The sequence below is a fragment of the uncultured Rothia sp. genome, from assembly GCF_916715725.1.
Classification (GTDB): domain Bacteria; phylum Actinomycetota; class Actinomycetes; order Actinomycetales; family Micrococcaceae; genus Rothia.
Genome location: NZ_CAKAPD010000002.1, coordinates 1 through 57671, shown reverse-complemented (window position 1 = coordinate 57671; position 57671 = coordinate 1). Strand labels below are relative to the sequence as shown.

The following is a 57671-nucleotide window of genomic DNA, read 5'->3' as shown; positions in this document are numbered from 1 at the left end:
GACTGCGGCGAAGATTCAGACTTTGGTTTCTGGCGTGGATTCGCTGGATTCTGGTGCTTCGTCGTTGGCGAAGGGCGCTTCGTCGGTAGCTGATGGCGCCGCTCGTGTGGATGCTGGCGCGTCCTCGTTGGCGTCGGGTTCGGCGAGCCTGGCTGATGGTAATTCTAAGATTGCTTCGGGTGCTTCGAGCCTTGCGAGTGGTTCTGCGACTCTGTCGGGTGGTGCTTCTGAGCTGAAGGAGGGTACTGATTCTTTGAAGAGCGGTACTGCCGAGCTGAAGGATGGTAGCGGTACTTTGGCGGAGAAGGAGCAGTCTGCGGTTGAGGGTCAGCAGAAGTTGGCTGATGGTGCGAATGAGCTGAAGGATGGTGCGTCGCAGCTTTCTGACGGTACGGCGAAGCTGTCTGATGGTTCTTCGCAGCTGAATGATGGTGCTTCCGAGTTGAAGGATGGTACTTCGTCGCTGGAGAGCGGCCTGGCTTCTGGTGTTAAGCAGGTTCCGAGCCTTGCGCCGACCGATCAGGCGAAGGTTGCGGATACGATGTCGAACCCTGTGACTTTGTCGCATGATTCCTTGGCGTCGGGCCGTAACTATGGTGAGGGCATGGGCCCGTTCTTCATGTGCTTGGCGTTGTGGATTGGCGGCTTGATGCTGGTTCAGACGTTGCGCGTGATGAACAACCGTGCGTTGGCTTCGCATGCTCCGTCGATTCGTGTGATGCTCGGTAGCTGGATGCCGTTCGGCCTGGTGGGTATTGCTCAGGCGACTTTGATGTTTGCCGCGATTAAGTTTGGTTTGGGCTTTGAGATGGCTCATCCGTGGCTTGTGTGGCTGTTCCTCTGCTATGTGGCTCTGGTCTTTACCGGTTTCATTCATGGTCTGACGGTGATCTTGGGTGCGCCGGGCAAGCTGGTTGCTTTGGTCATTCTGATTCTGCAGCTGATTACTGCGGGCGGCACGATGCCGTATGAGACTCTGCCTGAGTCGATTCGTTGGATGCATGACTTCTTCCCGATGGGTTATGCGGTGGCGGGTACGCGCCGTTTGGCTTATGGCATTAATGAGTCGAGCCTGTGGGGCATCATGCTGGTTTTGACCCTGTGGGGTTTGGCTGGTTTGGTGTTGGGTTACATTGGCACGCGTCGTGATCGTACGTGGTCGCTGAAGAAGCTTGCGCCGGAGATTACGGTGTAACAAACCCTGTTTAGTCGCACCGGGGAAAACTGTCTAATAAAATAGAGATATATCTGCAAAAAGGGAGGGAGGACTTCTGATGTTGCAGCGCCCTGTCGCTGAAGCTGCAAGTCGTCGTCCCGGCCGTACTGGTAAAACTCAGTTGAAGTTGTTCAACGCTGCCATGGATATCATGACCGAAAAGGGGCTTGAGTACGCCACTGTTGAAGAGGTGGCTGCCCGGGCGGGTGTTTCCAAGGGAACCGTGTATTACAACTTTGGTTCTAAGAAGACCATGGTGGATCAGCTGGTCCAGTACGGCACGCAGTTGCTGCTGAGCGATGCGCGTCGCGCGGCGTCGGTTCATTCTGATCCGCGTGAGGCGTTGCGGAGTGCTATTCGTGCCGCGTTCCAGTATCTTGAGGACCGTCCGGGTTTTACTCGGATGTGGCTTGCGGAGGCGTGGAAGGGTGCGGATGGTTGGACCGAGGCGATGAGCGATAACCGTTTGGATCTTCTGAAATATTTGGAGGAGATGACGGAGGCTGTGGCTCGCCGCTATACGGTTGATACCGCTCAGAATCCTCGTGCGATTGCGATCTCTATGTTCGGCGCGATTTATATGCTTGCCATGGATCGTGAAGTGCATCAGGCGGAACGCAATGCTGAGGATGCAACGCGTGCTGTCATGCTGGTTGTAGATGGGTATATCCGTCATTAGGCGGACCTGTTGGGTCTGCAGACGTAGCCGGGACTTCGGTGTCGGGTGTCGAAAAGGGCACGGTTAAAGGGGCCGTGAAAGAGGCGACACCCGGCTGCCGTACGCGCACGATATGTAGGCTCGTTCTTGCCCTCCTGTTGGGGGTGTGCTATAGTTTTCCACTGTTGGTGGTGTGTCCGAGCGGCCGAAGGTGCATCACTCGAAATGATGTTTGGTGTAAAAGCCAACGGGGGTTCAAATCCCTCCACCACCGCACCAACGAAAACCCGTCGAGATTCGTCTCGGCGGGTTTTTGCATGCCCGGATTGTTTTGGGGTGGTGTTGGCGGGGACATCGGTGGGCGCGTCGGTGGGTGTTTGTGCGGCGGTATTCGCCTAGTTTTATAGGGTGTGTGCCACTTCCGGGGCTTTACCGGTGCTTGCTGATTTGGGGGTGGGTAAAATCGTATTATGCGTATTAAGATTCTTGACCACCCGCTGGTCTCTCACAAGATTAGTGTTCTGCGTGATAAGAACACTCCGTCCCCGATTTTCCGTCAGCTGGTTGATGAGCTGGTGACTCTTCTTGCTTACGAGGCGACTCGCGAGATTCGCGTGGAAGAGGTTGAGGTTGTGACTCCGGTGGCGACTACTACCGGTGTTCGTATTGCTGATCCTAAGCCGCTGGTTGTTCCGATTCTGCGTGCTGGTTTGGGCATGCTGGAGGGTATGACTCGCATGGTTCCGACCGCTGAGGTGGGCTTCCTGGGTATGGCTCGTAATGAGGAGACCCTGGATATTGTGACTTATGCTGAGCGTCTGCCGGAGGACCTGACTGGCCGTCAGGTGTACCTGCTGGATCCGATGCTGGCTACCGGTGGCACTCTGATTGAGGCTATTAAGTTCCTGCGTAAGCGTGGTGCTGAGTCTGTGACTTGTGTGTGCCTGATTGCTGCTCCTGAGGGCATTGCTGCCCTGGAGAAGGGTATTGAGGGTATGGAGAATGTCGACCTGTTCCTGGCTGCTCGTGATGAGCGTCTGAATGAGAAGGCGTACATTATTCCGGGTCTGGGCGATGCTGGTGACCGCCTGTACGGTTTGGCTGAGTAGTCTTTCAGAGTTATTCACGTGATGTGAATGGGGCGCCTCTGCATATGTATGTGTGGAGGCGCTTCGCTATGTCTTGCGGGTGTTCGGCTGGTTGCGCGCCGCAGTGTGGCGGTGCGTATCAGTGTGTGTCTAATGCGTCTGGGGCTTGGGTGGCGATGGTGCTGCTGGGTGTCGGCGTGGGTTTTTGAAACACACCACCTATTATGTGATAAGGAACACAATAAACTGCTTGAGGGGTGTATTGAAACTTCAAGCATATTCACAGCTCCACATGAAAATGCAGGTTGTAACCCATACATAACAGAAACCGTGAATATTTATGTGATGAAAAAGCTGAAAGCCTCAGGTTCCGCATGAAATCTCCCAAAATGGGGAAGGGTATTGTACTCCTCTTGGCGACAAAGGAGAATCCACTATGTCGAATCCGCTTGATTTATCCGTCAAATAGGAGAAATATTAAGTAAGAGGATTGAGACTCGAACAGGTATTGGGGACTGTTTGACTCGGCGTCACTTCCGGCGCACCCCACACCACGTACGACTGGGATCCCGTACACAGACTTTGAGAGAAGGTTGAACCATGTCAGGCGCTGTACCTGGATATGTACACATCTCCCAGCGCGGCCGCGCTGCTAAGCGTCAGGTCGTGCAGCCTCAGCGTCCCGCTGCGCCGGCTGCCACGTTGCGTCCGATGACTTTCTCAGCCGGTGACTCTGCCCATAAGCAGGCTCAGGAAAATGAGGCACGCGGCTTTGTGCTCTATGTGGGTTTGAACGAGGAGCTTGCTGCGGCGAACGGCACCTCCCTGGTGCGTATCGTTCAGGATTTGCGTACTTATGCACACCATCTGGCTCCCGAGTCGGAGTCGTACGCCGCTGTGGCGTTGGCTCCTGTGAATGCTGAGGGTAGCGACCTTGAGGTGGTGCGTAACGCGTTGGGCGATCCGACCGCAATGTACATGCACCCGGAGGCGCATGTTGCCCGCGAGGCAGAGACCACGAATAGCCACTCTTCGGGTGTGCTGATTGACTTGGCGCGTCGCGAGGTGTTCCTGGATGGTGAGCCGCTCATGCTGACCTTCAAGGAATTCGAGTTGCTGGCGCACCTGGTGGAGAATTCTTCGCGCACCGTGGGTCGTGAGGAGCTGCTGAAGGCACTGTGGAGCTCTGGTGACGAGCATCCGCATGAGCGTACGATTGACGTGCATATTCGTCGTCTGCGTTCGAAGCTGGGCCGCTTGTCGGGTACCGTGCGTACGGTGCGCGGTCAGGGTTACCGCTTCTTTGAGCACCCCGAGGTTGTTGTCTGGGCTGCTCCGGAATACTCGATCTAGTACAGAATTTAGCTTCTGCAGAGTGCACCCCGGTGTGCTGGCGTGATGCCGGTGCGCCGGGGTTTACTTGTGCCCGTCTATGGGCGTTAGTGTGCGTGTGGTGGCGGCGTGCGGGACGTTCCGGCGCCCTCTAGATAGAATGGGGGTATGGCTGAAAATTCTTCCAACACTGCATCTGGCTCGCACCGCAGCGGGGTTAAGCGTCTGATTATTATGCGCCATGCGGAGGCTGATTGGGGTCTGAATGATTTTGATCGTCCGCTGACGAAGCGCGGTCATGAGCAGGCTGCCGCTGCTGGCGCCTGGTTGGCTTCTCGCGGTTATATTCCGGAGCAGATTATGTCGTCATCGGCTTTGCGTACCCGCCAGACGACGACCTGGGTTTCGGATGGTTTGGGTGCGAAAGCGCCTACCGCTCATCTGGATGAGGGTCTGTATGAGGTGTCTGCGTCCCGCATTATTTCGCGCATTAACAGCGTTTCGGAGAATGTTCATTCTCTGATGGTGGTGTCGCATCTGCCCGGTGTGCAGGATGCCGCGCAGCGTTTGATGAGCCCCGATTCTGACCCGAACGCGTCCATGGATGTGTACTATGGCTTCCCTCCCTCTTCTATCGCGGTGTTTGAGGTACCGGGGGAGTGGGCTCTGCTGGATGGTGCGGATGCGCGCCTCGTGGATTTCAAGAGCTTCTAGTCCCAGGAACTTCTAGATTACAAGATTCTAGGTTCTGCGCCCGAACGGAATGGGTAAAGCAAAAGCCCCGTACCAACCGGTACGGGGCTTTTAGTGGCGGAGACGGGGGGATTTGAACCCCCGGTCGAGTTTAACCCCGACCCTTCATTAGCAGTGAAGTCCATTCGGCCGCTCTGGCACGTCTCCACGGTGCGCTCGTGAGCGCATCCCTATAAGAATATAGGCTGTTTTGCGCTTGGTCAATTCGACCTGTGGGTTGCGGGGGATATACGTGGGTGGGATGGTGTTAGTTTCTTCGCGACCGTGATTTTGACCCTGATTTCTTTACCTGCGAGAAACGTGTGAATAGAGCTGTTTAACCTTTAAATACCCTGAATTTAAGCGTTTGAGTCATTTAGGTGATGTAGTTTTGAGGGTAGAAGCGACATTGCGGTCCAGATAGAAAGGCTCCCTCCCGTGACGACCACCGTTCCTCAGATGACCCAGACTCCTCAGGGCGCTCCCTCCTCCTCTGTGAATAACCCGGCTTTAAATAGCCAGCAGGTTGCGCAGCCTGCGGTGCGTCCTGCACAGTTTGTGCAGCCGGTGTATGTTCTTCCCGAAGAGAAGAACACGCATACCGCGGGTTGGGTTATTGCGATGATCTCGGTCGTTATTGGTGTTCTTGGAACAATTAGTGTTTTTGTGCTGAATCATCAGACGGGTGGAGGTGCTTCTTTTGTTCTGGGCCTTGCGGGTTTGATCATGGCGATTGCTTCACGCCACCGCGGTCACATGCGTGTGGCTGGTGTTGCGTTGGGCATCATGAATATGCTGCTCGGTATCCTGTTTCGGCCCTTTGAGATGTTGCTGTTCGTTATGCTCATGATGCATGTTTAGACAATATCTTTCATAGCTACTGGTCAGAGAAGGCCCGCGAGCGCCCTGTGTGCGCACGTGGGCTTTTGCGTACCTGATAAGGCGCGTATCCAGTGCATCAAGGCGCATTGTGCGGGGTTGCATAACGGGCTTAGTTGTACCCGTCCCATTCATGGGTTAGGGTGAATTAGGTTTAATGCACACCAGCCGTACGAAAGTGAGATGCCGTGTCTCAGAATCCTCGGGGTTCAGACCCCTACGACTACAACCCGGACTACAACCGTCTGAATGAGCAGTACAACCAGAACGGTCAGTATGGGCAGAACACTCAGTACGGCCAGGGTTCTTACGGCCAGTACGGGCAGAGCTCCTACGATCAGTATTCCTATGACCAGTACCGTCAGAATTCGTACGGTCAAGACTCGTATGGTCAGAACCAGTATGACCCGTATGGCCAGCAGTACCAGCAGCCCGACCAGTACGGTCAGCCCATGATGGTTCCTGTGGGCTTTTTGCAGAAGACTCCCGAACAGCTTGCCGGTGAGAAGGCTGCTCAGACTTCTACGGTGCTCGGTATTATTGGTTTAGCTTGTGCTCTGACGCTTGGCTGGTTCATGCTTGGTATTCCCTCCCTAATTCTGGGCGTTATCGGCATTATGAAAGCTAATGAGGCTGAGCGTTTCGGCGTGGCGGCTTCGGCTGGCCGCATCCTGAACTGGATTACCGTAGTTATTGGTGGCATTTTCCTGGTGTTTTACGGCGGTAGTATTCTGCTGTTGATTCTGCTGGCTTCTTCAGATTCCGCAGCCAATTCCAGATTGGTGGATGTTGCGCAGATACTGGCACTTTTCTAAACACTTTCGCCCTCACTGGAGGGCACGCATAAGCCCCGTTCCTCGACGTGAGGTGCGGGGCTTTGCTGTATGTATGCCGTGTGTTTCCTGGATTGAGCTCGACATGCTTGTTCCCCAGGTAGGGAAGGTCTAGGGTGAAGTTAACACCCCTCGTGTGTGGAATGTGAAAGGTTGTGGATGCGATGTCGCAGTTGCCCCAAAACAATGAAGCCTTCGATAACAACCCCGAATACTCCAAGCACCACCGGGGGAGCGACAGCGTACAGTCTGGTACGGATGACCAGCCGCTACCCGCGAGTGAGTTCCCTTCGAGCGTGTGGAAGATGGACGCTGGTGAAAAAGCCGCAAATCTCTCCCTGATTTTCGGTGTCTTCGGTATGCTTACTCTCGCCCTAGCGTTTTTGTGGGTTTCCCATGGCTTTGGTATCGGTATGCCAATAATCATTGCTGCGCCGTTACTGAACCTCTTGGGTCTCTGGCAAGCACGAGTGGCAAGACAGCACGGTGAGGACGCCAACGTGGGTCTGTTTCTCAGTGGGATAGGAATGTTCATTGTCATCGCCATCGTCGGCTTCATCATAATGATTGGGTTTGCTCTGTACGGCTTCAATGATGCAGGCCCGTCGAGGATCCTGAACGCTCTCTCACTTCGATAGACACGTAACACCCGGTATTGAAAGGTTGTGGATGAGATGTCGCAGCTACCCCAAAACAACGAAGCCTTCGATTACAACCCTGAGTACGCCAAGCTCTATCAGGGAAATGACAGCCTGCAGTCCGACGCGGACGACACGGACGATTGGCCGCAACCTGCGAGCGAGCAACCTCCCGCTGTGCAAGGAGCGCAAGACGGTAAAAGGGCAGCGACCTTCTCCCTGCTTTTCGGTTTCCTCGGCCCGCTGTCTTTCGTTCCAGGGCTCTGGTGGTTTACTTATGGTCCTGGAGATAATGGTCTGCTGATAGTTATCGGTGCGCCGTTGCCGAACGTCCTGGGTCTCTGGCAGGCGTTCGTAGCAAGGCGGCGCGGCACGCGTGCCGTCGGCGGTCTGGTTCTTAACGGGCTGGGGCTATGCTTTTTCATCGGTATCGACGTCCTCTTCATATTGATTCTGAATGCCTTGTCAGGCATCAACTGACGGCGCCCCCGGTAACTCAAAATGGCGTATGCAAAGAGCCCCGCTCCTCGCGTTGAGGAACGGGGCTTTCAGAAGCTATAACGCGGATGGTAAGGGATTTGAACCCTTGAGACGGGGTCACCGCCTACTGGTTTTCAAGACCAGCTCCTTCGGCCGCTCGGACAACCATCCATACGCACCAGAGACCGGCATTTTATGGCAATACCGTGCCGCAGGGCACTACGAGATTATCTCATGCGATAAGCTTTCTGTAAATCGCGCACCAACGATGGTGCTTCCGGCAATGAGGAGGACTCATGAGAGCAATTATTGAGAACAGTCACGGTGGACCTGAAGCTCTGACCATCACCAAAGTACCCGCCCCCGTGCCCCGCTCCTACGAAGTTCTCATCCGTGTTCATGCCGCCGGACTCAACCGTGCCGACGCCCTGCAGCGCCGCGGATTCTACCCGCCGCCCGCCGGTGCGAGCGCCATCTACGGCCTCGAAGTAGCCGGTGTTATTGAGGCAGTCGGTGAGGGTGTCTCCGTGGAGAACCGTGGCACCTCCGTCATGGCGCTGCTCGCCGGAGGCGGCTACGCCGACTACGTGACCGTGCCGGTCGACCACGTGCTACCCGTGCCGGAACAGTTGAGCTTCGTCGAGGCCGCTGCCATTCCCGAGGTTGCGGCAACCGTCTACTCGAACCTGGTGCTCACCTGCGGTATGAGTATGAACCCCGCCGAAAACCTCAAGGAAGACGGCGAACCCGCGGTGGTCCTCGTACACGGTGGTACCGGCGGTATTGGTGTGCACGCCATCCAGTTGGCGCTCGCCGTAGGTACCCGCGTGTTTGCGACCGTCAGCACCGAGGAAAAAGCCGAATATGTGCGCTCACTAGGTGCGGAACCCATTATCTATACCGAACATTCGTTCCGTGAAGTTCTGTTGGCTGAAACCGGCGGACGTGGTGCCGACTACATCCTCGACGTGGTGGGCGGAAAGTACCTGGAGGACAACCTGCACACTCTCGCCGACGGTGGCCACCTGTGCATTATCGGTCTGATAGGAGGCGCCAAGGCGGAAGTGAACCTGGGGTACATGCTCTCCCGTCGCCTGTCGGTGCACGCCACGAGCCTACGCACCCGCTCCGACCGACAGAAGGTTGAGATCCTAAGCGGTGTGCGCGAGCACGTGCTGCCGCTGATTGAATCCGGCAGAATCGGTGTGGGCCTGGATCGTGTCTTCGACATGGAGGAGGCGGCCGCCGCCCACGAGTACTTCGACTCGGGTCAGCATCACGGCAAGATTGTGCTGCGCATGCTGTAGGGGTGGTGCCCCCGCGTTACTGCGCTGGAACGGTGCGCGGGGTGGCCGCTGTGTGCAATATATGCTGAACTATCTGCTGACATCTCGTCACTAAAAGAGATTTAGGGTAACCTAAGCATAGGGAGGTTTGCGGGTCGCCGCAGAGCCCAACACGGGCAGCCTCCACCGACCAACAAACACGGCACACACACCACGCAGAGGAGGGCATATGGGGCTTAAAAGCTACCTGCAATCGCGCCGCGACGACGCCGAACTAGGTAAAGGTATCTGGCGCCGATCCCACGACCGGTTCATCCGCGGCATTGACCGCTTCCACCAGGTCCTCGAACGCCTGGCGGCAACCGATTCGTCCGCCCCTATGATTGAGCTCATCGTGCCGGACGCAAACACGCTCGCAGACCTGATTCCGCGCGTGCGCGCAGTCGCCATGGAGGCGCACCGCCTCGCCCCCAGCGACGGCGATATTCCCGCCTCCCCGTTCGGCACCTACTCCGACCTGAACCGTGCCCTCTCCAAAGCGGGTAACGCGGTGGCTCTCTGCGCCGAGGCGCTCGCCATGGCGCGCTGCTTTGGCGAATGCGCTACTGGATGCGACCGCCAGGTGAGCGTACACCGCCGCGTTGAGGCGGTGGTGCAGCACATTGAGGACGCAGAGCGTCTGATTCAGCGTGCCCAGAAGGAAGCCGCCGGCGAGCTGACCTTCGACGACGGAATCCCCGTGGGCCGTACCCAGCTGGTAGAAGCCTAATAGCGAACTTCTGAACTGCCCGCAGTATCCAGCACCGGATGCTGCGGGCAGTTCCGTTTATGCGCTAACCCAACCTGCCCGCTGACCTGCGTCCGCCACGTGAACAGGGCGAAGCCGAACGGCAACTAACAGGCGAGTTAGTTTGATGTGCACTTCAACAGGCGATACGCTTAAAGAGGAGGTGTAGGACGCTTCTTATGCGGTTCCGTCACAATGGAGGTGACGACACAATGCGATGGTACGCGCGGAAGAACCGCAGGCTTTTTCCTGCCCCTCTACGGCACAACCCAATGCATATACAATTCACGGAAGAAGTCACACACCATGTTTGAATTCCACCGCAATGAGCGTGCGCGTCAGCTGCGCCCCAGCCTCTCACGCTCTTGGCTCCTCGTGCGCGCCAACTCCTCCGAAGAAGTTTTTGAAGAGGCCTTCGAATCCGAGGCTGACTCCATCATCATCGACCTCGAAGACGGCTGCCCCCCTGAAGAGAAGGACGCCGCCCGCGAACAGGTCGTCCGTATGCTCAACTCCGGCGTCGTCGCATGGGTGCGAATCAACGCCATCACCACCGAACACTGGTGGAAGGACGTCAAGGCCCTCAAGAACGTGAAGGGCCTGCGAGGCGTCATGCTCGCCACCGCAGAGCACGCCACCGACATTGACCGCACCGCAGCCGAGCTGCCCCCCGGAACCCCCATCATCGCGCTGATTGAGTCCGCACTCGGTGTGCACCACTCCGTCGAAATTGCCCGCGCAATCGGCACTTTCCGCCTCGCATTCGGCGCAGGTGACTACCGCCGCGACACCGGCTCCTCCGCAACCCCCATGGCGCTCGCCTACGTGCGTTCGCAGCTGGTCATCGCCTCCACCCTGGGCGGTCTGCCCGGCCCCATCGACGGCCCGACCCTCGGCGCATACGGCGCTGACCTCTCCAAGGCATGCGGCTACGCGAACGACCACGGCATGACCGGTAAGATTACCCTGGACATCCGCCAGACGGAGACCATCAACGCGGCATTCTCCCCCAGCGAGATCGAAATCGAAGAAGCACACCAGATGCTTGACGTGCCCCTCGACGGCCCCCGCGACGGCTCCTACCTGCCGCGTTACCTGCGTGCAAAGAAGGTCAAGGAACTCGCCAAGGTTTACGGCCTGTGGGGCAAGACCGACAGCGACTTCCAGCGTGCCTCCAAGTAAGGTTCTGGCGTAAAATACACGCGTAAAAAGCCGCGCATCCGAACCCTGAACGGGGAACCGGATGCGCGGCTTTCATCTGCCCTCAAAGTAGCGGGTGCGCTGCAGTTTGGCTGTTAGTTGCGGGGTGACTTGCCGCCCGTCAACGCATGAGCGCACACGTACGAAGTCACCAAAGAAATTACAATCGGCACCAAGAACGAGGTGTCATCCTCATACACGGAACGGTAGAAGAACCACACCGCCAAAGAAACCACCAGCGCCAACACGTACACCAGAGCAAAACGCATCGTCGGGCTCATCGGGCGTGCAGAGCCCGCGGAGGGGCGACCAGCCTGTGAACGGTTCTGCAGGCGCTGAGTATGTGAAGAACGAGAAGACATGAGAATCTCCTAAAAATCGACGGTGACATCCTGCGAGATACGTGGCATCTCTCAGATGCTAAAAACCGCCGCAACACACCGGAAACCGGCACGCGTTACGGCGGATGTGGAGCCCCCAGTGGGATTCGAACCCACGACCTTTTCTTTACGAGGGAAATGCTCTACCCCTGAGCTATAGAGGCACATACGCTGCCGTTCCCAACTGCCCGAAAGCAACCGGTGAACAGTGCATACCCCGCAATAGTACCAAAAAGGCGGGGGAGAGGCTAATTACTTTCAACACCGCGACCGCAGGGGCGAGCAGGCGGCAGGGATCCTATGGCGTGCACTGCATTCACCCCGCAAACCCGCCCGAAGATAGGGAATGTTCAGGGCAGGGGCATACAATAAACCCTGTAACCACGGCGGCTGACAGCACCTCGCAGTGCATCACAGTGCACATCAACCACGGATGTATCAACCACAGATTGAGTAATCACAGACTGATTAATCACAGACCAGCCCGCCACCCGTAGAGAGAGGAACTCCCATGACTTCACCCCTCAACCGCCGCACCCTGCTGCTGGGCGTAGTGCCCGCCGCCGCCCTGGGACTGAGCGCATGCGGTTCCAGCTCCTCCCAGCCCTCCGCTTCGGCATCTTCCAGCGGTTCGGCGAGCGCCTCCGCAAGCGCCACTGCGAGCGCTTCGGCATCTGCTGACCCCTCGGCTTCGGCTACTGCATCCGCAACCGCTGATGACGGCTACGTCGGCTACCGCCTCAACCGCGAAGTACCCGGCGCAGGCACCGCAACCCTGTACACCGACTACCAGTGCCCCTACTGCGCCAAGGCAGAACCCAAGTTCGAAGAAGCCGCCAAGAAACTCGACGGCATCATGAACGTGACCGTACGCAACATGCCGCTGAACATGCACGCCAACGCCGTACCCGCCGCACTTGCCGTGGAAGCCGCCGAGGCGCAGGGCAAGCATCTTGAAATGGCGAACAAGCTCTTCGCCACCCAGAACGACTGGAAGAACATCAAGGAACGCGACAAGCTGCGCACCCTCTTCAACGACTACGCCAAGGAACTGGGCCTGAACGTCGAAGAATTCGATAAGGTCCTGCTCGCCTCCGACACCGTCAAGCCCATTCAGCGCGACTACGAGCACGCCGTGAAGATCGGTGTGAAGGGCACCCCCACCTTCGTCGTGAACGACAAGGTCGTTGAGGGCTTGGATTCGTCCTCCTCGGTGGATGATTTGGTCAGCACCTTCAAGCGTGAAGCTGGCGTGAAGTAGTGGCGCATATTCAGCTCTCCGGTGGTCAGCGTGCCGAAATCCACCCCGACGGGTTCAGCGACCACGGCTACGTCCTCGAAATCGGCGGTGCCGAGCAGTCCCACGTGGACGTGCAGAACCCCGACTACGTGTTCTACGAGTACCTGCGCCGCATCGCAAACACGGTGGATGCGCTCGCACCCGCCGGCGAACCCATCACCGCCGCACACCTGGGCGCCGGTGCGCTCACCCTCGTGCGCTATATTCAGGCGACCCGCCCCGGCTCCCGCCAGATTGCCGTGGATATTGAGCCCGAGCTCATGGGCTTCGTGACGGACCGCCTGCCGCTACCTGCCGGAACCGACTGTCGGCTGGTGGTGGGGGACGCTCGCGAGCAGCTGGCGAACCTGCCCGAACTGCTGGGCGTGCCCGGCTTCGATGCGATTATCCTCGACATCTTCACCGGCATGGATGCGCCCGCCCACCTGGCAAACCGCGAGTTCTACCGCGAACTCAAGGACGCCCTGAGCGAGCGCGGCATGGTCGCCATCAACGTGGGTGACGACGCGGGTCTGCCCTTCTTCCAGCTACAGGCAACCGCCATGCTGGAAGTCTTCGACCACGTGTGGTGCCTGTGCGAAAGCTCCATGCTCAGCGGGCAGAACGAAGGCAACCTCGTGCTGGTTGGTACCGCCCGCGAGCTGGACGAGGATACCCAGGACTGGCTGTACGCCCTGGGCCCGCATCCGGCGGAGGTGCTTACCACCGATGAGCTGCGCGACCTGCTGGAAGAGCTGGCTGAGAGCTAAACCCGGCATACAAAACCGTTGAGGCGGGTACCAACTAGGTACCCGCCTCAACGGTTTTCACTATGAGTTTTCTATATGCCATGCGCCGGTGGAATTTTGGTTCTACTCAGGTAGCGGCACGGGAACGGGGTCCTCGCCGTCACCCTTCTGCGTGGAGGAACCACCCTTCGTGGTGGTGAGCGTAATACCCACGCTCGCGGTCATCAGCAGGACAATCGCCACCCAACGAATCGGGCCGGTCTCCTGATTCAGCAACGCCCAACCGGCAATCGCCGCAATAGCGGGCTCCATGCTCATCAACACGCTAAATACGCGCTCCGGCAGGTTACGCAGAGCCATCAGCTCCGCGCTATAGGGAATCACCGAAGCGAACATGGCGGTACCAAAAATCATGAGGAGCAGCATCGGATCCTGCGCCGCATTCCAAATCGGCTGAGGCGCCGGAACAACCGCCGCCACCGGGGCAATAAACACAGCACCAACAAGCATCGCCACCGCCAGGCCGCTCGCACCCGGAACCAGGGCACCCACCTTCGCGCTGGAGCGAATATACAGCGCCCAGAACACGCCAGCGATCAGTGCGAACGTCAGGCCCAGGTAGTCGGTATCCTTGCCGACCGCAGCCTCATAACCGAGCACCAGCATGCCCGCCAGGGCGCAGAGCACCCACACCGCGTCGCGGAGCCTGCGAGTCAGCATAGACGCCAACGCCAGCGGGCCCAAGAACTCCACCGCAACCGCCAAACCAATCGGGATGTGGTCAATCGCGCAATAGAAGAAGCCGTTCATCAGACCGAAAGTCATACCGAAAATGATGACGGCACGCCACTGCTCCTTCGACCAGGACAGCGCACCCGGCGGCATTTCGCCGCCGCGGCGGGTACGCCAACGCGCCGCCAACCACACGGCGCTACCCACCACTATGGAAGCAATCGCCAGGCGGCTGACGCTAATAGCTAGAGCACCAAACAGCGGGAAAAGAGTGACCGCGAAGGCGGCACCGAACTGCAATGAGGAGCAGGATATCAGCACAAACATAATGCCCAGCGCGGGGCGTTGAGATGAAGTATGCGGCATGATTCTCCTTCCTGCGCCTCACAAGGAGGCGGTGCATCTCTCAAGGTGTACACATGACGTATCGATTTGGGCGGGGGGCAAGAACCCGAACAGCGCAGTTAAAGAGAGCACCCCCGGGCAACACGAGATACTATCCTACTCGTCACCCGGGGGTGCTAGAAACCGTTGACACGGCTAAAGCTCAGTCGTTAGAGGCCCTTCGCCTCACGGTCAGCCTTAATCTGCTCGGCAGAAGGAATCGTAATGGAGCTGGTTGCCATATGCGCAATATCCACGCCGTGGGCATCCACCGCACCGGGCAGGTAACGATCGGGATCCTCCATGGTGCCCTCCTCCTGCGCCTTCTTCTGCGCACGAGCGTGAGAAATTGAAATGCCGATACTCGCAGCCACCAGCAGAGCAATAGCAACCCAGCGGACCAGGCCGGTAGCCTCACCAAGCATCACAATACCCACAGCCGCCGCAATCGCAGGCTCCAGGGACAGCACAACACTATAAATATGCGCGGGCAACAGACGCAGCGAAGAAACCTCACCCAGCGCCGGCAGAGCAGAAGCCAGCAGGCCCATCAAACAGCCAATAGCCAGCAGGTTCACATCCTGGGTGACCTTCAGTAGGTTGTTGCCGCTAATAAGGAACGGGAACGGCAGAACCAGCAGAGTAGAGACAACGTTACCCATGACCATGCCGCCCATGCCCGGGATGAGTGCGCCCACCTTCTCAGTCGCCAGAATATAGGCGGCACGAGAAACAGCGGTCAGGACCGAGAAAATCACACCCATCAGGGCGAAATCTTCAGGCTTCGCCTGGGACTCAGCCGTCAGAATCGCCATGCCCGTAAAGGACAGCGCAATCCACACCAGGTCCAGCTTGCGGCGCGACATAACCGTCGCCAGAACCAGCGGACCCATAAACTCAATCGCCACCGCAATCGCCAGCGGAACCTGCTCAATTGCCACATAGAAGAAGGCATTCGCACCCGTCAGGGCGACACCGAGAACAATGACCGTCAGCCACTGTTGACGGGTCCACGAACGAATCTGCGGACGGAAGAACGCCCACAGCAGGACAGAAGAAGTCAACAGGCGCAGAGTCACCACGCCCCAAGGGCCCAAGTCGCCCATCAGCTGCTTAGCAAGAGCCGCACCGAACTGCGCCGAAATAATCGCGCCGGTCGCGTACGCAACACCCAGCCCCTGAGTCGCCAGGGGAGAACGCGCAGCATTGGGCGTATGGGTGGAAGAAGTCATAGCAATCCTTATAGTCCAGAAGAGGTGTCAGCCGCTATCTGTTATCAGGCGCAACCCGAATCATCGTGAAACAGGTCACGCACTATGCAAACAATGAATAGTGTGTAATCTACGACAATTTTACGCGCTTTAAAATTGGGTGCAAATAGAGACCAAAACACCTTAACATCCCCTCAAAAACCTCCACGCCCTCGGTGAAATTTCACCCCCGCACCCCACCACAACCCCCTATATCCAGGAAATATTCACCCAGCCGTGATTTACTGAGAGCATGCTTGACCCGAAGAAGTCTCTATTCGATGAAGACGGCAACCCCCGTCCCGCGCTAACCACCACCCTCGACAACGTACTGCGCATGCAACGACCGCTCGCGCTGTCCATCGTCAAAAAACTCCGTGAAGCGCACCCCGACGAAACCCCCGAACAAATCCACAAGCGCCTCGACCGCACCTACCTGCGCGACATCACCGCAATCGGCGGCGTCACCGGCGCATCCGCATTCGTGCCCGGCGTAGGTACCGTCACCTCCATGAGCCTGTCCGCGCTCGCCGTCGGCGGCTACCTCGAACGCACCGCACTCTACGCCCAGGCAGTCGCAGAACTGCATGGCGTGCACGTACATGACGCCGAAACCGCCCGCTCCATGGTCATGGCAATCATGCTTGGTGAAGAAGGCTCCCAGCTCATGAACACCGTGCTGCTGCAGACCGGCAAGGCAGGCGGCGTCTCCAACAAGTGGGGCATGCTGCTCGGCAACTCCTCCAGCGGCAAGATGTTCAGCGTCGAACGGACCATCCGCAATATGTTCATCCGCCGATTCCTCACCCGCCAGACCGGCGCACTGCTCGGCCGTGCCCTGCCCTTCGGCGTGGGCGCAATCGTTGGCGGCGGCGCAAACCTGACCCTCGGCAAGGACGTTGTGCGCAACACCCGCCGAGCCTTCGGCGACGCACCCGCCTACTTCCCCGCAGAGCTCATGATTACCCCGCGTGCACCGCGCGTACAGGGCGGCGAAGGTCCGGAAAGCTCCTCCAGCGTGGCTGGCTCCCTGCTCAAGGGCGTCAAAGACGCAGGTAAGGCAGCTGGCAAGGTCTTCACCCGCGGCAAGGGCAACGACACCGAAACCGGCCACCGCCGCATGCTCGGCCGCTAAACCCGCTGGCTAACAGAACATAGCGAAGACCTAACACACTAAAGACCTAATACACTAAAGACCCCGGATCCCTGAATACAGGGACCCGGGGTCTTCTGTTTAATCCTTTGCTACGGACTAAGCGTTCTTCGCGTGATCCAGCAGCTGAGCCGCAATACCGTTATAGGTGTGCGGAGTCAGAGCCGACAGACGCGCCTCAGCCTCGGGGGAGAGACCCAGAGTAGCCACAAACTCCTTCAGGCGAGCAGCATCCACGCGGTGACCGCGAGTCAGCTCCTTCAGACGCTCATACGGGTTCTCCATGCCGGGAACACCCGCGATAGCCTCCGCGCGCATCACCATCTGGATCGCCTCAGCCAGAACCTCCCAGTTGGAATCCAGATCAGCAGAAATAACGTCGGTCGCAATATCCAGACGCTGCAGACCCTTCACCACATTGGAGATAGCCAGCACCGAGTGACCAAACGCCACGCCAATATTGCGCTGCGCCGACGAGTCAGTCAGGTCACGCTGCCAACGAGAAGTCACCAGGGTCGAACCCAGCGAATCCAGCAGAGCGTTCGACAGCTCCAGGTTAGCCTCCGCATTCTCAAAGCGAATCGGGTTCACCTTGTGCGGCATAGTCGATGAACCGGTCGCACCAGCCACCGGAATCTGACGGAAGAAACCAATCGAAATGTAGCTCCACACATCGGTGCAGAGGTTGTGCAGCACGCGGTTGAAATGAGCGATATCCGAGTACAGCTCAGCCTGCCAGTCGTGCGACTCAATCTGAGTGGTCAGCGGGTTCCAAGTCAGACCCAGGTGCTCCACAAAACCACGAGAAATCTTCTGCCAATCAGCGCTCGGCACCGACGCATAGTGCGCGGCGTAGGTACCGGTCGCACCATTAATCTTGCCGAGGAACTCGGTCGCCTTCACGTGCTTGACCTGGCGCTTCAGGCGATAGGCGAGCACGCCCATCTCCTTGCCCAGGGTGGAGGGGGTCGCCGGCTGGCCGTGAGTGCGGCACAGCATCGGCACGTCGCGGCCGTCCTCAGCCAGCTTCAGCAGAACATCAATCAGCTCCTCCGCAGCGGGGATCCACACGTTCTCAACGGCGTCCTTGATACCCAGCGCGTAGGAGAGGTTGTTAATGTCTTCAGAAGTGCAGCCGAAGTGAACCAGCGGCACCAGGTGACTCAGGCCCAGGCCCTCCAGGCGGCGACCAATGTAGTACTCGACCGCCTTCACGTCGTGAACGGTGACAGCCTCAATCTCAGCCAGCTCCGCCACAGAATCAGCGTTGAAATCGGTAACGATGGCGCGCAGGCCCTTCTTCTGCTCCTCGCTCAGCGGGGACAGACCCGGCAGCACCTCGTGCTCGCACAGGTAAATGAACCACTCAACCTCAACGTGGATGCGGTCGCGGTTCAGAGCCGCCTCAGAGAGGTAGTTGGTCAGGGGCGCGGTCACGGATGCGTAGCGTCCGTCCAGGGGGCCCAGCGCAAGTTCGCCGGTGCCCAGGTCAATACGGCCAGAAGGCAAGAAGGTGTTATTGGTGTGAGACATAGCTCTATTTTTGCATGAATTCGCTGAAAAAAAGAGGCGGGAAGAGCATATGGACGTGACGGGCGGCTGGGTTAGTTGCAGAAATATGACAAAACGAGGGGGTACGGAGGGGGCATTTTTCGGATGATAAGGGGCAAAAACGTGCGAATTTTTCGAAACAAGCCGGAGTTATCCACAGGTTGGCGTATTCCACCTGCACGGTCACCGCGGCAGATTTAGCCTAAAACAAACCCGCCGTGAAAGGACACACTATGAGCACCCTCGTCGACACCACACCACCACCCGTACCCCAGCTGCCCCGCATCGAACCGACCGATATTCTCCGCGCAGCAGGACACATGGGCATCGGCACCGCCGCCGGCCACGCCTTCGCCGAGCAACTCATGGCAGCAGCCACCCTCGCCCGAGCCAAAGGCGCAGAACTCTCCCATAGGATGCGCACCGAAGCCCAAGAAATCCGCACCGCACACCAACGCGCCAACGAACTCAACGGCGACCACTGGACCTCAGAAGCAGGACGCGCCTACCGGCGACAACTCGAAGAACACCGCGAAAAAATTCGCAACCAAGCCGAACAAGCCGAAAGCGCCGCCGCCATGATCGCCGCCGCCGGTGAAGAACTCGCCAACGACCTCACCACCAAAGCACAGGCTATCGAAGCCGCCGCCTCCGCCGTAGATAACCTACTCGGCAAGCTCGCCGACGGAGCCGCCGACGTACTCGAAAAACTCAACCCCGGCGAAATTATCGCCCGCTCAGGCGTTCAAAAAGCCCAGTCAGCGCTCGATTCACTCATGCACGTGAACCTGCCCGACGGGCTGAGCTCGCTCATCCGAACCCACTAACCTCAGGAGAAACCATGCTTACCGGACCCACCGTTGCACCCATCGGTGACCTCTCCGGGCCCGTAGACCCCACTGGGCCTGGTGTGCTTACTGGGGGTACCATCAGCGTTACCCTCGAAGAAATGCCCGCCATCGCCGACGGGCTCGACACCGTCAGCCGCACCTGCGCCGACCGAACCATGCCGATTCTCGGCATCGCCGCCGAAACCCGGCTCTTCCTCGGCATCAACGGACGCGCCCAGCAGGCTGCTGGCCTCTGCGCCGGCCTCGCTGCAGACCTCGGTATGAGCGCCGCAAAGTTCGGCGTCACCGCAGCCGCCGTCCGCGCCGCCCACAGCTCCTACCTGCAGACCGAAAATATCGTCGCAGGCTGGTTCGACTCCATGGGCATCGCAAAGGATGGCAAGCTCACCGACGGACGCAGCACCCGCGACCACCTGCGCGGACTCATCGCCGGAGAACCCGGCGAAGCTACCTACCTCTTGAAGCTCACCATTCCCGAGCTTGGGTACTTCTCGGCATCTCGGACGCTGCCGTATTCGCCTCTCGTGGCGGGTATTCTTTTCGGCTTCACCGCCTACATGGACGCATTATGGAACCCTGAAATTGCCCATCAGCGAGCAATTGACCGCGTTGCAGACATGTTGGGCATTCCGCGAGGACTTGCTCGAAAGGCACTGGGAGGTGGCTTATTTAGTATCTTCAGTATCGTCAAATCTGGAATCGATACCTATCTTGGCACTAAGGCTCATAATATTCGGACCGCTTCCGCCGATGCATACGGTATTGCTACGCATCGTGGTGAGAAAAGCCAGCTTTCTGTAGGTGCCAGCTCAGATCGTCTTCTTGCGGCTGCTAAGGCACAGGATCAGGAATTTGAGCGTTCCCGGCAAAACCCCTCGACCGCTGAACGTAGTGCCGTGCTCGTCACCGTCATGTACGAAGCAGGGCACGAAGGCGACCCCGCCCATGCCCTGTATGTGGTGAGCGTTCCGGGTACCAACTTTAACTCCTGGGGCGGATCCATCATAGATGTCCCTGGTGCCGAACGCGAAGCATTGGGCAAAGATACCCTGGAAAACCCCGCCTATCAGATGGTTTTGCAAGCCCTCCGCGATGCCGGCGCGCCTCAGGGCGCACACGTGTACATGGAGGGTTTCAGCCAGGGCGCCATGATTGCCTACAACATGGCGAATAGTACTGAAGTCGCTAAAGAAATCAACATTGTGGGTATCTACGCCCAAGGGGCTCCGCTACGAGGCTTGCCCGCCAAACGCCGTGATTTTGCTGTGGACTACGTGGAAGGAGAAGGAGACTGGGTTCCTGACTCTGCATGGCGAGAAGATGGATGGCATCCTGACGACCGTGATACAGCAATGACCGTCCAGAATCCTGAACATGATGGAGGAAAATATCGAGAAACCCTAGAACGCGAAGGATATAGTGGAGCGGTATTTGGCGGTATGCGTGCCGCAATGGACGGTAAAGAGTACGCGCTGGGGGAACAGAAGGTAACCTCAGCCTCAAGCCTGCCGGATGGTCTGCCTCCCGCTGTACGAGTGGACATAACTATCAGACGTGCCGAGGGCTACGGCGCGGCAGCCCTTGTATCAGGAACGGTGCCTGGTGCCTTGGGTATAGCTGAGTTCGCTGATGAGAAGACAGGCGGGCGTCTGGGGCAAGCAAAGCGTGGCATCGAAGACACCGTCTCAGATGTCCAGCAGGGCATGGAGATTGCCAAGCAGAAGGCCGAGGGTCTTCAGCGAGAAGCTGGAGAATCCGCCTGGGCGGTTGCTGGGCAAATCCCCGCCGTCATCGAGGGTGTCCAAAAGACCATCCCTCATCCCGAGCCGACTCCGCAGGAATCTCAGAACCCGCAGCCTGCATGGCCCGAAATGCCTGTGCCGCAGATGCCCAAGGTGCCCCTCCTGCAGGGATACAACCCGCAGCATCTGCCGCCCGCCATCAATATGCCGAGCGACCTGAGCCGCCCCGAGCCTGCCCCCATCAAGATGCCCGGGGACCTGAGTCGTCCGGAGCCTGGGCCCATCAAGATGCCCGATCGAATCGAGGCAGAGGGGCAGCTACCCCCTGCAGGTCTGATTCCGCCGGACATTCTGCCCAAACCTGCAGATCTGCATACGCACATCGAAAAGGCTGTTACTCAGCCATTCATCGAGCAATTGCAGCTCCCTAGTGTGGGTTCTGCTCTCAAGAATCCTCCAATCTTCCAATCCGGACAGGGCGGAGATTACGACGGCGGTGAGTCGCTCATCCCCACTCTGCCGGACCTGAAACCTGCGCCCATGCTCCCGCCCAAGAGCATTGACCCGGGATTCCTCGCACCAACTCCGCCCGAGAATATCGACCCCGGGTTCCGCGCACCAGGCCCTCCCGAGGACCTGACTCCCCTCGAGGAGCGTGAACCCCTGATGGTCTAAAAGCCCAATCTCAAGAACCAATCTTGACGGCTCGGTGGAGGGTGGAGGGGACGAGTAGAGTAGAGAAGAGAAGAGGGGCGCCGCCGGGTATTGGACCGGTCCAATACCCGGCGGCGCCCCTCCATTTTTGCGTACAGCTTTTGCACGCAGCCTTTGTGTACAGCGCTTGCGGCCAGTATCTGCTGCCTGCACAGCTGCAGCTTGCTCGCGACCTGCTCTCCAGGTGAGAAGCGTTAGCCTCCGAGCCGCCCGCAGGCACATACTGGAACCATGAGCCAGTCAGCTGAACACGCCAACATCCCGGTCCGCCCCGTCTTTAGCACCCTGCCCAGCTACGCGGCAGGCAAGCCGCCCGCACCCGTTGAAGGCCTCACCCAGTACAAGCTCTCCTCGAACGAGAACCCGCTGGGCCCCGTACCTGAGGTCGCGCGCGTCCTCGCAGAATTTGCGACCGCGCACCGCTACCCCGACCCGCTCTCCACCGCCCTGCGACAGAAGCTCTCCGCACGACTGGGTGTGGACGCTGACGACATCGTCACCGGTGCCGGTAGTCTCGGCGCGCTCAACCAGATTCTCAAAACCTTCGCCGGCGTAAACGCCGACGGCGTTCAGGACGAAGTCATCTACGCCTGGCGTTCCTTCGAGGCGTACCCGATCCTTGTCGGCATCATGGGCGCTCGCAGCGTGCAGGTGCCGAACCTGCCCGACGGCTCGCACGACCTGGACGCCATGGCCGCCGCCATCACCGAGCGCACCCGCCTGATTCTGGTCTGCACCCCCAACAACCCGACCGGTCCCGCCGTCACCGAAAGCCAGATTCGTGCGTTCCTGGCGAAGGTGCCCTCCCACATTCCCGTGGTGATTGATGAGGCGTACTTCGAATTCTGCGCTGCCTCCACCGTGCAGGAGGGTGAAGAGCCTCCGCTGAACGGCCTGGATATCTACTGTGACTACGAGAACGTCATCATTCTGCGCACCTTCTCCAAGGCGCAGGGCCTGGCGGGTCTACGCGTGGGCTACTCGATTTCGCATCCGCAGATTACGCAGCACCTGCGCGTGGCGGCGACCCCGTTCGCGGTGACGGCGCTGGCGGAGGCGGCGGCTATCGCCTCCATCGAGCATGAGGATGCGGTGATGGAGCGCGTGAGCCACCTGGTGTCTGAGCGTGAGCGCGTGACCGCCCGCCTGTGCGAGCTGGGCTACGAGTTCCCGAGCACTTACGCGAACTTTGTGTGGCTGCCCCTGGGGGAGCGTACGGGTGAGTTTGTGCAGCTGATGGCTGAGCACGCGCTGTCGGTGCGTGCGTTCGGTACCGAGGGCGTGCGCGTGAGCATCGGTGAGGTAGAGGCGAACGACCGTTTCCTCTCGCTATGCGAGGTCTTCGCGAAGGGTCTCTAGAGCCTCTGGTAAAGGGGAGTGGGTGAGCACCTGACCCTAATTCAACCCTAATTGAACAATGTACTATTTTCCCTAGTCGAGGTTCGTTTAGGCTTTTCAAATGGTTCTCGCGTGGGAAAAATGGCGGCTCGAAAAAGCGCTTAATGGCTAAATTAAACCTCCCATATATTCCTGAAAAAGAATATATGGGAGGTTTAATTTAATGATGTTCAAATAGTGAATGACAGGGCACAATACACTGCGTTATCAGCGTAACTGCCGCGAGATAAAGCCGGAAAGAGTAGACTGGTAACTATATATGCCCAGACCCTCACAGGCCTACCGGAACAGCTCAAACCCTGCACCATCAGGTGAACGTTGAGACTAAAACCCAAGCCGCTGAGGGCCAAGCCCTCGTCACGTGTGGAGGTTAGATGCACGAGAACGACAAGTACCCGGGAGTGCCCGAACGCATCCAGCTCATGGATGAAAACGGCACCGTACACGAACACCCCACCTACAGCCGGTACATCGAAGACGTCAACGCAGACACCCTGCGCGAGGCATACCGCCTCATGTACACCACCCGCCGATTCGACGACGAGGCAACCGCCCTGCAGCGCCAGGGCCAGCTCGCCCTCTGGGTGCCCAGCCGAGGCCAGGAAGCCGCACAGGTCGGCTCCGCACTCGCCTACGCACCCAACGACTACATCTTCCCCTCCTACCGCGAGCACGCCGTCGCCTTGACGCGTGGCGTGGACTTCCGCGACCTGATCACCATCTTCCGCGGCTCCACCACCCACGGCTGGGACATGAAGGCACACAACTTCCACACCTACACCAAGGTGCTTGCGGCCCAGACCCTGCACGCAGTCGGCTACGCCATGGGTCTGAACTTCGACGCCGACATCGAGGCTGAAACCGGCACCCGTCGCACCGGTCAGGGTCAGGCAACCGACCCTGCCGAAGATACCCAGAAGCCCGCCGTGGCGGTCTACTTTGGTGACGGCTCCTCCACCGAGGGTGACGCACACGAATCCATGGTTTTCGCCGCCTCCTATAACGCGCCGGTGCTCTTCTTCGTGCAGAACAACCGCTGGGCTATCTCCGTGCCCTTCGAGGTGCAGTCCCGCGTTCCGGTGTCCACCCGCGCCGCAGGCTACGGCTTCGAGGGTATTCGCGTTGACGGCAACGACGTTCTCGCCGTACTGGCTGCAACCCGCTACGCCATGGAGAAGATCCGTGCCGGTGAAGGCCCCGTGCTGATTGAAGCTGAGACCTACCGCCTCGGCCCGCACACCACCGCGGACGACCCCACCAAGTACCGCACCGATGCCGACCTGGAAGGTCCCCTGCGCCGCGACCCCATGCTTCGCCTGGAGAAGCACCTGCGCGAGCAGGGTTACGCCGATGATGCCTTCTTTGAAGAGGTTGCAGAATCTGCGCAGCAGGTCGCGAACGGCGTGCGTGAGGCAGTGCTGAACTCCGAGGTTGCCGACTTTGAGTATTTCTTCGACCGCGTCTATGCGCAGGAGCATCAGCAGGTGGAAGACGACCGCGAGTTCTACCGTAACTACGTTGCAGGCTTTGAAGAGGAGTAAGCATGAGCGAGAAAATTGAACGTTTGACCCTCGCCAAGGCGATTACCCGCGGCCTGGAAGACGCCATGGAAGCCGACCGCACCGTCGTCATGCTCGGTGAGGATATCGGCAAGCTTGGTGGCGTGTACCGTGTGACCGAGGGCCTGCAGGCGCGCTTCGGCAACCGCCGCGTCATGGATGCGCCCCTGGGAGAGTCCGGCATTATCGGCACCTCCATCGGTATGGCCCTGCGTGGCTACCGCCCCGTGCCGGAGATTCAGTTCGACGGCTTCGTGTTCCCCGCCTACAACCAAATTACGAGCCAGCTGGCGAAGATTCACAACCGCACCGATAAGCAGTACACGGTGCCGGTGACCATCCGCATTCCGTACGGTGGCGTGATTGGTTCGGTGGAGCACCACTCCGAGTCCCCGGAGGCGCTGTTCGCCCACACCGCGGGTCTGCGTATTGTGACCCCCTCGACTCCGCACGAGGCGTACTGGATGACCCGCAAGGCGATTGAGTGCCCCGACCCGGTCATTATTTTTGAGCCGAAGCGCCGCTACTGGCTCAAGGGTGAAGTGGACTTTAGCGACACCTCCTTTGATCCGTTTAGCGCCCAGGTGGTGCGTGAGGGTACGGACGCGACCATCGTTGCGTACGGTCCGCTGGTGCCGGTTGCTCTGGCTGCTGCAGAGGCTGCCGTGGAGGATGGCCGCTCGATTGAGGTCATTGACCTGCGCTCGATTTCGCCGCTGGACGTGCCGACCGTTGCCGCTTCGGTGGCGAAGACTGGCCGCCTAATTGTCGCGCACGAGGCGCCGACCTTCGGTGGCATGGGCGGTGAGTTGGCTGCGGCGATTACGGAGCGTTGCTTCTACAGCCTGCAGGCGCCGGTGATTCGTGTGGGCGGCTACTACATGCCGTACCCGGTGTCCCGCGTTGAGGAAGAGTACGTGCCCGATATTGACCGTATTCTTGAGGCGGTTGACCGCGCTTTTGACTACTAGGCATTCCCTGATCTGACGTATCAGCGTGTTGCGCTATGGCGGGTTGCGAGCCCGCACAGAATATTCCGTATAGGGTATATGCCCTAGTGAGAGGTAAAAATGTCCCAGATTTTCCCGCTCCCTGACGTGGGCGAAGGCCTGACCGAAGCAGAAATCCTCAGCTGGAAGGTGGCAGTCGGCACCGAGGTCGCCATCAACGACGTCCTCGTCGAAATTGAAACCGCGAAGAGCGTCGTGGAACTTCCCTCGCCCTTCGCCGGCACCGTCGAGGCGCTGCTCGTTGCCGAAGGCGAAACCGTTGAGGTGGGCACCCCGATCATCAGCATCTCCGGTGGCGACAACGCACCCGCAACCCCGGCGGCACCCGCCGCGGCAGAGGCTGAGTCCGGCACCGCACTGGTCGGCTCCGGCCCCAAGGCGGACGCTGTGAAGCGCCGCGCCCGCAAGCGCCCCGCCTCCGCATCCCAGCCCGCACAGGCTGCTACGGCACCGGTCGCACCGACTGTTCAGGCACCCGTGGCGCACACCCCCACCGACTCGGTGAACCGCAACCAGGGCCTGCTGAGCGAGCTGGCTGAGCGCGCCTCCCGCTTTGTGGAGAACACCCCGCTGAACTCGGTGGTGCAGCGTCTGGCGCCCGAGCCCGCAGCGGCTCCCGCACCGACTTTGGCTCCCGAGCAGGTTCCGCACCGCCCGACCCTCGCGCCGCCTCCGGTGCGTCTTGCCGCAAAGGAGCTGGGTGTTGACCTGGCGAACGTGACCGCTACCGGTGCGCGCGGCCAGGTGACCAAGCAGGACCTCATGAACTATGTGGCGCACCTGAGCGATGTGCAGCATAGCGGCGCCCGCCAGCCGTTCTGGCAGCCCGCAGCCACCCCCGGTGACCGCATTGAGCGCATCCCTGTGCGTGGCGTGCGTAAGGCTACCGCGAAGGCTATGGTTGCTTCGGCGTTTAGCGCCCCGCACGTGTCCATCTTCGTGGATGTTGATGCCTCCCGCACCATGGAGTTCGTGAAGCGCTTGAAGAAGTCCCGCCACTTTGAGGGCGTGAAGGTCACCCCGCTGCTGGTGCTTGCCGCCGCGGTCATTTGGGCTGCTGAGCGTAACCCGCAGGTCAACGCGACCTGGACCGATAGCGAAATCCAGATTAAGCACTTCATGAACCTGGGTATTGCTGCGGCGACCCCGCGCGGCCTGATGGTTCCGAACATTAAGGATGCTCAGGAGCTGTCCCTGCGTGAGCTGGCTATTGCGCTGAACAACCTGACCACTCGCGCCCGTGAGGGTAAGACTCAGCCCGCTGAGATGGCGAACGGTACCCTGACCATTACGAACATCGGTTCGCTGGGTATTGATACGGGTACCCCGATTATTAACCCCGGTGAGGTGGCGATTGTTGCCTTCGGTACGATTAAGCAGAAGCCGTGGGTGGTTGATGGTGAGGTTATTCCTCGCTGGGTGACGACCCTGGGTGGCTCCTTCGATCACCGTGTGGTGGATGGCGACCTGTCGGCTCGTTTCATGGCTGATGTGGCCGCGATTCTTGAGGAGCCTGCACTGCTGCTGGACCACTAGGCGGCACATTTTGGCTAGTCAGCGCCGTATTGCTGGGTAGCTGAGGCTGTTTAGGATACAGATATTTAGATACAGAAAACCTCCGGTACCTTACGCAAGGTACCGGAGGTTTTCTGTATTCTCTAACGCCGAGTTGCGCGCTTAGAAACCTAAGTTAGGCGTCCTCGCGTGCCACCTGATCGTTCGGATACTTGTCCACGCGGTGGTGGTACAGGCGTCCGCACAGGCCGCCGAGGATAGCGCCGAGGAAGCTCAACGCCAGAACCAGCAGAACCGCCAGCAGACCGTTCGCGAAGTCGCCCGCAATGAGCTTCTGCAGGGACAGGGACGCAACACCGTTCTGGAACAGCTGAGGCGCCAGGAAGGTCGCCAGGGATCCGAGGATGAGCGCCATAATCTGCCAGAGCCACACGGCAATGCCCTGCTTTGCGCCGGCGAATCGTGCCATACGACCCGCTGCGTAGCCGCCCACCAGGTAGGCAAAGAAGATGAGCACGCTCAGCGCGACCGCTACCGGTACGGCGTTTGATGTGCCGCTGAAGAGTCGGGAGACCACCGAGGCGTACTCGATGGACTCGCTCTGACCGGTCAGGGTCAGCCACGACTGGATAGCCCACAGGCCACCGTCCATGAGGGAGATGGTAATCAGCCAACCGAGCAGACCGGGCAACAGCTGCATGCGGGAGTATCGGCTCTTCTGCATGGACAGTGCGGTTGCTGCGGTGAGGACGGGCTCTGCGCCCGCCGCGCCTGCGGTACCGGCGGGGGTGGGGATGACGAAGTGGTCATCATCCGCCGGATTAGCCTGCGGGGCGCCGGGTGCCGCATGGGCGTTACCGGGTGCGGGCACCTCGTAGCTTGCCGCTGCGGTCGGTGCGGTAGCGGGGGCCGCAGAAGCATTACCGCGTACGTTGTCCGGGCTGGGGGCTGCGGGCTTGTCGAGCCAACTGAGGTTATCGGTAGCGGGTTCGCCCAAGTCAGCACCGGATTCTGCACTGTGAGCGGCACCGTTTGCAGAGACGACCGGCTGGGTTGCGGTAGCCGCGTCAGTGACGGAGAGAGGCTGGGTCGCATCCTGCGAGGACTGCGCAGAGGACTGCGCCGAGGCGCTCGACTCGCGCGCCTTTTCGTGCGCGCGGCGTGCCGCGTTTAGGTCCTCGTCGGTCAGGACCACGGTGGGGTCGTCGGAGGAGAATGCCGCTTCCCACAGGTCACTTTCGGTGGGGGTGGACGCCGCGGCGGCCGGACGCTGCTGCGGGGTGTTGTTCTGTGCGTTCATTAAATCCTTTGGATTCTAGTCCTGGGTGCTGATTTAGCGGTTGCGGTCAGCGTAGAAGGCGCGTGCTTCTTCCAGGGCTTCTGCGGAGTAGGTGTGCGGGTATGCCGGGCGTTCGTTCTCGTCCAGGGTGCGGATGACGCGGCCGGGGTTGCCTACCACGACGGAGTTTTCGGGTACATCCTCGGTGACGACGGTGCCTGCACCAATCACGGAGTTCTTGCCGATGGTCACGCCGCCCAGGATGATAGCGCCGCCGCCAATCCAGACGTTGTCTTCAACGGTGATGGGCTCGCCGCCTTCCCAGTATGCGGCGCGGTCGACCGGGTTGAGCGGGTGGGTGGGGGTGAGGAACTGTACGTTGTTGCCGACGAGCACGGTGGAGCCGATACGAATCGGGCAGACGTCCAGGAATACGCAGTCGAAGTTGAAGAAGGAGCCGTCGCCAATGTAGGTGTTCACGCCGTAGTCGAAGCGTGCGCCGGGGCGGATGTGGGAGTGCTCGCCCAGGTGGCCGAGGTGTTCACGGTAGACGTGCATTGCCTGCGCCTGCTCGCCGCGTGCGTAGTGTTCTTCAGCGAGGACGGTTGCAGCGTGGATGCGCTTAGTCTGCGCGGCGCATTCGGCGTCGGGCATGTAGGCGGCGCCGGAGACCATGCGGTTGAAGATGTCGCCGTTGGGGCGCTGCGGGGTGTGCATTAGTGGGCTCCTCCCAGAAGGTAAGCAAGTGCGATGATGGCCATTCCGAACAGGATGACGACTCCTCCGGCGATTGCGAATCGTTTGGAAATTTCGCGGAGGAGCTTCTTGAACTGCTCGTCAGTGATGTCTTGCTGTCGTTTACTCATGCTTTAAGTATCCCAGAGTTGCTGGGTTCTGCCTTAGTGTTTCGGTGTTTATTGCGGTATCTGGGGCGGGTGTGCTGTGTGATTTTCAGCGTGGGAAGAAGCGCTGCTGAGTTGAAGCCTGCGGGTGCGGGAAGGCACAATCATTGCATGACTGAGGCTCAGAAGAACACGAACCTGCAGGATGCGGCGGCTCCTGCATCCCCCGCTGGCGCATCCGCTGGTGTAGCTGCTGGTGCGCATCCGTTGGCGCATCGCCCCTGGTTGAAGAACTATACTCCGTGGACTGCCCGCGATATTGAGCTGCCTGAAACCTCGCTGAGCCATCTCATTGACGAGGCGGTTCGCACCGTACCCCATAAGGTTGCGCTGGAGTTCTTTGGCGCGACTACCACTTACGCTGAGCTGGGCGATCAGATTGAGCGTGCGGCGGAGGGTCTGCGCGTGGCGGGTGTGCAGGCGGGTGACCGTGTGGCGCTGATTCTGCCGAACTGCCCTCAGCATATTGCGGCGTTTTACGCGATTCTGCGTCTGGGTGCGATTGTGGTGGAGCATAACCCGCTGTACACGGGTGCGGAGTTGCGCCACATGTTTGAGGATCACGGTGCGAAGGTCGCGATTGTGTGGGATAAGATCGCTTCGCATATTACGGGTCTTCCGGCGGATATCCGCCCGAACCATATTTATTCGGTGAACATGATTTCGGCGATGCCTGCGCTGATGCGTACCGCGCTGAAGTTGCCGTTGAAGAGTGCGCGTGCTTCGCGTGAGAAGCTGACTGGTCCCGCTCCGGGTACTGTGTCGTGGGCTCAGCTGGTGAAGAGTGAGCGTATTGATCCTGCGCATCGCCGCCCGACCGCGCACGATATTGCGCTGCTGCAGTACACCTCCGGCACGACCGGTCTGCCGAAGGGTGTGATGCTCACGCACCGCAACCTGGAGTCTAACGGCCGCATGGGTGAGGCGTGGATTAACCCGGGCGATGACGAGGTGATTTACTCGGTTCTGCCGCTGTTCCACGCGTACGGCATGACCTTGGGTGTGACGATTGCGTCGCTGTGCCGTGCCCGCCTGGTGCTGTTCCCGACCGTGGATATGGACCTGATTTTGAAGGCGATGAAGAAGACCCGCCCGACGATTCTGCCTGCGGTTCCGCCGGTGTATCGCCGCCTCATGGATGAGGCGAAGAAGCGCGGTGTGTCCCTGGAGGGTATCCGTTACGCGGTCTCCGGTGCGATGAACCTGCCGCCTGAGCTGGTTGCCGAGTGGGAGGAAGCGTCCGGCGGTTTCATGGTGGAAGGCTACGGCCTGACCGAGTGCGCGCCGCTGGTGTCCTGCAACCCGCTCAATGACACTCGCCGTGCCGGTTTTATTGGTGTTCCGTTCCCCTCCACCGATATTCGTGTGGTGGACCCGGAGACCGGCGAGGACGTGCCTGATGGTGAAGAGGGCGAGCTGTGGGTGAAGGGCCCGCAGCGTTTTGCTGGCTACTGGAAGCGTGAAGACGAGACGGCTAAGACCATTACTCCTGAGGGCTGGCTACGTACCGGCGATATTGTGCGACTGGATGAGGACTACTTCATTCAGATTGTCGACCGTATTAAGGAAGTCATTATTACCGGCGGTTTCAACGTCTCCCCGACGGAGGTTGAGGTCGCCCTCAAGCAGCACGACATGGTCGCGGATGCGGCGGTAGTCGGTATTCCGCTGCCCGCCGGTGGTGAGATGGTGGTTGCCGCTGTGGTTGCCGCCCCGGGCCGGGTGGTGCAGGAGCATACTCTGCGTGAGCACTGCTATTCGAAGGTGACCCGTTATAAGGTTCCGCGCCGCATCGTGGTGGTGGATGACCTGCCCCGTTCGATGCTGGGTAAGGTTCTGCGCCGTAAGGTGCGTGAGCAGCTGATTGCTTCGGGTGAGTTCGATCAGTAGGCGCTAGCGGCTCGCTGATTGCCCGTTTTATGAACGCCGGCTTGGGTTTTCATACCCTTGCCGGCGTTTTGTGTGCGCCTGAATACACCGATAATGGCGCTTTGTGACCTGGAAATAATCACCGTATGACGAAATATGACAAAATATGACGACCTTGACGTTCTGTGTCTCATGAATAGCTCTTAACTTCCACACCCGCCCCCGCGCGTGCTGTAATTGTCCCATCATCATTCCCATCGGACGTGCTAATACCAACGTCAGCACCCGGCGGAACGCATCATCATTCAACAGAAAGATTCATAGCCGTGAAGAAGTTTGCTGCTGCACTCGCAGTTGTCCCCATGGTCTTTGGCCTGGCAGCCTGCGGTTCCACCAACTCCTCCTCCTCTTCCTCCAGCTCCAAGAAGGTCACCATCGGTGTGGTTGGCTCTGAGAAGTTCAACAAGACCCTGAAGGAAGAAGCTAAGAAGCAGGGTATCGACATTGAGTACAAGGAGTTCAGCGCTTACACCGAGCCGAACCCCGCACTGGACGCCGGTGACATCGACATGAACCGCTTCCAGCACATCGCGTACCTGTCTAACTACAACGTGAGCGCTAACAAGGACCTGCAGATTGTCGGCCCGACCGTCATCTACCCGATGGCTCTGTTCTCCAAGAAGCACTCCAAGCTGGCTGACATCCCCCAGGGTGGCGAAATCGTTATCCCGAACGACACCGTGAACGAAGCACGCGCACTGAAGCTGCTGAAGACCAACGGTCTGGTTACCTTCAAGAACGCTGACGTTGACGCACCCACCATCGACGACGTGGACACCGCTAACTCCAAGGTGAAGGTCACCCCCGTCGACGCAACCCAGACCGTGGTTGGCATGGAGTCTGCTGACGGCGCAGTCGTTAACAACGACTTCCTCAAGGATGCAGGCCTGAAGCCCGCAGACGCACTGGCTCAGGACGACCCCAAGACCGACCCCTCGGCAATCAAGTACGTGAACCTCTTCGTTGCTCAGAAGGACAAGGCTGACGACGAGACCTACAAGAAGATTGTTGAACTCTTCCACTCCAAGGCCGTCATGGACGTCGTTCAGGAAGAGACCCGCGGCACCGCCGTTGAGGTCAACGTGAGCACCGACGAGCTGCGTCAGTCCCTGGCTAACGAAGAAGCCAAGCTGCGCGCTAAGAAGTAATCTTCTCAATACACGCCTCCTCTAGGCATACGCAAAGGCGGTAAGTCTAAGAACCCGATGCGGGTCACGATAGGCTTACCGTCCTTTGCGTAACGGCGTTAAGGCCCTTTAGCGCCCCAACCACGACATTTACGGATACATATTTATGAGTGAACTGGCACAGAGCTTCGGCGACAGCACCTCGCCCATGGTGGTTCTGGACGGAGTCTCCAAGGTCTTCGGCAACGGCCCCAAGGCAGTAGTTGCTGTCGACAACGTCTCCCTCACCATTAACCGCGGTGAAATCTTTGCAATTATCGGCTACTCCGGCGCCGGTAAGTCCACCCTGGTCCGCCTCATTAACGGCCTGGAAACCACCACCAGTGGCACCCTGACCGTTGGCGGCTTCGAAATTTCCGGCAAGCGCGACTCCGAACTGCGCGAAGCACGCACCAACATCGGCATGATCTTCCAGCAGTTCAACCTGATGAACTCCCGCACCGTGCTCGGTAACGTTGAGTTCCCCCTGAAGATTGCCGGCTGGTCTAAGAAGGACCGCCGCGCCCGCGCCCTGGAAATGCTCGAGTTCGTGGGTCTTGCCGACCGTGCAGGCCACTACCCGAACCAGCTTTCGGGCGGTCAGAAGCAGCGTGTGGGTATTGCCCGTGCGCTCGCGACCAACCCCGCACTGCTGCTGGCGGACGAGTCCACCAGCGCGCTGGATCCGGAAACCACTCATGAAGTGCTTGCGCTCCTTAAGCGTGTGAACCGTGAACTGGGCGTGACCGTCGTGGTGATTACCCATGAGATGGACGTGGTCTCCAGCATCGCTGACCGTGTGGCGGTCATGGAGTCCGGTCGTGTGGTGGAGCAGGGCAACGTCTACGACGTCTTCTCCAACCCGCAGACCGACGTGGCGAAGCTGTTCGTGGCAACCACCGTCAAGCTTGCCCCCACCGGCAAGGAGGCGGCTGAGCTGCGCGCTAACCACAAGGGTTACCTCATCAACGTTGAAATCGTGGAGGGTAACCAGGAGCTCGGTAAGGTGCTGTCCTACCTGGGTGCCCGTAACGTCCGCTTCAACATTGTGGGCGGCGGTATTGAGACCCTGCAGGGCAAGGCGTACGGTACCCTCACCCTGGAACTTCTCGGCGAAATCACCAGCATTGATGCCGCTGTTGCTGAACTGAAGACCGTTGCTCGCGTGCAGGAGGTGCGCTAAATGTTTGCTACTACTCTTCCGCTGGCTGCGTCTAAGACTGACTGGTCTGAGTTCCTGCCCGAGAAGCTGCTCCCGGCTATCGGCGATACGTTCTACATGGTGTCTATCACCATGCTGTGTGCCGGTCTGGTTGGCCTGATTGTGGGTGCTCTGCTGTACACCACCCGTGCAGGTAATATTTTCCAGAACCGTTTCGTGTACACGATCCTGAACATTCTGGTGAACGTGATTCGCCCGATTCCGTTCATTATCCTGATTGCGGCGCTGGGCCCGCTGACGAGCGCCGTGGTGGGTACCCGCCTGGGCGTGAACGCTGCGGTTTTCGCGATGAGCTTCGGTGCTGCGTTCGCAATTGCCCGTATCGTGGAGCAGAACATGGTCTCCATTGACCCGGGTGTGATTGAGGCGGCCCGCGCGATGGGCGCTTCGAAGCTGACCATCCTGTTCACCGTGATGATTCCCGAGGCACTTGGCCCGCTAATCCTGGGTTACACCTTCCTCGTTATCGGCGTGGTGGATATGTCCGCTATGGCCGGTTACGTGGGTGCCGGTGGTCTGGGTAAGATCGCGATTGTGGACGGCTACCAGCGCTTCAACGATGAGATCACCTGGGCTGTTGTGGCGATTATTATCGTCCTGGTTCAGCTGGTTCAGTTCATCGGTAACGCACTGGCGAAGAAGGTTATGCGCCGATAAACTCGTACCGCTTAGGTACAAGCTGATAAAGCATAGAAGACCCCCGGTCTGCTCCTGAGGAGTGAACTGCCTCCCGTTTCTTGGACAACGAAAATAAAGTCCAAGAAACGGGAGGCTTTTCATGTCTATCAATCTGGGAATGAGACATGATCGTCTGCTCCGGGAGCAGGCAGCGCAGATGTTTGAGAGAGGATTCGGCTATGGTCTGACCGCCAGGAGGCTTGGTATGTCTGCCGCGACTGTGAGAGAGTGGCAGAAAATGTACCGCGTCATCGGGAAGGACGGGCTTCTTGCCATGGGAGTAAAGCGAACCAAATACGACTATGAGACCAAGGTCGCCGCAGCGGCGGCTGTGGTTGATGGTGGGATGAGTAAGCCCGAGGCGATGGTGCATTTCGGTATTGCAAGCGCAACACCGTTGAAGCAGTGGTGCAGACTGTACCGGCAGGGCGGCGCGCAGGCGCTTAAGCCTAAGCCCAAGGGCAGGCCGAAGGGGTCGGTGCGGGCGTTGCCACCAACGCGTGAGGAAGAACTCGAAGAGCGTGTGCGCAAGCTTGAGGCGCAGGTGGCGTACCTCAAAAAATCGATTGCCCTGAAGGCGCAGAAGCGCTCCCAAACCGGGACAAAGCCCTAGTGGTCGCTGAGCTTTCAGGGCAGGGACACGCGGTGCGTGATCTCCTTGAGGTGGCTGGTCTTGCCAGGTCGAGCTACTACTACGCGCTGGCTCACCCCTGGCAGCCAACCAGAGTGCGGTTACGTCCCAAGGTCACACAGATCTTTTCGCGAACGCCCAACGGGTGTGGTCACAGGCAGGTGGCCATGTGCCTGCGCGCTGAGGCAGGGGTGCGTATCGCTGATAAGACGGTTTTGAAGATGATGCGTCAGATGGGGTTGCGTTGCGGTATACGCCGTGAGAGGGCCTACCGCAGGTACAACTCCTACAAGGGGGATGTGGGGCAAAGTTTCGCCAACATCATCGGTCGCAACTTCACGGCGACTGGTCCTTGGCAGAAACTGGGTACCGATGTTACCGAGTTTAAGCTCTCCTTCGGTAAGGCCTATCTCGCTCCGGTTTATGACTTTGCCAGCAAGGAGATTGTTGCCCACTCGATCTCGATGTGCCCTAATCTTGCCCAGCAGCAAGAGATGCTTCAGGTACTCGTGGATGCCAAGCCTGCAGGGGCTGAGCCGATTTTGCATTCGGATATGGGGTGGCAGTATCAGCACGAGTTCTATGTTAGAACGCTTGCTGATAATGGTTTTATCCAGAGCATGTCACGTAAAGGTAACTGCATTGATAATGGCGCCACTGAGCAGGTCTTTGGGCATCTTAAGGATGAGTTTTTTCGTGGGCAGGACTGGCTGACTTTTGAGAGTTTCAAAGCTGACCTTGATGCGTATATTACGCATTGGAATACAGCAAGGCGGCAGGTAAAGCTTAAGGGCCTGACTCCGGTGGAGTACCGGGTTCAGGCCCTGAGGGAAGCTGCATAGCGGCTACTATTTAAAGCGTCCAAGTTTCGGGGCGCAGTTCAGAGCGGGCCGGGGGTCTTTCTTTGTGTCTGGTTCCTTTGCGCTAGGGGAGGGGACGCTAGCTGCTTAGCCCTGCGCTGCTTCGGACTGCTGCGCCGCCTCAAGCTTGGCGATCCAGGTGCGTGCCGCCTCCCAGAGCTGCGGGTCATTGAACGAATCGAAGCGCCCAAAACCGGCCGGTGCCTTTGCCGGGTCGGTGCCTTCCGGAACGTAAATCATGACCTTCGTACCGGCGTCACGTGCCGCCTGCGCGCCCGCGGGGGAGTCCTCGAACGCCAGCGCCTCGTGACCTTCAAAGCCGAGGCGACGTGCCGCCTCCAGGTACATGTCCGGGGCGGGCTTACCGGCCGGAACGTCGTTGCTGCTGACCCAGGTGCGCACCAGCGGGGCGTAACCGTAGCTTTCCATTTTCAGGGTCAGAATGTTCGCGGTGGAGTTCGACGCCACCGCAACCGGCATGTGCTCACTCAGGAAGCCCAGGAACTTCTGCGCACCCTCAATCAGGTCCACGCCGGAGCTGATGACCTCGTGCTCGGTGGTGAGCAGGTCCTTCATCACGCGTTCATGGTGTTCGGCGTACTCTGCGGAGGCAACATTCGGCTTCTGGCCGTTCTGCGCCTCGTAGGAGAGCAGGGCAAGCTCCTGCGCGACGTCGGCTGCTGCCAGGCCGGTGAGGCGATGCTCCACCTCCTCGGTGAAGGGAACAGACCAGCGGGCGAAAAGCTCACGCTGCACATCGTTCCAGACGGTCTCGGAGTCGAGGAGGATGCCGTCGCAGTCGAAGATTGCGCAGCGGGGGAACCAATCGGAGGGTACTGTGTGTTCAAACATAATGTCAGTCTCTCACAGGGTTTTAGGCTATGGAAGCGGTGGCTCGGTGCGTGAGAAAACATGCAGGGCGCGAACCGGGTGAGGGCACAAAAGCACGCAGTATAAGCACGCAGCACAAAAGTATGCAGCACAAACGCGGGCATAAAGAAACCCTCCCGCCGCATCCAGAACGGACGCAACGGGAGGGCAGAAGCTAAAACAGCTTAGAGAGCGGACACCGGCTTGTGAGTCACCTGACGCATAAACGGAATAGTCGCCAACAGGCCCACATAGACCAGCGCCAGACCCAGCGCAATAGCGCCGAAGGTCATACCGAACATCTTCGTCAGAATCTCACCGGAAAGACCCTGCGCCGCAATCAATGCCGTCAGCGGCAGACCCAGCAGCGCAGAAACCACGCTAATGAGCACCAGCGGACCGAAAACCACGGTAAGGCGCGAAGCCTGCAACATCCTCGTGGGGGTACCCATCATATTCAGCGAAGAGTACAGGGAACCACGCTCGTAAATGGCGGCGCTCTGGTTCAACACTGCGGAGAGAGTGACCAGCAGGTACGAGAAGAACAGCATGAGCAGCATGCCCTGGAACATGTCCGACATGATGGTCATGAAGGGGCCGGCGGCGGGGCCTACCTCCTTCGCCGTTTTGTTCATCTCACCCGCCAGAATCAGGATGGGGCCGAAGAAGGTCACCAAGAAGGTCGACAGCGCCACACCCGAAACCTGACGCCACGCCCCGCGCGGGGACTCTAGCACCGCACGATAACCCAGCAGAACCGACGCCTTCTGGGTCATGCGCACACGAATCTTTGCGTACGCCCACACCAGGAAGGTACCAATCAGGTCGATAGCAACCATCATCAGCAGACCCGGCAGAGCAATGAAAATCGCTAGGTTCTTAATCGCGCTATCGGCACCGCCATCCTGGAAGGGTGAGAACATGCTAAAACCCTTTGAGGTCGATGCCAGAATCATCACGGCAATGACCAGAACAACACCGATACCCAGAGCAATGTAACCGGCGGAACCAGCCTTCGCGCGGGTACGCACACCCAGCGGGCTGATGCTGACCTTCGCCAGACCGAAGAGGGAGCTAAGAGCCGCCAGAACCATACAGCCCAGGAAGCAGTAGAAAATCACGCTCACCGGCAGGAGCATATTCTCAGCACCCAGCGGAACGTTCATGAAGTGCAGGGCGCCAAAGGGGAAAATCAGCACCAGGTAAAGCAACAGACCGATGATGAAACCCACAAGAGAGTACACCAGCGCGTCCGCAACAGACAGACCCACAATCAGGGTCGTAGAAGCACCAATCAGGCGCAGGGATGCCAGACGCTCATCACGGCGGCGGGCACTCAAACGAGCAGCCGAAGCGCCCAGGGTAAAGAGCGGAACAATCAGCACCAGAGCGGCAACCCACGCCAAACCCATGTAGAGCTTCTGAATGCCCATCAGGTTGATCATTTCGTGGTCAACGTTGGCGTGCTCAAGCCACGTACTCAGCGCTTGAACACCACCGGCAACCGTCAAAAACAGTGCCGAGGAGGCGGCAAAAGCCAGCACGGGAAGAATCGCCTGCGAACTCCATAGGGTTCGCTTGGCGAGTAGAGCATAGATTTGCATTATGCACCTGCCTGAGACTGAGCGCCGAGGTTCTGAGCACCGGGGTTCTGAGCGGGAACACCGCCCTGATTATTGCGCTGATCGCTCACAATCTGACCGTCCTGCAGGTACACCACGCGGGAGCACGCCGCCGCCACGTTCGGGTCGTGAGTAACCACCAGCAGAGTCTTACCCTGCTGCGGAATCATGGTCAGCAACAGAGCCATCACCTCACGCGCGGTCTTAGAGTCCAGCGCGCCGGTCGGCTCATCCGCAAAAGTCACGGGGGCACCGTTCACCTGGGAACGGGCAATCGCCACACGCTGAGCCTGACCACCGGACATCTCACCCATACGGCGGTCCAGCATCTGCCCCAGACCCAGACGGTTCAGCAGATCAGCCGAAATGGAACGCGCCTGCTGGCGGGGGACACCGGCAATCATCGCGGCGAGGGAGACGTTCTCCTCCGCGGTCAGCTCGGGAACCAGCAGACCCTGCTGGAACACGAAACCAAACGAGTTAGCGCGCAGGGAGGTACGCTCACGCTCGCTGAGGGACTCCACCGCCACCTGACCGGTCGGGCCGTTGAACAGCACAGAACCGGCATCGAGCTTGATAATGCCCGAGAGCGCATGCAACAGGGTGGTCTTACCGGAACCGGAAGGACCCATAATCGCCACGGACTCACCGGGGAAAATATCCAGGCTCACGTTACGCAGCACCGGGTTATTGCCGTACGACTTGTGCAGGTTACGGGCAGAAATAATCGCACCGCGCGCGAAGGGCGCCTGCTGCATCTGCTGAGGTGCCTGAGCCGGGTAGCCCTGCTGGCCCTGATAGTAGCCCGCCTGACTCTGCTGGTTAGGCTGACCGGGCTGGCCGGGCTGACCCTGCTGAGCGGAATACTGACCGGCAGGCTGCGCCGCCTGCGGAGGGGTCATTGAGTACGGGTTCTGAGCCTGGAACTGCGGGTTCTGGGTTTGAGGACGGTTCTGGGATTGAGGATTCTGCGTCATGACAACCTTCATTGGGTATGAACTAACGGAAGTACTCTTCTATCATCTCAGCTTCTCGGCGGCTCACCCCTCCGTCTGGGGGCTGAAAAATATGGGAATACCCTGAAAAAATTCGCCCGACCGGGCGCTCAACCACCCCGCAGCTCATACCGCGGTATGAGTGCGCTTCATGAGAGAATACGCCTCTTGCCCCCTTGAACTGCGCGGGGGCAATGCCATACTAGAAGGATGACCGACGCACAGAACACCCCCATCATCACTCCGGTAGCCGACCCCGAGGCAGGAACCCGCATCATCTTCCTGCGCCACGGCCAGACCGACTGGAACATCGACCACCGCTTCCAGGGCGGCACCGACATCCCCCTCAACGACACCGGCAGGGAGCAGGTCCGCACCGCTATCGGTGCCCTGCAGCAGGCAGCAGCTGAGGGTACCACCGTGGATGCTATCGTCTCCTCGCCCCTTTCCCGCGCCGTAGAAAGCGCCGAAATCGTAGCCGAAGGCCTGGGCGTACCCTACCGCGGTGCCGTTGACGGCTTCCAGGAACGTTCCTTTGGCGACCTGGAAGGCCAGATTGCTACCCGCGAGCTGATTCTCGCCTCCCGCCAGTCCAATAACGCGTACAACGTGGAGCCGAAGAAGGACTTCCTCGCCCGTTCCCTGGCGGCGCTGAACCGCGTCCGCCGCGAATACGAAGGTCAGACCGTTGTGGTCGCCGCGCACGGCATGCTGATTGCCATGACCATGACCGCCCTGGTCGCTGAGCGCCACCCCGAACTGCTCAACGAGGACGGCATCTACCCGATCCCGGTGAATGCCTCCCTGACCGAGGTGCCCCTGCAGTACCTGGACGACGCCATCGACCGCCTGGTCGTGCAGCACCTCGAACCCGAGCTGGGCCCCGAGGAAGTACCGGCGGGCGCCGAGAACACGACCCTCACCCTGATCCGTCACGGCCAGACCGACTGGAACAAGGCGAACCTCATGCAGGGCATCACCGACATTCCGCTCAACGACACCGGCCGCGAACAGGCACGCACCACCGGTAAGAAGCTTGCCGACATGGGTCTGGAATTCACCGTGCTGGTGTCCTCGCCGCTGTCCCGCGCCCACGAGACCGCGCAGCTGGTCGGCGAGCACTTCGACCTGCAGGTGCACAAGACCTACCCCGAGCTGGTGGAACGCGCCTACGGTGCCGGCGAGGGCCTGGACATTCCCGCCCCCGAACGCCGCGCCCCCGAACGCTACTACCCGAACGTGGAATCCGAACGTGACGTGTACATTCGTGCGGTGCGTACCCTGCGCAATATCGTGCGTGAACTCTCTGAAGCCTCAAGCGAACAGAAGATTATTGCCGTCAGCCACGGCAGCTTTATCCGCCGCGCCCTCTCCGCTGCAGCCGGTGAAGAATGGACCGTGACCGTGCCGAACGCCGAACCGCTCACGATTGACGTGCCGGGCCTGTTCGCGTGGGACTCGACCAAGCAGTTCGACGAGGTGGGTCGCCTTGTTTGGTAAAGGACAACCCGGTAGCGGTCGCTCTAGCGCTCGCGTGTGGCGGCTGATTCTCTGGCCGGTCACGGCGCTGTACTGCGCGGTGGTGGCGAGTATCGTGTTCGCCCCCGTGCACGTGGACGATAACGAGGTTGGCGGCCGCCTGGCACAGCTGCTGGATACCGGTCACGCCGAGGGCTGGCTGCCCGCGTTCATCACCTATTCGAGCATCGAGCAGCTCTCGAACGTCATCATGTTCATCCCGGGCGGGTTTCTCTTCGCCCTGCTGCTCAAGCCGAAGGCTCGCCTGCACGTGCTGTACTTGGGATTTTTGGTCAGCGCCTGCATTGAGACAATCCAGAGTTTCATGCCTGATCGTACCGGCGACCCGGTGGATGTGCTGATGAACGGTTCGGGTGCCCTGCTGGGTGCGGCGGGTGCTTTGGGTGTGCATCGTTGGCGTCGCATGCGTCGCGAACGCAAGGGTAAATAAAGTTCTGTGCCTGTTGGAGGCGCCGGTTCCGAGGGTTCTCGGAGTCGGCGCCTTATGCTTTTTGCCCTGCTGCGAGTGCGCTGGCGGGGTCTATCAACACCGTAGGTGGCGGGGAGGAGCAAAACCCAACAGTTCATTAGGTCAAACAGACATAAACAGGCAACAGCTCGCAACAAGGTGTGGTTTCGGTAGGGAACATCCGGGTAATATTCCAGCAAATACAGCGTTTTATATTGACTTGCCCACAAAAACCCACATAAAATCAAGTATTACCCTAAAGCGTTCTGTCAGCTCGCTGAAACCATGTCTTTCACGGCTCTCTGGCCACACAGAACGCAGACGAGAACACACAGATTTCCTCCCCACTAGCCCAAAGGAACACCGATTTATGTTCGCAGAAGAACGCCGTGCCGAAATTGCAAAGCTTGTTGCCTCCGCACGTCGTGTCAACGGCGCTGACCTTGCGCGTCGTTACGATGTGACCATGGAGACCGTGCGCCGCGACCTCGCCGCACTGGAAGAAGCAGGTAAGCTCCGCCGCGTCCACGGTGGCGCTGTCACCATTGAGCAGTCCACCTCCCTGGAGTCCTCCATCTCCTCCCGACAGGGCATGAACACCCCCGAGAAGCGCCGCATTGCCACCAAGGCATACCAGATGCTACGTGACTCCGAGGCTGGCTCTATCGTCCTGGATGCAGGTTCCACCATCGAAATTCTTGCCGACCACATTGGCGCCGAGAACTTCAGCCTCAAGACCGGTAACGACCGCATCATCATCACCCACGCGCTGCACATTGCAGTCAAGCTCGCCGAAGCCGAGGGTGTCACCCTTGAACTGGTTGGCGGCCAGCTGCGCAAGATGACCTGGGCTGCTGTTGGTGCACGCGCCGCAGAGCACTTTGGCACCATGCGCCCCGACATTGCGTTCATCGGTGCCAACGGCATCGAAGCGCACTTCGGCATCTCTACCCCCGGCATGAACGAAGCCATCGTCAAGACCGCAATTTGCAAGGCAGCCCGTCGCGTGGTCCTGCTCTGTGACTCCGCGAAGTTCGGTCAGGAATCCCTGGTCCGCTTCGCGGGATTTGAGGATATTGACACCCTCATTACTGATCGCGAGCCCGAAGGTGCCCTCCGTCAGGCGCTTGAGGCCGCAAACGTTGAGATTGTGATTGCCTAATGATTATTACTCTGACCGCAAACCCCAGCCTGGACCGCACCATTGAACTCGGTGCGCCCCTGGCACACGGTGCCGTGCAGCGTGCTGTTGGCGCTGTGCAGGACCCCGGCGGCAAGGGCGTGAATATTTCCCGCGCCCTGCAGGTCTCCGGCGTGCCGACCCTCGCCATTGTGCCCGGTGAGGCCACCGACCCGGTGCTGACCGCGCTTCAGGCTGTGGACGTCGAGTTCGCTAACCTGCCCACCGGTGAGCCGATCCGCTCGAACATCACCGTGGTTGACCCGGACGGTACCACCACCAAGCTGAACGCCCCCGGCACCGTTTTCGATGCTGAACTGCGTCAGAAGCTGGATGAGCTGGTGGTTGAGCGTTCCAAGGGTGTCGACTGGGTGGTTCTGGCTGGTTCGCTGCCTCCGGGCCTGGAGCCGACCTACTACTCCGAGCTGGTGGCGGCACTGCGCGCCTCCGGCTACGAGGGCAAGATCGCGATTGACACTTCTGAGGCGCCGCTGATTGCGACCGTCGCCGGTGAGCACAAGCCCACCCTGATTAAGCCCAACTCGGAGGAGCTGGCTCAGCTGACCGGTAGCGATAACTGGGAGGAGCTGGAGGCTAGCCCCGAGCTGACTGCCCGCACCGCCCAGAAGCTGCTCGGTGACGGTATCGAGTATGTGCTTGCCACTCTCGGCGGCGGCGGCGCGGTGCTGGTCACTGAGCAGGGTATCTGGCACGCTGTGCACGAGCCGATTCAGGTTCGTAGCACTGTGGGCGCCGGTGACTCGTCGCTGTCCGGTTTCTTGATTGCTCACACTCGCGGTGAGGATGCCCCCGGTTGCCTGGTTCAGGCGGTAGCTCACGGTTCGGCTGCTGCTGCTCTTCCGGGTACCCGTATGCCTTCGCTGGAGCAGACCACTCCTGAGAAGGTCACCGTTCGTCAGCTGCAGCTCTAATTTGAGCTGTTTGTGCACCTCCAGCTTTTATTCCCAAAGGGGAATATAAGCTGGGGTGCTGTGCATATACGCCCACACGCATATACGCACGCTGCGCACACGCACACAGGTTGCACACACCTTGAACTCATATAGGGGAGAGGCTCGGCACCGCTGAGCGAATCCCCGCCCCAACACATACCCGAGGAGGGAATATGTCTGATCTGATCACCGCAGATCTCGTCCTGTTGGACGAGAACCTCGGCGAGACCCGATTTGACGTAATTGCCAAGCTCGCCCAGGCAGTCGTAAATGCCGGACGCGCTACCGACTTCGAGCAGCTCTACGCGGCTGCCGAAGCACGTGAATCCAAGACCGACACCGGTATCCCCGGCGGTATTGCGATTCCTCACTGCCGTAGCGCTGCCGTGACCGAGCCGACCCTGGCAATGGCACGCCCCAACCCGGCAGTTTCCTTCGGTGCTAAGGACGGCCCCGCCGACCTGATTTTCTTCATCGCTGCACCCGATGGCGCTGACCAGGCACACCTGAAGCTGCTGTCCACCCTGGCACGCTCTCTGATGAAGAAGAGCTTCACCGCGTCCCTGCGCGAGGCCTCCTCGGCTGAAGAGATTGTTGAGCTGGTCAACGGTGCGCTCGGCGTAGGCGAGAAGAAGGCAGAGGCTAAGCCCGCTGAGGCTGCCGCTGCTGCCCCGGTTGCTGCTGAGAAGGAAGCCCCCGCCGCTTCTGCTCCCGTGAAGAAGCTTGTTGCTGTGACCGCATGCCCCACCGGTATTGCTCACACTTACATGGCTGCAGACGCCCTCAAGTACGCGGCTGAAGAGCTCGGTTACGACCTGAAGGTTGAGACCCAGGGCTCCTCGGGTAATGAGAAGCTGACCCAGGCTGATATTGATGCCGCAGACGCCGTGATTTTCGCGGTGTCCGTGAACGTGCGTGAGCGTAACCGCTTCGCGGGCAAGCCCTTCGTTGAGTCCCCCGTCAAGCGCGGTATTGACGAACCGAAGGAAATGATTGCGGAGGCTCTGGCTGAGGCTGAGAACCCGAACGGTGCGCGCGTTGCCGCTGCCGCATCCAGCGGTGAGGACAGCGCAGGCGCTACCGAAGGTGCATGGGGCTCGCGCATCTACAAGGCTGTGATGACCGGTATCTCCTACATGATTCCGTTCGTTGCCGCCGGCGGTATTCTGGTCGCCCTGGGCTTCGTTTTCGAGGCAATTACGGTGCCGAACCTTGGCGATGTGAACACCAAGGCGATTCTTGACTCGGCAACCCTGTTCAACCTCGGTGACGTGCACTGGACCCTGTACCTGGGTGCTGTTCTGCAGACCATCGGTGGTTTCGGTCTGAGCCTGATGGTTCCGGCTCTTGCCGCGTACATTGCGTACGGTTTGGCTCAGCGTCCCGGTATTGCTCCGGGCTTCATCGCCGGTTCGGTGGCTCTCGCTGTGAACGCGGGCTTCCTTGGCGGCATTGTTGGCGGTATTCTCGCCGGTCTGATTGCGTACGCTCTGGGCACCCTGAAGCTGCCCCGCTGGCTTGGCTCGATGATGCCCGTGGTCATCACCCCGCTGGTGACTTCTCTGGTTGCCGGCCTGGCAATGTACCTGCTGCTCGGTGCGCCCCTGGCTTGGGTTATGACCACCCTGCAGGATTGGCTGACCTCCATGTCTGGCGGTTCCGCTCTGCTGCTGGGTCTGATTCTGGGCGCGATGATGGCTTCTGACCTGGGTGGCCCCATCAACAAGGCGGCTTACCTCTTCGCAACCGCTGGCCTGTCCTCGGGTGCGACCGTGAACCAGGAAATCATGGCTGCCGTCATTATTTCCGGTATGGTTCCGCCGCTGGCTATGGCTCTGGCAACCACCCTGCGCCCCAAGCTGTTCAACGAGAACGAGCGTGAGAACGGTAAGGCTGCGTGGCTGCTGGGTGCATCCTTCATCTCTGAGGGTGCTATTCCCTTCGCCTCGGCTGACCCGGCTCGCGTGATTCCTTCGACCATTGTTGGTGGCGCTATCGCCGGTGCAATCTCCATGGGTGCGCACGTGGCTTCCCCGGCTCCGCACGGTGGTATTTGGATTATTGGTCTGGCGCAGAACCCGCTGATGTTCCTGGTGGCTGTTGTTGCCGGTACCGTTGTTTCGGCGCTGCTGTACGTGGTGCTGAAGTCCCTGGGTGCCCGTTCTAAGGCATCCGCATAAAGGCCGTATAACCTCACCTTCATTTGATCGTCTGTTTGCAGGCGCGAGCGTGAAAAAACACGTTACACTGTAGACAAACCACAGATAGGACATGAACTCTATGACTACCTACAAGGGCGTCGGCGTATACGCCGGCCGCGTTATTGGCCCCGTTCTTCAGATGCCTAAGCCCATCGAGGAACCCAAGGATGGTCTGCGTCTGAGCGGTGAGACCGCTGAGGCTGCAGCACAGCGCATCAAGGACGCATCGGTCCGTGTTAAGGAAGACCTGCTCGCTCGCGCAGAGAACGCAAGCCGTGACGGTAAGGCTGTCCTGAAGTCCACCTCTCAGATGGCTACCGACCGTGCACTCATCAAGAGCGCTATCAAGCTGGTTGAGACCCAGGAGATGGCTCCCGAGCGCGCAATCTGGGAGGCTGCAACCTCCTTCGCAGACCAGATGGCTGCCCTGGGCGGCTACATGGCTGAGCGCGTCACCGACATCCACGACGTGCGTGCCCGCATCGTTGCTGAGCTGACCGGCCAGCAGGCTCCCGGCATCCCCGTCTCTGACGAGCCCTTCATCCTGGCTGCTATTGACCTGGCACCGGCTGATACCGCAACCCTGGACCCCGAGAAGGTTATCGCCCTGATTACCTCTGACGGTGGCCCCCAGGCGCACACCGCTATTCTGGCTCGCGGCCTGGGCCTGCCCGCTATTGTGGCGGCTAAGGGCGTGACCGATATTGCTGACGGCACCATCGTCTACGTGGACTCCAACGAGGGCATCGTTGACACCGAGCCCACCGACGCTGACCGCGAGGCAGCTATCAAGTACGCAAACCGCAAGCCCGTCGCTGACTTCGACGGCAAGGGTGTGCTGGCTGACGGCACCCGCGTTGAGCTGTACGCAAACGTTGGTGACGGCAAGTCCGCTGAGAAGGCTGCAAGCCTGAAGGCTGAGGGTGTTGGCCTGCTCCGCACCGAGTTCGGCTTCCTGGGCCACGACGCTGAGCCTTCCATCGAGACTCAGGCTAAGACCTACAAGTCCGTGTTTGACGCATTCCCCGGCAAGCACATCGTGGTTCGTACCCTGGACGCTGGCGCTGACAAGCCCCTGCCGTTCCTGAACGTGAACCCCGAGGAGAACCCCGCACTGGGTGTTCGCGGTTTCCGTACCGACTGGACCGTTCCGGGCGTTCTGACCCGCCAGCTGGAGGCTATTAAGGCTGCTTCGGAGAACTCTGACGCTGACATCTGGGTTATGGCTCCGATGATTTCGACCACCTCCGAGGCACGCAACTTTGCGAACATGCTCAAGGAGATCGGCCTGCCCGTTCACGGTGTGATGGTTGAGACCCCCGCAGCTGTGATGAACGCTGAGGCTATCCTGGGCGAGGTTGACTTCGTGTCCATCGGCACCAACGATCTGACCCAGTACACCATGGCAGCTGACCGTCTGCTGGGCGACCTGGCGCACCTGAACAACCCCTGGCAGCCTGCAGTGCTGAAGATGATCAAGATGACCGTTGAGGGTGCTCAGCGTGCATCGGTCACCGCGGGTAAGAAGAAGTACGTGAGCGTCTGTGGTGAGGCTGCTGCTGACCCGGCTCTGGCTGTTGTTCTGATTGGTCTGGGCGTTGACACCCTGTCCATGAACGCTGGCGCTATCCCCGCTGTGGCTGCGGTTCTGAAGTCCGTGACTAAGGAGAAGGCACAGCAGATTGCGGCTATCGCCCTGCAGCAGATTTCTTCTGCTGAGGCGAAGGAGAGCGCACGCAAGGCTCTGCCGATTCTGGACGAGCTGGGCCTCTAAGCCTTAAAACGATTCCGGTGCTGTCTGCTGCCCCTCAACGGGGTGCGGCGGCGGTGCCCGGGTCCATAAAAATGTCGGGTGCGGAGTTTTATTTCTGCATCCGGCATTTTTTGTACTTGTTAGCGTATGGCTGAACGGTACAATTTATAGAGTAAGGGCGGGTCCTGAAGCGCCCCGTTCATTTAGAATAGGTACTGATATATTTTCGGTTCCTTGATCAAAGGAGAAACATAATGGCAGAGCGCGAAGCCACTATTGCAAGCCGTGTTGGCCTGCACGCACGTCCGGCAGCTATCTTCGCTGAGGCAGCTGGCGACCTCCCCGTTGAGGTGACCATCGCTGCTAAGGGTGAGCCCGCAGATGAGGCTATGGACGCTGCATCGATTCTGTCCCTGATGTCCCTGGGTGCAAAGCACGGCGACGTTGTTGTCCTGCGCGCTGAGGGTGAAGGTGCTGAAGAGGCTCTGGACTCGCTGGTTAAGATCCTCGAGACCGACCACGACGCTGAGTAATTGACTTTCGCCTCTGAGGTGGCCCCGAGCGGTGCGCTTCAGATGCTGTGAAGGCTACAGCCTTAAAGCGTGAATATCCCGTCACTTCGGTGGCGGGATATTTTTTGTTATGAATAATTCATGTTTTATTGGGCTGTGAATGGGGGTGCGAGGGGGATATTTCTCTGCTAAATCTTAATGTATATATAACCTTTATTTTTTCTCGAAAATAGCTCTAGAAATATATCCCCAAATATCTTCTGTACAGTAGCGCCCCGGATTTCTCTGCATATCGATGAAGATATTTGCTGTTGGTTCCGCAGCGCGCTTTTTGCGTGCAAAACCACCGGTCAGAAAAGTGATATTTCTGCGTCCCAGTGCTACCGCAGAATCATGCCCTTGTTAGACTAAAAAGGCACTGTCTATCTGGGAGGGACATTGGCAGAATCGAGGAACACCCCCGCGGAATCCAAACCGCGGGAAGCTTCGCATGCAGGCGAGGCAAATACTGCCGCAACGGAAGGAAGCGAGCAGAATACTACCGCGGGCTACATTGCCGGTAAACGCGGTTTTCCCCTGGTTTCACTAGACCAGGTCACCGACGAAAAATTGCGCCGGGTGCTGGCGCAGCAGACCGCCTCCGTGAACAATCAGGAAGGTACCGTCGCCGCTGAAGCTGTCAGCGAGGTACTGCAGGAAGCCGTAGCGGATATGGGCATCACCGTGCAGGAGGTAGAGCCCGCCAGCGACCCCGAGCCGATCCCTAACGGCCACGGCGCGCGTACCGTCATTGACCCCTCCCTCGTACCTGACGACGACCTAGACGCATACCGCGAGGAACCGAACCCCGTCACCTCCAGCAACCTGGTGACTGAGGCGGCGCTGACCCGCCCCTCCCAGCCGGTGCCCATGACCGGCATGATTCCGCAGGTGCCCAACTCTCACGCAGCCCGACGATACGGTGCGGATCCTACCGCTACACCGAAGACCGGGCCCGTTTCGATGCCCACCACCTCCGTGCCGCTGGTCGATGGAGGCTCTCGTGGCCTCTCAGGGCGCGGTAGCGGCGGCCGCTGGGGTTCGCGTCGCCTCCGCTCTTTTGTGCGCACTGAGGAGGCGGCACCCACCGCCCCGCGCGGTGCCCAGCGTATTGCTCAGCGCCAGTTTGTGCCGATGATTCGTACTGAGGAGCATGAGCGTCGTGAAGCGTTCCGCCGCGAGAAGGAGTACGCTCGCGATACGCTGAACTTCACCCTGCGTCTGGCGGAGGCGATGTTCCACTACGGCGCGGACGCTATGGACGTGGACTCGGCGATTATCGCGGTCTCTTCGGCGTACGGGCTGGACTCGGTGGAAGTCGATATTACGAACCAGTCGGTGACCATCAACTACACCTCGGACCCCGATATTTACATGGAGTCCCGCATCGCCAAGCGTAACGCGAACGCTGATGAGCGCTTTACGCACACCCTGGTGCGTGTGGTGCGGTCCTCAACGGAAAACTACGAGGCGCTCTCTGAGGTGTACGGCCTAATCTACAAGATCACGCGCGGCGGCATGACCCTGGAAATGGCTGACCTGAAGCTGAACCAGATTACGCACCGCCCCAAGCCGTTCCCGCCTTTGGTGGTGTGGCTGGCGAACCTGGTGTGTGCCGGAACCCTGACGGCGGCGCTGGGCGCGAGCTTTGCGACGGCGTTGAGCGCGGCGATTATCTTTATTCCCGTGTACCTGCTGATTCAGTGGCTGAGTTCGATTGGTATTCCGGCGTTCTTCCGCATGGCGGCCAGTGCGGGTCTGATGACCTTCTTGGCGATTTGGCTGGGCGGCGAAGGGTCGATTCTGTCGGTTCTTCAGCGCCAGGGGGAGGCTATTTCTGCGCCCCTGGTGGTGGCTGCGGGCATGATTATGTTCTTGCCGACTCCGCGTCTGGTGGGTGCCGTGCAGGATGCGATTAACGGCTTCCCGGTGACGGCTGCGGGTCGTTTCGTGTCCACGGGCATGAGCTTCTTGGGCCTGGTGGTTGGCATTGCGACCGCGGTGAGCGCGATTAATATTTTCAACGGCCCGACCCTGGATATTGAGCAGCTGCGTTTTGAGCCGACGACCCCGCTGGTGGCGTCGTTCTTCTTCCTGGTGGCGATTGCGACCTTTGCGATTACCCTGCAGACGAAGCTGGTGAAGGTCGGTTGGCTGATGCTGATTACGGGCTGCGGACTGGCGGCGTATTACAGCTATGAGCTGCTTGCCGGCCCGAGTACGGGTCGCGGTCCGACGGCGTGTGCGGCGGTTGTGATTGGTGCGTTGAGCACGTATTTTGCGTACCGTCTGCATGTGCCTCAGGCGATTTTCTCGATTCCTGCGATTACGTTCTTGCTGCCGGGTCTGTCGTTCTTCCGCGGCATGTACCTGCTGACGGTTGAGACGGACGTGATTCTGGGTATGCAGAATATGATTACGGCGGTTTCGATTGTGGTGGCGATGGCTTCGGGTGTTGCGTTGGGTAATTACACGATGCAGTATGCGCTGCAGCATTTTACGACTCCGCGGAATGTGGAACCGGCGGAGTCTTAGTCTTCTTTTCAAGGGTATATAGCCAATATCGCATATATTTTATGCAGGTAAGGGGCGGTAGCTTACGAGTTCAACTCGCAAGCTACCGCCCCTTCGCTATGCCCTTGTACTGGGTCTAGCGCAGGCTCTTGTGCCCTGCCTAGTAGAGCGTCAGCCTAGCGCACTGTCAGCCTAGCGCACCGTCCAGTCCACCGGCTCTGCGCCCTGCTGCACCAGCAGAGAATTCACGGTTGAGAACGGACGCGAACCAAAGAAACCACGATGCGCAGACAGCGGCGAAGGATGCGCCGACTCCACGCTCGGGTACGGCTGTAGCATGGGTGCGCACTTGCGTGCATCCGCACCCCACAGCAGACCGACCAGTGGCTGGTTACGAGCCACCAGGGCACGAATAGCGCATTCGGTAATCTCCTCCCAGCCCTTGCCGCGATGCGAGCCCGCATCGGACTCACGCACGGTCAGAACCCTGTTGAGCAGCATGACACCCTCATCAGCCCAGCAGGACAGGTCGCCATGATCAGCCGGGGCGATACCCAAATCGTCCTCAAGTTCCTTGTAAATATTGTTCAGTGAACGAGGCAGAGGCATACCACGGTGTACCGAAAACGACAGGCCCATCGCATTGCCGGGGGTAGGGTAGGGGTCCTGACCAATAATGAGGACCTTCACCTGGCTCATGGGGCGGCGGAACGCATTGAAAATATCGGCGGCAGGCGGGAACGTACGGTAACCCGCCGCGTGCTCCTCACGCAGGAAATCACCCATGGCGTGAATCTGCTCTTCGACCGGGGCGAGGGCTGCTGCCCAATCCTCGCTCATAATGCTGCTGAGGGGCTGGTTCATGAATCTCCTCGGAATATCCTCGGGCTGATGCGGCTTCGGCGGTCACGGTGCCGGGCGCGCTACGGTTACTTCTCTTCTAGACTGAAGTTCTCTTCTAGACTAGGGGATGACGAATATGCACGCTAGGAGACGCCAGCCGCGGCAGGCGAGCTACAGACAGAACGAGGAGGCAACGTGCTAGAACAGGAACGCGCTGAAACCGCTGAAACCCAAGCGGAGGCGGAGGCTCAGACAGAGACCCAGCCGGAAGCAGAGCCCCAGCCCGGCGGCCTGACCCCGGTCGAGCGGCGCATCCTTGAGGTGGAACGCCGCCGCTTCAAGCACCAGGGCTCCAAAGAGAAGGCAATTATTGCCGCAGGGTTCACCCCGATTGCCTACTACCAGTGCTTGAACGTCATGCTGGACGATGAGCGGGTGCGTGCCGCAGCGCCGCAGATTATTGACGTTCTGCGTGCCCGACGAGACGCTGACTAGGGGTCCAATCGGGGGAGCTGTACGAGCTCTCCAACTCCCGCTTTCAACCCCGCACACCTCAGGCTCAGGTAGAGATTGAACACTGTGCGGTGTCCGTCTCTTTCACAGCCGGTTGCGGGGCGTTCACATTGGTTCTCGCTAGTTGAGACGGTACTCTAGGTACTAGAACACCAAGACCGCACCTTCCGCAGCCACGCCCGCGCGTTAGGCAGGGCGGTACGGTACCAGCCGGTAAACAGAGACCCGTGAAATGAGGATAAATGAGCTACCCCCGCGACGAATTTGACGAGGTAGACGAAAACACCGCCCGCCGCGGAACCTACCGCGCGGTCAACGCTGACCCGGCAAAGAGCCCCAAGGGCGCCATCCCCCTGGTAGCTGCAGGCGTAGTTGGTCTGCTCATCGGCGGCGCAATGTACGTGTACGCGCCGCGCACCGCCTCCCCGCAGTATTCGGCGTCCACTGCGAAGAGCAGCTCCGCGCCCGCAAGCGCGTCGGCGTCCTCTGCGCCGGCTAAGGCTTCCGCCTCGGCAAGTGCTACGAAGACCGGTCTGGCTGAGTCCATCTCTGTGGCGGTCTACAATGCGGCGGCTCCGGCGGGTAGTGCATCCCGTGCGGCGGCTCTGCTGACCGGCTACACCATCAACGAGACGGCAAACTACACGGGTGTGGCACCGGCAACCAGCGTGGTCTACTACGCTGAGGGCTACCAGTCGCAGGCGCAGAGCATCGCCTCGAAGCTGGACATTTCGCAGGTGCGCCAGGCGACCGCCAACGTTGAGATGGGTAACCACGAGGTCATCGTGATTCTGTCGTCGGATTACACCGGCTAAGGTCTAGCGCGCATTGCTTCTGTAATTACAAGTTTTCATTAACCCCATCCGCGCAATTCCACTAATGCGCCGGGTGGGGTTGATGCTTTTAACACCCCTCCCGCACTCCCGGCGGGCACACCGGTAACGCCCCTTTTGACGGGGTTGATGAGCGCAGATTAAGCACTGGGCGATTAACCCTTCAACCTTGGGCTTAAACGTTTGCTCCATGCCGGTGCGGGTGCCACAATTGATGTAGCGTTCGGGTGTTTTATGCCCTACTCTGCCCGCGCCTCCGTAACGGGGGCGTTATGGAGGGGCAGCCACCCGATTTTAGATGTACCGCACCCGCAGGGGTGAAGGAAAAAATCCGATCGTCCAGGAGGACACTTATGGCAAAGCTCATTGCTTTTGACGAAGAGGCACGCCGCGGCCTTGAGCGCGGTTTGAACACCCTCGCCGATGCAGTGAAGGTGACCCTCGGCCCCCGCGGCCGCAACGTTGTGCTGGAGAAGGCGTGGGGCGCCCCCACCATCACCAACGACGGTGTCTCGATCGCGAAGGAAATCGAGCTGGAGGATCCGTACGAGAAGATTGGTGCGGAGCTCGTCAAGGAAGTTGCTAAGAAGACTGACGACATCGCAGGTGACGGTACCACCACCGCTACCGTTCTGGCTCAGGCACTGGTCCGCGAGGGCCTGCGCAACGTGGCTGCTGGCGCTGACCCGCTGAGCCTCAAGCGCGGCATTGAGAAGGCCGTCGAGGCCGTGACCGAGGCTCTGCTCTCCTCCGCGAAGGAAGTTGAGACCGAGGAAGAGATCGCTGCAACCGCGTCTATTTCCGCTGGCGACGCTGAGATCGGCAAGCTCATTGCTGAGGCAATGGAGAAGGTCGGCAAGGAAGGCGTCATCACCGTTGAGGACTCCAACACTTTCGGTCTGCACCTCGAACTGACTGAGGGTATGCGCTTCGACAAGGGCTTCCTGTCCGGTTACTTTGTGACCGACCCGGAGCGTCAGGAAGCAGTCCTGGAGGACCCCTACATCCTGGTTGTGAACCAGAAGATTTCGAACGTTAAGGACCTCGTCCCCGTCCTGGAGAAGGTCATGCAGTCCGGCAAGCCGCTGCTGATCGTTGCTGAGGACGTTGAGGGTGAGGCTCTGGCTCTGCTGGTGCTGAACAAGATGCGCGGCTCCATCAAGTCTGTTGCTGTGAAGGCTCCGGGCTTCGGTGACCGCCGTAAGGCTCAGATGGCCGATATCGCCATCCTGACCGGTGGCCAGGTCATTACCGAAGAGGTTGGCCTGTCCCTGGACGCAGCAACCCTGGACATGCTCGGTTCCGCTCGCAAGGTCGTTGTGACCAAGGACGAGACCACCATCATCGAGGGTGCAGGCGACGCAGCGGCTATCGAGGGTCGCGTGGCTCAGATTCGCGCAGAGATCGCTAACTCTGACTCTGACTACGACCGTGAGAAGCTGCAGGAGCGCCTGGCTAAGCTCGCCGGTGGTGTTGCTGTGCTGAAGGCTGGTGCCGCAACCGAGGTTGAGCTGAAGGAACGCAAGCACCGCATTGAGGATGCTGTGCGTAACGCTAAGGCTGCTGTTGAGGAGGGTATCGTCCCCGGTGGTGGCGTTGCTCTGATTCAGGCTGGCGTGAAGGTCTTCGACAAGCTGGAGCTGACCGGCGACGAGGCGACCGGCGCGAACATTGTGCGCGTGGCTATTGACGCACCGCTGAAGCAGATCGCTGCTAACGCTGGCCTGGAGCCGGGCGTTGTGGTTGACCGCGTTCGTTCCCTGCCTGCTGGTACCGGCCTGAACGCTGCGACCGGCGAGTACGAGGACCTGATGGCTGCTGGTATTGCTGACCCGGTGAAGGTGACCCGTTCGGCTCTGCAGAACGCTGCGTCTATTGCTGGTCTGTTCCTGACCACTGAGGCTGTTGTTGCGAACAAGCCGGAGCCCGCTGGTGCGGCTGCTCCCGGTGCGGACGCAATGGGCGGAATGATGTAATAACTTTTTGTCCCTGATGGGGCAAAAAGTTATGGAATCCGTGGCGCGCGAAGCGTGACACGGTGGTGACCTAACGCTGGTACTCAAACCGGCGCAGGTCTACGCATCCGTATGAGGCGGGGCGGCTACCCATGATGGGTGGCTGCCCCCGCTTTTTCTGTGCCTGTTTCTGGTGCCCGCGCATCCTGTCCCGGCGATGGAGGCGGTAAAATGGTTCCCCTATGGAATGTTCCTATTTTCGTGATGACCTCTGCTCTTCCTGCCCCAGCATTGAGACCGCCTACACCGTGCAGGTGCAGGCGAAGCAGGAGCATGCCCGCGCCCTGCTTGCCGCGTACCCGCAGTTGCAGTGGCTGGACCCGGTGACCAGCGCGGAGGCGGGCTTCCGCAACAAGGCGAAGCTCGTGGTGGGCGGTTCGGCGAAGAATCCGACCCTCGGCATCGTGGAATACCGTACGGGCGCCTCCACTGATCTTGGAGAATGCCCGCTCTATATGGAGCCGATTCAGGCGGCTATTCCGGTGCTGCATGAGCTGATTCAGCGCGCGGACCTGACCCCCTATGACATTCCGAATCGTCGCGGTGAGTTGAAGAATATTCTGGTGACTGCTTCGGCGGCGGGTGAGCTGATGGTGCGTTTTGTGTTGCGTTCGAAGAAGCTACTCGTGCCGATTCGCCGTCAGATGGCCTGGCTACAGGAGCGGCTGCCGAACCTGGCGGTGCTGTCGGTGAACCTGCTGCGTGAACCGGTGGCGCGTGTTGAGGGTGATGAGGAGATTATCCTTTCGGAGCGTCAGACCCTGCCGATGCAGGTGAACGACCTGACCCTGCATCTGCGTCCGCAGAGCTTCTTCCAGACGAACACGAAGGTCGCGGAGGCGATGTACGCGCAGGGCCGTGAGTGGGTGCGTGAGGTGGCTCCGCGCTCGCTGTGGGACCTGTACTGTGGCGTGGGTGGTTTTGCTCTGCATGCCGCTTCGGTGATGGGCGGCGGCTCGGTGACGGGCATTGAGATTAGTGCGGAGGCGGTCGCTTCGGCGCAGCGCACGGTGGCCGAGTACGGTTTGGAGGGCGTGGACTTTTCGGCGCAGGACGCGCCGGAGTTCGCGGTGTCTTCGGGCACGGTGCCGCAGATGCTGGTGGTGAACCCGCCGCGTCGCGGTATTGGTGAGAGCCTGTGCGCGTGGATTGAGGGTTCGGGTATTGACCGCGTGGTGTATTCGAGCTGTAACGCGGTGACTCTGGCGAAGGACCTGGCGCGCATGCCGTCGTATGCGCCGGTGCAGGGCCGTGTGCTGGATATGTTCCCGCATACGGACCACTATGAGGTCATGGTGTTGCTGCAGAGGCAGTAGGATTTTTTACTGTGGAATATTAAATATCTTAAGAATCGGTATTCTGAGTTTCGGAGTGACTTAAATATATGTTATTTTCTAAAATTGCTAGGCAAATAATTGCCCTGATTCCATTTGTTGCTATTGCGATAATTTTGCCCCTCAAAGATGTCAGGAAATTTTTCTCTGGGGTAGAGGCTCAGGGGGGCTTGGCAAGCATTCTAGAATTCGCTATCTATTATCTAATAATATTAATTATATACTTATTATTGTATGAAATTATCCTGAGGAAATTGTGGTTATCTACTTCTTTAAAGTTGGAAGATATAGGTGAGCGCTCGGTATACAATGAGAATATAGGTCGTGCCCTCCTTATGGTGCGATTTAATTACCTGGTGACCAGGGTTTACAGATTTCTAAATTTGGGGCAGGTGACATACGGGTATCCAAATGAAAATATGGTTTGGAAAGGTTTAAATAAGGCACCATTCTTGCATGCTATATTTGCAATATTTAAATTTCTAATTAGTGTCCCTGTGGTCGTTTCTTTCGCTCTTTCTTGTATCTCGTTGCGTATTTTTAGTTTTTCTAATCTGTCGGTGGATAGGATTCAAGACTTGATGCTTCAATTATTGAACATTAGGGTTGACATCGTGGATTTAGTCTCGAAGTTGCCGCTGGTTGCTACGTTGCTAGCCTTGGTGCCAACAGTCTTCTTCTTCTATTTTTATAGTCAGAAACGCGACGTTCGAAAGATTATTGATAAAGAAAGAAATAAGCATCTAGAAGAATCAGTATTGTTGTATGAAAAATTGATGCTGTGGATTGATAAAAATTTGTACGACATATCAAATAATTATGATTATGTTGTGGGGGTTCAGAATTCAATTGTCTCAATGAGGATGGAGAAACGGGTTCCTAACTACTTTTCACTGGTATATGTCCCTATTTATGGAATGAATAAAATTAATAATTTTCAATTTATTGAGCTGTCTGAGGCTGATGATTTTACTCGAATTGTCAATGAATTATTAAGTGATAAATTGCGCAGATATTCTAGGATGCTTGCTCGTAGGGATTACAATCTGTTGGAGCTCTATTGGAACCTGTTGTCGCTAAAGGATTCCAAGAAAGTTCATTGGTCATTTTATACGCGTTCTGGAGTTGAAGATTATATATCTGCGATGACTGAATTGCCGCATGATATTAATAAAGAAATGTTTGAAGAGGAGCGTAAACATGAGTCCTCTATCTTGGCTAATGACATATATAAAAAGCTTGAACTGTTGTACTCGTTAAAGCGTGGAAGCGATGCCCTTAGGAAGTATCTTTACTCGTCAAGAACCGAGAAGGTTCTTGTAAGGGTTCTTCAAAAGGAAAAGTAACGAGATATCTGACCTCAGGTGGAAAAGTCGTTCAAATATAGCCTGGCCTTTTAGAGGGGTTACGTAAAAAGAGCGGTGGCGCCTCGGAAATAATCATC

General features: G+C 59.0%; 51 protein-coding genes and 4 tRNA genes (1 of these 55 running past the window's edge). 41 read left to right on the top strand and 14 right to left on the bottom strand.

Features of this window, described 5'->3' with window-relative positions:
• The 6 genes from QZ822_RS02185 to QZ822_RS02160 form a co-directional block, all read left to right on the top strand.
• Positions 1 to 1195, top strand: the 3' end of a protein-coding gene (locus QZ822_RS02185; RefSeq protein WP_294642248.1) for a YhgE/Pip domain-containing protein. The gene continues 1412 nt to the left of window position 1, outside the view; 1195 of the gene's 2607 nt are visible here — the last part of the coding sequence; its start codon lies beyond the left edge, outside the window; its stop codon occupies positions 1193 to 1195.
• 79 nt (positions 1196 to 1274) lie between these two features.
• Positions 1275 to 1895: a TetR/AcrR family transcriptional regulator gene (locus QZ822_RS02180; protein ID WP_294642247.1), complete on the top strand. Its 621-nt coding sequence runs from the start codon at positions 1275 to 1277 to the stop codon at positions 1893 to 1895.
• A 166-nt stretch (positions 1896 to 2061) separates the two neighbouring features.
• Positions 2062 to 2148, top strand: a tRNA-Ser gene (locus QZ822_RS02175).
• A 196-nt stretch (positions 2149 to 2344) separates the two neighbouring features.
• The gene (gene upp, locus QZ822_RS02170) at positions 2345 to 2983 is read left to right on the top strand and encodes a uracil phosphoribosyltransferase (protein ID WP_060824252.1); all 639 of its coding nucleotides are present in this window, start codon (positions 2345 to 2347) and stop codon (positions 2981 to 2983) included.
• Between the two features lie 579 nt (positions 2984 to 3562).
• Positions 3563 to 4315, top strand: coding sequence for a winged helix-turn-helix domain-containing protein (locus QZ822_RS02165; protein WP_294642244.1), 753 nt, complete (start codon positions 3563 to 3565; stop codon positions 4313 to 4315).
• A 147-nt stretch (positions 4316 to 4462) separates the two neighbouring features.
• Positions 4463 to 5008, top strand: coding sequence for a histidine phosphatase family protein (locus QZ822_RS02160; RefSeq protein WP_294642242.1), 546 nt, complete (start codon positions 4463 to 4465; stop codon positions 5006 to 5008).
• A gap of 94 nt (positions 5009 to 5102) precedes the next feature.
• Here the strand turns inward: QZ822_RS02160 and QZ822_RS02155 are convergent.
• Positions 5103 to 5194, bottom strand: a tRNA-Ser gene (locus tag QZ822_RS02155).
• Between the two features lie 270 nt (positions 5195 to 5464).
• Between QZ822_RS02155 and QZ822_RS02150 the strand changes: the two genes are divergently transcribed.
• From QZ822_RS02150 to QZ822_RS02135, 4 genes are all read left to right on the top strand, one after another.
• Complete coding sequence (locus QZ822_RS02150; protein ID WP_294642239.1) at positions 5465 to 5887, top strand: hypothetical protein; 423 nt, start codon at positions 5465 to 5467, stop codon at positions 5885 to 5887.
• 206 nt (positions 5888 to 6093) lie between these two features.
• Positions 6094 to 6720, top strand: coding sequence for a DUF4190 domain-containing protein (locus QZ822_RS02145; protein ID WP_294642237.1), 627 nt, complete (start codon positions 6094 to 6096; stop codon positions 6718 to 6720).
• A 182-nt stretch (positions 6721 to 6902) separates the two neighbouring features.
• On the top strand, positions 6903 to 7376 hold the full coding sequence (locus tag QZ822_RS02140) for a hypothetical protein (protein ID WP_294642235.1): 474 nt from the start codon (positions 6903 to 6905) through the stop codon (positions 7374 to 7376).
• Between the two features lie 36 nt (positions 7377 to 7412).
• Entirely contained in the window at positions 7413 to 7856 is a 444-nt protein-coding gene (locus QZ822_RS02135; protein ID WP_294642234.1) for a hypothetical protein, read from the top strand.
• Positions 7857 to 7939: 83 nt separating this feature from the next.
• Here QZ822_RS02135 and QZ822_RS02130 read toward each other — a convergent pair.
• Positions 7940 to 8027, bottom strand: a tRNA-Ser gene (locus QZ822_RS02130).
• A 125-nt stretch (positions 8028 to 8152) separates the two neighbouring features.
• On the opposite strand from QZ822_RS02130, the gene QZ822_RS02125 reads away from it, so the two are divergent.
• From QZ822_RS02125 to QZ822_RS02115, 3 genes are all read left to right on the top strand, one after another.
• The gene (locus QZ822_RS02125) at positions 8153 to 9163 is read left to right on the top strand and encodes an NAD(P)H-quinone oxidoreductase (RefSeq protein ID WP_294642232.1); all 1011 of its coding nucleotides are present in this window, start codon (positions 8153 to 8155) and stop codon (positions 9161 to 9163) included.
• Between the two features lie 208 nt (positions 9164 to 9371).
• A complete protein-coding gene (locus QZ822_RS02120) occupies positions 9372 to 9911 on the top strand; it encodes a hypothetical protein (RefSeq protein ID WP_049353993.1) in 540 nt (179 codons plus the stop codon).
• Between the two features lie 324 nt (positions 9912 to 10235).
• Positions 10236 to 11111, top strand: coding sequence for a CoA ester lyase (locus tag QZ822_RS02115; protein ID WP_294642230.1), 876 nt, complete (start codon positions 10236 to 10238; stop codon positions 11109 to 11111).
• Between the two features lie 113 nt (positions 11112 to 11224).
• Here the strand turns inward: QZ822_RS02115 and QZ822_RS02110 are convergent, their stop codons facing one another.
• Both QZ822_RS02110 and QZ822_RS02105 read right to left on the bottom strand, forming a co-directional pair.
• Complete coding sequence (locus tag QZ822_RS02110; protein WP_060824265.1) at positions 11225 to 11491, bottom strand: hypothetical protein; 267 nt, start codon at positions 11489 to 11491, stop codon at positions 11225 to 11227.
• A gap of 107 nt (positions 11492 to 11598) precedes the next feature.
• Positions 11599 to 11673: transfer RNA gene (locus tag QZ822_RS02105), tRNA-Thr, on the bottom strand.
• Between the two features lie 347 nt (positions 11674 to 12020).
• Between QZ822_RS02105 and QZ822_RS02100 the strand changes: the two genes are divergently transcribed.
• Both QZ822_RS02100 and QZ822_RS02095 read left to right on the top strand, forming a co-directional pair.
• Complete coding sequence (locus tag QZ822_RS02100) at positions 12021 to 12770, top strand: thioredoxin domain-containing protein (RefSeq protein ID WP_294642227.1); 750 nt, start codon at positions 12021 to 12023, stop codon at positions 12768 to 12770.
• A complete protein-coding gene (locus QZ822_RS02095) occupies positions 12770 to 13558 on the top strand; it encodes a spermidine synthase (protein WP_294642225.1) in 789 nt (262 codons plus the stop codon). Before QZ822_RS02100 ends, QZ822_RS02095 begins: the two co-directional genes overlap by 1 nt.
• A 102-nt stretch (positions 13559 to 13660) precedes the next feature.
• Here the strand turns inward: QZ822_RS02095 and QZ822_RS02090 are convergent, their stop codons facing one another.
• Together QZ822_RS02090 and QZ822_RS02085 are read right to left on the bottom strand one after the other, a co-directional pair.
• Positions 13661 to 14635 (bottom strand): DMT family transporter, encoded by a 975-nt coding sequence (locus tag QZ822_RS02090; protein WP_294642224.1) that lies wholly within the window; start codon positions 14633 to 14635, stop codon positions 13661 to 13663.
• A 188-nt stretch (positions 14636 to 14823) separates the two neighbouring features.
• Entirely contained in the window at positions 14824 to 15885 is a 1062-nt protein-coding gene (locus QZ822_RS02085) for a DMT family transporter (RefSeq protein WP_294642222.1), read from the bottom strand.
• Between the two features lie 271 nt (positions 15886 to 16156).
• Here QZ822_RS02085 and QZ822_RS02080 point away from each other — a divergent pair, with 271 nt between their 5' ends.
• On the top strand, positions 16157 to 17038 hold the full coding sequence (locus QZ822_RS02080) for a di- and tripeptidase (protein WP_294642220.1): 882 nt from the start codon (positions 16157 to 16159) through the stop codon (positions 17036 to 17038).
• A gap of 117 nt (positions 17039 to 17155) precedes the next feature.
• Here QZ822_RS02080 and purB read toward each other — a convergent pair whose 3' ends face one another.
• Complete coding sequence (purB, locus tag QZ822_RS02075; RefSeq protein WP_294642218.1) at positions 17156 to 18589, bottom strand: adenylosuccinate lyase; 1434 nt, start codon at positions 18587 to 18589, stop codon at positions 17156 to 17158.
• 236 nt (positions 18590 to 18825) lie between these two features.
• Here purB and QZ822_RS02070 point away from each other — a divergent pair, with 236 nt between their 5' ends.
• From QZ822_RS02070 to QZ822_RS02045, 6 genes are all read left to right on the top strand, one after another.
• Positions 18826 to 19434 carry an ABC transporter substrate-binding protein gene (locus tag QZ822_RS02070; protein ID WP_294642216.1) on the top strand — a complete coding sequence of 203 codons (609 nt, stop codon included), beginning with the start codon at positions 18826 to 18828 and terminating at the stop codon, positions 19432 to 19434.
• Positions 19435 to 19448: 14 nt separating this feature from the next.
• The gene (locus QZ822_RS02065; RefSeq protein ID WP_294642214.1) at positions 19449 to 21875 is read left to right on the top strand and encodes an extensin; all 2427 of its coding nucleotides are present in this window, start codon (positions 19449 to 19451) and stop codon (positions 21873 to 21875) included.
• 270 nt (positions 21876 to 22145) lie between these two features.
• Positions 22146 to 23273 carry a histidinol-phosphate transaminase gene (locus tag QZ822_RS02060; protein ID WP_294642212.1) on the top strand — a complete coding sequence of 376 codons (1128 nt, stop codon included), beginning with the start codon at positions 22146 to 22148 and terminating at the stop codon, positions 23271 to 23273.
• 413 nt (positions 23274 to 23686) lie between these two features.
• Positions 23687 to 24853, top strand: a complete 1167-nt coding sequence (locus QZ822_RS02055) for a thiamine pyrophosphate-dependent enzyme (protein ID WP_070846711.1) — start codon at positions 23687 to 23689, stop codon at positions 24851 to 24853.
• Between the two features lie 2 nt (positions 24854 to 24855).
• A complete protein-coding gene (locus QZ822_RS02050) occupies positions 24856 to 25842 on the top strand; it encodes an alpha-ketoacid dehydrogenase subunit beta (RefSeq protein WP_049327015.1) in 987 nt (328 codons plus the stop codon).
• Between the two features lie 99 nt (positions 25843 to 25941).
• Positions 25942 to 27417, top strand: a complete 1476-nt coding sequence (locus QZ822_RS02045; RefSeq protein ID WP_294642210.1) for a dihydrolipoamide acetyltransferase family protein — start codon at positions 25942 to 25944, stop codon at positions 27415 to 27417.
• Positions 27418 to 27571: 154 nt separating this feature from the next.
• Here the strand turns inward: QZ822_RS02045 and QZ822_RS02040 are convergent, their stop codons facing one another.
• From QZ822_RS02040 to QZ822_RS02030, 3 genes are read right to left on the bottom strand one after another with little or no spacing between them, the layout of a single operon-like run.
• The gene (locus QZ822_RS02040) at positions 27572 to 28696 is read right to left on the bottom strand and encodes a hypothetical protein (protein WP_294642208.1); all 1125 of its coding nucleotides are present in this window, start codon (positions 28694 to 28696) and stop codon (positions 27572 to 27574) included.
• A gap of 33 nt (positions 28697 to 28729) precedes the next feature.
• Positions 28730 to 29392: a sugar O-acetyltransferase gene (locus QZ822_RS02035; RefSeq protein ID WP_294642206.1), complete on the bottom strand. Its 663-nt coding sequence runs from the start codon at positions 29390 to 29392 to the stop codon at positions 28730 to 28732.
• A complete protein-coding gene (locus QZ822_RS02030; protein ID WP_005504480.1) occupies positions 29392 to 29541 on the bottom strand; it encodes a hypothetical protein in 150 nt (49 codons plus the stop codon). Before QZ822_RS02030 ends, QZ822_RS02035 begins: the two co-directional genes overlap by 1 nt.
• Positions 29542 to 29688: 147 nt before the next feature.
• Between QZ822_RS02030 and QZ822_RS02025 the strand changes: the two genes are divergently transcribed.
• The 6 genes from QZ822_RS02025 to QZ822_RS02000 all read left to right on the top strand — a co-directional run bounded on the left by QZ822_RS02025 (position 29689) and on the right by QZ822_RS02000 (position 36045).
• Positions 29689 to 31467: a long-chain-fatty-acid--CoA ligase gene (locus tag QZ822_RS02025; RefSeq protein WP_294642204.1), complete on the top strand. Its 1779-nt coding sequence runs from the start codon at positions 29689 to 29691 to the stop codon at positions 31465 to 31467.
• A 305-nt stretch (positions 31468 to 31772) separates the two neighbouring features.
• On the top strand, positions 31773 to 32654 hold the full coding sequence (locus tag QZ822_RS02020) for a MetQ/NlpA family ABC transporter substrate-binding protein (RefSeq protein WP_294642202.1): 882 nt from the start codon (positions 31773 to 31775) through the stop codon (positions 32652 to 32654).
• Positions 32655 to 32799: 145 nt separating this feature from the next.
• On the top strand, positions 32800 to 33855 hold the full coding sequence (locus QZ822_RS02015; RefSeq protein ID WP_070846715.1) for a methionine ABC transporter ATP-binding protein: 1056 nt from the start codon (positions 32800 to 32802) through the stop codon (positions 33853 to 33855).
• Positions 33856 to 34551: a methionine ABC transporter permease gene (locus tag QZ822_RS02010; RefSeq protein WP_070832128.1), complete on the top strand. Its 696-nt coding sequence runs from the start codon at positions 33856 to 33858 to the stop codon at positions 34549 to 34551.
• Positions 34552 to 34672: 121 nt separating this feature from the next.
• On the top strand, positions 34673 to 35185 hold the full coding sequence (locus QZ822_RS02005; RefSeq protein WP_294642199.1) for a helix-turn-helix domain-containing protein: 513 nt from the start codon (positions 34673 to 34675) through the stop codon (positions 35183 to 35185).
• Complete coding sequence (locus QZ822_RS02000) at positions 35185 to 36045, top strand: IS3 family transposase (RefSeq protein ID WP_367118624.1); 861 nt, start codon at positions 35185 to 35187, stop codon at positions 36043 to 36045. The genes QZ822_RS02005 and QZ822_RS02000 overlap by 1 nt, the downstream gene beginning before the upstream one ends.
• A gap of 105 nt (positions 36046 to 36150) precedes the next feature.
• On the opposite strand, the gene QZ822_RS01995 is transcribed toward QZ822_RS02000, so the two are convergent.
• From QZ822_RS01995 to QZ822_RS01985, 3 genes are all read right to left on the bottom strand, one after another.
• Positions 36151 to 36915 (bottom strand): HAD family phosphatase, encoded by a 765-nt coding sequence (locus QZ822_RS01995; protein ID WP_294642195.1) that lies wholly within the window; start codon positions 36913 to 36915, stop codon positions 36151 to 36153.
• A gap of 203 nt (positions 36916 to 37118) precedes the next feature.
• A complete protein-coding gene (locus QZ822_RS01990) occupies positions 37119 to 38537 on the bottom strand; it encodes an FtsX-like permease family protein (protein WP_005508160.1) in 1419 nt (472 codons plus the stop codon).
• Positions 38537 to 39532: an ABC transporter ATP-binding protein gene (locus QZ822_RS01985; protein ID WP_294642193.1), complete on the bottom strand. Its 996-nt coding sequence runs from the start codon at positions 39530 to 39532 to the stop codon at positions 38537 to 38539. The genes QZ822_RS01990 and QZ822_RS01985 overlap by 1 nt, the downstream gene beginning before the upstream one ends.
• A gap of 228 nt (positions 39533 to 39760) precedes the next feature.
• On the opposite strand from QZ822_RS01985, the gene QZ822_RS01980 reads away from it, so the two are divergent.
• The 8 genes from QZ822_RS01980 to QZ822_RS01945 all read left to right on the top strand — a co-directional run bounded on the left by QZ822_RS01980 (position 39761) and on the right by QZ822_RS01945 (position 50710).
• A complete protein-coding gene (locus QZ822_RS01980; RefSeq protein ID WP_294642191.1) occupies positions 39761 to 41050 on the top strand; it encodes a histidine phosphatase family protein in 1290 nt (429 codons plus the stop codon).
• A gap of 34 nt (positions 41051 to 41084) precedes the next feature.
• Entirely contained in the window at positions 41085 to 41519 is a 435-nt protein-coding gene (locus QZ822_RS01975) for a VanZ family protein (RefSeq protein WP_294642189.1), read from the top strand.
• A gap of 388 nt (positions 41520 to 41907) precedes the next feature.
• Complete coding sequence (locus QZ822_RS01970) at positions 41908 to 42699, top strand: DeoR/GlpR family DNA-binding transcription regulator (protein WP_049357323.1); 792 nt, start codon at positions 41908 to 41910, stop codon at positions 42697 to 42699.
• A complete protein-coding gene (locus tag QZ822_RS01965) occupies positions 42699 to 43649 on the top strand; it encodes a 1-phosphofructokinase family hexose kinase (RefSeq protein WP_294642186.1) in 951 nt (316 codons plus the stop codon). Before QZ822_RS01970 ends, QZ822_RS01965 begins: the two co-directional genes overlap by 1 nt.
• A gap of 194 nt (positions 43650 to 43843) precedes the next feature.
• Positions 43844 to 45850 carry a fructose-specific PTS transporter subunit EIIC gene (locus QZ822_RS01960; protein ID WP_294642184.1) on the top strand — a complete coding sequence of 669 codons (2007 nt, stop codon included), beginning with the start codon at positions 43844 to 43846 and terminating at the stop codon, positions 45848 to 45850.
• Between the two features lie 100 nt (positions 45851 to 45950).
• Positions 45951 to 47645: a phosphoenolpyruvate--protein phosphotransferase gene (gene ptsP, locus QZ822_RS01955; RefSeq protein WP_294642183.1), complete on the top strand. Its 1695-nt coding sequence runs from the start codon at positions 45951 to 45953 to the stop codon at positions 47643 to 47645.
• Positions 47646 to 47878: 233 nt separating this feature from the next.
• Positions 47879 to 48157: an HPr family phosphocarrier protein gene (locus tag QZ822_RS01950; protein WP_005504506.1), complete on the top strand. Its 279-nt coding sequence runs from the start codon at positions 47879 to 47881 to the stop codon at positions 48155 to 48157.
• 417 nt (positions 48158 to 48574) lie between these two features.
• Positions 48575 to 50710 (top strand): threonine/serine exporter ThrE family protein, encoded by a 2136-nt coding sequence (locus tag QZ822_RS01945; RefSeq protein WP_294642181.1) that lies wholly within the window; start codon positions 48575 to 48577, stop codon positions 50708 to 50710.
• A gap of 171 nt (positions 50711 to 50881) precedes the next feature.
• Here QZ822_RS01945 and QZ822_RS01940 read toward each other — a convergent pair whose 3' ends face one another.
• Positions 50882 to 51553: a uracil-DNA glycosylase gene (locus tag QZ822_RS01940; protein WP_294642179.1), complete on the bottom strand. Its 672-nt coding sequence runs from the start codon at positions 51551 to 51553 to the stop codon at positions 50882 to 50884.
• 174 nt (positions 51554 to 51727) lie between these two features.
• Between QZ822_RS01940 and QZ822_RS01935 the strand changes: the two genes are divergently transcribed.
• The 5 genes from QZ822_RS01935 (at position 51728) to QZ822_RS01915 (ending at position 57573) form a co-directional block, all read left to right on the top strand.
• The gene (locus QZ822_RS01935) at positions 51728 to 52027 is read left to right on the top strand and encodes a DUF3263 domain-containing protein (protein WP_294642177.1); all 300 of its coding nucleotides are present in this window, start codon (positions 51728 to 51730) and stop codon (positions 52025 to 52027) included.
• A 260-nt stretch (positions 52028 to 52287) separates the two neighbouring features.
• Positions 52288 to 52860, top strand: coding sequence for a LytR C-terminal domain-containing protein (locus QZ822_RS01930; RefSeq protein WP_005504511.1), 573 nt, complete (start codon positions 52288 to 52290; stop codon positions 52858 to 52860).
• Between the two features lie 371 nt (positions 52861 to 53231).
• Positions 53232 to 54854, top strand: coding sequence for a chaperonin GroEL (gene groL, locus QZ822_RS01925; protein WP_049346117.1), 1623 nt, complete (start codon positions 53232 to 53234; stop codon positions 54852 to 54854).
• A gap of 221 nt (positions 54855 to 55075) precedes the next feature.
• Positions 55076 to 56209: a 23S rRNA (uracil(747)-C(5))-methyltransferase RlmC gene (gene rlmC, locus QZ822_RS01920; RefSeq protein WP_294642174.1), complete on the top strand. Its 1134-nt coding sequence runs from the start codon at positions 55076 to 55078 to the stop codon at positions 56207 to 56209.
• A gap of 68 nt (positions 56210 to 56277) precedes the next feature.
• Positions 56278 to 57573 carry a hypothetical protein gene (locus QZ822_RS01915; protein WP_294642172.1) on the top strand — a complete coding sequence of 432 codons (1296 nt, stop codon included), beginning with the start codon at positions 56278 to 56280 and terminating at the stop codon, positions 57571 to 57573.
• Positions 57574 to 57671 lie beyond the last annotated feature (98 nt).

Bases quoted from the DNA above. Each gene is read 5' to 3' on its own strand.
- rlmC (WP_294642174.1), top strand. From the start codon at position 55,076: ATGGAATGTTCCTATTTTCGTGATGACCTCTGCTCTTCCTGCCCCAGC.
- upp (WP_060824252.1), top strand. From the start codon at position 2,345: ATGCGTATTAAGATTCTTGACCACCCGCTGGTCTCTCACAAGATTAGT.
- QZ822_RS01960 (WP_294642184.1), top strand. From the start codon at position 43,844: ATGTCTGATCTGATCACCGCAGATCTCGTCCTGTTGGACGAGAACCTC.
- QZ822_RS02115 (WP_294642230.1), top strand. From the start codon at position 10,236: ATGTTTGAATTCCACCGCAATGAGCGTGCGCGTCAGCTGCGCCCCAGC.
- purB (WP_294642218.1), bottom strand. From the start codon at position 18,589: ATGTCTCACACCAATAACACCTTCTTGCCTTCTGGCCGTATTGACCTG.
- QZ822_RS02035 (WP_294642206.1), bottom strand. From the start codon at position 29,392: ATGCACACCCCGCAGCGCCCCAACGGCGACATCTTCAACCGCATGGTC.
- QZ822_RS02050 (WP_049327015.1), top strand. From the start codon at position 24,856: ATGAGCGAGAAAATTGAACGTTTGACCCTCGCCAAGGCGATTACCCGC.
- QZ822_RS01930 (WP_005504511.1), top strand. From the start codon at position 52,288: ATGAGCTACCCCCGCGACGAATTTGACGAGGTAGACGAAAACACCGCC.
- QZ822_RS01950 (WP_005504506.1), top strand. From the start codon at position 47,879: ATGGCAGAGCGCGAAGCCACTATTGCAAGCCGTGTTGGCCTGCACGCA.
- QZ822_RS02100 (WP_294642227.1), top strand. From the start codon at position 12,021: ATGACTTCACCCCTCAACCGCCGCACCCTGCTGCTGGGCGTAGTGCCC.
- QZ822_RS02040 (WP_294642208.1), bottom strand. From the start codon at position 28,696: ATGAACGCACAGAACAACACCCCGCAGCAGCGTCCGGCCGCCGCGGCG.
- QZ822_RS02140 (WP_294642235.1), top strand. From the start codon at position 6,903: ATGTCGCAGTTGCCCCAAAACAATGAAGCCTTCGATAACAACCCCGAA.
- QZ822_RS02160 (WP_294642242.1), top strand. From the start codon at position 4,463: ATGGCTGAAAATTCTTCCAACACTGCATCTGGCTCGCACCGCAGCGGG.
- QZ822_RS02005 (WP_294642199.1), top strand. From the start codon at position 34,673: ATGTCTATCAATCTGGGAATGAGACATGATCGTCTGCTCCGGGAGCAG.
- QZ822_RS02180 (WP_294642247.1), top strand. From the start codon at position 1,275: ATGTTGCAGCGCCCTGTCGCTGAAGCTGCAAGTCGTCGTCCCGGCCGT.
- QZ822_RS02030 (WP_005504480.1), bottom strand. From the start codon at position 29,541: ATGAGTAAACGACAGCAAGACATCACTGACGAGCAGTTCAAGAAGCTC.
- QZ822_RS02015 (WP_070846715.1), top strand. From the start codon at position 32,800: ATGAGTGAACTGGCACAGAGCTTCGGCGACAGCACCTCGCCCATGGTG.
- QZ822_RS02025 (WP_294642204.1), top strand. From the start codon at position 29,689: ATGACTGAGGCTCAGAAGAACACGAACCTGCAGGATGCGGCGGCTCCT.
- QZ822_RS02110 (WP_060824265.1), bottom strand. From the start codon at position 11,491: ATGTCTTCTCGTTCTTCACATACTCAGCGCCTGCAGAACCGTTCACAG.
- QZ822_RS02125 (WP_294642232.1), top strand. From the start codon at position 8,153: ATGAGAGCAATTATTGAGAACAGTCACGGTGGACCTGAAGCTCTGACC.
- QZ822_RS01985 (WP_294642193.1), bottom strand. From the start codon at position 39,532: ATGACGCAGAATCCTCAATCCCAGAACCGTCCTCAAACCCAGAACCCG.
- QZ822_RS02080 (WP_294642220.1), top strand. From the start codon at position 16,157: ATGCTTGACCCGAAGAAGTCTCTATTCGATGAAGACGGCAACCCCCGT.
- QZ822_RS02065 (WP_294642214.1), top strand. From the start codon at position 19,449: ATGCTTACCGGACCCACCGTTGCACCCATCGGTGACCTCTCCGGGCCC.
- QZ822_RS02055 (WP_070846711.1), top strand. From the start codon at position 23,687: ATGCACGAGAACGACAAGTACCCGGGAGTGCCCGAACGCATCCAGCTC.
- QZ822_RS02010 (WP_070832128.1), top strand. From the start codon at position 33,856: ATGTTTGCTACTACTCTTCCGCTGGCTGCGTCTAAGACTGACTGGTCT.
- QZ822_RS01980 (WP_294642191.1), top strand. From the start codon at position 39,761: ATGACCGACGCACAGAACACCCCCATCATCACTCCGGTAGCCGACCCC.
- QZ822_RS01915 (WP_294642172.1), top strand. From the start codon at position 56,278: ATGTTATTTTCTAAAATTGCTAGGCAAATAATTGCCCTGATTCCATTT.
- QZ822_RS01970 (WP_049357323.1), top strand. From the start codon at position 41,908: ATGTTCGCAGAAGAACGCCGTGCCGAAATTGCAAAGCTTGTTGCCTCC.
- groL (WP_049346117.1), top strand. From the start codon at position 53,232: ATGGCAAAGCTCATTGCTTTTGACGAAGAGGCACGCCGCGGCCTTGAG.
- ptsP (WP_294642183.1), top strand. From the start codon at position 45,951: ATGACTACCTACAAGGGCGTCGGCGTATACGCCGGCCGCGTTATTGGC.
- QZ822_RS02120 (WP_049353993.1), top strand. From the start codon at position 9,372: ATGGGGCTTAAAAGCTACCTGCAATCGCGCCGCGACGACGCCGAACTA.
- QZ822_RS02060 (WP_294642212.1), top strand. From the start codon at position 22,146: ATGAGCCAGTCAGCTGAACACGCCAACATCCCGGTCCGCCCCGTCTTT.
- QZ822_RS01965 (WP_294642186.1), top strand. From the start codon at position 42,699: ATGATTATTACTCTGACCGCAAACCCCAGCCTGGACCGCACCATTGAA.
- QZ822_RS02090 (WP_294642224.1), bottom strand. From the start codon at position 14,635: ATGCCGCATACTTCATCTCAACGCCCCGCGCTGGGCATTATGTTTGTG.
- QZ822_RS02165 (WP_294642244.1), top strand. From the start codon at position 3,563: ATGTCAGGCGCTGTACCTGGATATGTACACATCTCCCAGCGCGGCCGC.
- QZ822_RS02135 (WP_294642234.1), top strand. From the start codon at position 7,413: ATGTCGCAGCTACCCCAAAACAACGAAGCCTTCGATTACAACCCTGAG.
- QZ822_RS02045 (WP_294642210.1), top strand. From the start codon at position 25,942: ATGTCCCAGATTTTCCCGCTCCCTGACGTGGGCGAAGGCCTGACCGAA.
- QZ822_RS01990 (WP_005508160.1), bottom strand. From the start codon at position 38,537: ATGCAAATCTATGCTCTACTCGCCAAGCGAACCCTATGGAGTTCGCAG.
- QZ822_RS01940 (WP_294642179.1), bottom strand. From the start codon at position 51,553: ATGAACCAGCCCCTCAGCAGCATTATGAGCGAGGATTGGGCAGCAGCC.
- QZ822_RS01995 (WP_294642195.1), bottom strand. From the start codon at position 36,915: ATGTTTGAACACACAGTACCCTCCGATTGGTTCCCCCGCTGCGCAATC.
- QZ822_RS02085 (WP_294642222.1), bottom strand. From the start codon at position 15,885: ATGACTTCTTCCACCCATACGCCCAATGCTGCGCGTTCTCCCCTGGCG.